Source organism: Pseudarthrobacter sp. NPDC092424, from assembly GCF_044754925.1.
Lineage (GTDB): Bacteria > Actinomycetota > Actinomycetes > Actinomycetales > Micrococcaceae > Arthrobacter.
On sequence record NZ_JBIVQC010000003.1, the window covers coordinates 337,662 to 393,400 of the forward strand.

The following is a 55,739-nucleotide window of genomic DNA, read 5'->3' on the forward strand; positions in this document are numbered from 1 at the left end:
GCGGTCAGGGATCGCTGACCGCGGAGCAGTTGGGCACCCTGGGAATCCAGGGTTCGTTCCCCCTCACCGACCTGGAGCCCGACACGGCCCGCTGCATGTCCGGGGCAGCGGCATTGCTGGCTGCCGTGGGCCGGAATGTGGGTACTTCCTTGGTGGCGGAAAGGGTCCTGCAATGAGCAGCACGGGTCCGGCCGTACTCCGGCCCGAGTCCGGTGCCGCCGCGCGCCGGACCGTTATCGGACTGGACATCGGAGGCTCCAAAACGCACGGCATCCGCATCGTCGGCGGCAGCGTCATGGCTGACCGGATCGCGGGCAGCGCCAACGTCCAGAATGTGAGCCGCGAAACCGCTTCCCGCCACCTGGGGGTCCTGTTGGGCTCGCTCGGTGCCACCGATGCCGGCCGGGTCTACGTCGGGGCGGGCGGCGTGGACACCGAGGAAGACAAGGACGAGCTGCGCCGGCTTATCGCGCCGCACGCGCCCCATGCAGCGGTGACCATCGTTCATGACACCCGGCTGATCCTTGCGGCAGCGCAGGTGCGCACGGGTATTGCCGTCATCGCCGGAACGGGTTCAGCTGTCTGGGGAGTCGACGAGCAAGGAACCGAGGTGCGTGCCGGCGGCTGGGGCTACCTTCTGGGCGATGAGGGAAGCGGGTACTGGCTCGGCCGTGAAGCCGTCCGGCACAGCCTCCGGCGCTACGACCTGCGGCTGCCGGTGGACGAACTGACCGGCGTGCTGCTTGCGGACTGCGGCCTCAGCTCACCTGAAAGCCTGATCCGCCACTTCCATGGCGATACGGACCGGACCTACTGGGCCCGGAAGGCCAGGCTGGTCTTCGAATGCGCGGACCGGGGCCACGCGGCAAGTGAGCGGATGGTTGAGCGGGCTGCGAAGAGCCTGGCCGAGCAGGTGCTGCAGGTCGCGCTGCGCCTCATGAACCCGGGCCCGGTGGTGCTCGGCGGCGGTGTCGGACTGAACCAGCCGGCACTGGGCAAAGCGTTCAAGGACCACCTGGCTGCCCACGGGATCACTGACGTCAGGACACTGGCCGGCGATCCGGTCTTCGGCGTCTCCTACCTGTCGGAGCAGGACGTCCGGTCCGCGCGCCAGTGACCATGCGGCAGGATGCCTGCATACCGCCATGCGGGATGACAGTATGTCTTAACCCTGCACGGAAGAGGATGTTGTGACGGTCGAACGAACACCTGCCAGCCTGGGCGGCGCAACGTCCCACGGGCACCTACTGAACCTGATCCGTTCGGCGGACGGACTTTCGCGACAGCAACTGCTGTCCGAGACCGGCATGTCCCGCGCCACCCTTTACGAACGCCTCGAGGCCCTCCTGCGGCGCGGCTGGATCTACGAAGGCGAGGCGCTGGAGGCAACCGGCGGACGCCGGTCCCGGAAGATCCGTTTCGACAACCGCGGCAAGGTCATCCTTGCCCTGGCGCTGGGCCAGACCCACGCAACAGTGGCAGTCGTGGACACGGACGGCGTGGAATTGCGGTCCACCACCATCACCCATGACATCGGCGGCCCTGCCGCGGAGGTGCTGGGGCGGCTGACCGGCGCGGGCCAGGCGCTGCTTGAACAGGGCACCGGGGAAGTGCTGGTGGGCGTCGGAGTCAGCGTTCCAGCTCCCGTGGACGTGGCAAGCGGACGCGTGGTGCACCCCACCACCCTTCCCGGCTGGCAGCCGGATGCCATCATCGAGGCGGTTTCGCAGGTGTGGCCGGTGCCCCTGGTGGTGGAAAACGATGCCCGCGCGGCTGCGCTCGGCGAATGGGATTCGGGCCGGGGAACGCTGGTCTACGTCAAAGTGGCTACCGGCATCGGCTGCGGAATCGTTGTGGACGGAGAAATCCTCCGCGGAGCCCACGGCGCGGCCGGCGATATCGGCCACATCAGGATCACCGACGACGGTCCGCGCTGCCGGTGTGGCCGCAACGGGTGCCTGGCAGCCTACAGTTCAGGGCGTGCCATCGCCGACCGGTTCGCCGCCGAAGGCCTCTCCGACGTCGACGCCATACGGCAGGCGGCCCTGGACGGGAGAAAGAGTTCCCTGCGTGCCCTCACACAGGCAGCGGAGGTGTTGGGCCGGGCGCTCGCCGCGACCATCACCACGATCAACCCCGACAGGCTCGTCCTGGGCGGCAGGATTGGTGCCCTTCCGGTCCTGGTGGACAACGTCCGCAGGCGTGTCTTCGCAGATGTTGTGGAGCGGATCGCTGAGGGGCTCGTGGTGGGGGCGGGGGACCCGCACGACCGTACTGCCATCGCGGGGCTTGCCACGCTCGTCATGCGGAAGGTGTACGACCCCGCCGCCATCGACCGCACGCTGGCCGCGGCCGCTCAATAAGCGTGCGTCCGCGGGGCCGTGGTTGAGGAGCGGACCACCAGGCGGGCTTCGATGATTTCATCCGCCGGGCCCGCGGCGCCCGTCCCGTTTTCCACCCGGGACAGCAGGCGTTCCACGGCACGGGAGCCCTGGGCGTGGGCCTGCTGGTCCATGGTGGTCAGGCCCAGGATGTCACCCATCTCGTGGCCGTCAACGCCAATCACGGACAGATCGGCCGGGATCCGGAGCCCCAGGTCCCGCGCCGCGAGCATTGCGCCGGCGGCCATCTCGTCAGAAGCGCAGAAAATGGCGGTGGGCCGCTCGTCGGGATCGGCCAGCAGGTGCTTGGCTTGCCGGTATGCATCGTTCATGGAATAGTCCGCGGCCAGGTTCCACGCCGGGCGGACGGGCAGGCCGGCGTCGGCCATCGCTGCCTCGTACCCGGCGCGGCGGCCGCCGGAAATCTTGAAATGCCCGCCAAACTCCTGTTCCCCGCCCAGGTGCGCCACCCGGGTGTGGCCCAGCCCCAGCAGGTGCCCGGTGGCCCGCCGCCCCACCGCCTCGTCGTCGATCCTGATTGTGGGGATCCCGGGAAGCGGCCCGCCGACCCCCACCACGGGTATCCCGGCCGAGAGAATCTGCTGCGTCTCGTGCCCGTTGAGCTGCAGGGATACCGCGATGACGCCGTCCAGCCGTTTGCGGAGCAGGAAATCGCCCAGGACGGACTCGCGGTACCGGTCGCCCTGGAAGTCATAGAGCGTCAGGTCGTAGCCGGCATCCATGAGCGCGGAATTGGTGCCCTCCAGCAGCGTGGAGAAGTACCAGCGGTTCACGAACGGCAGGACCACCCCGATGTTATGGCTCCGCCCGCTGGCCAGGCTGGATGCGTGATAGGACATGACGAAGCCCAGCTCGCGGGCCGCGGCGGTCACGGCCAGCCTTGCCCGTTCGGAAACGCTGCCCTTGCCGCTCAGCGCGCGGGACGCCGTCGCCTGGGAAACTCCCGCCAGCCGGGCCACATCCTTTATTCCTGCCACTGACCCCTGCTGCTCCCCGTGGTTACATGCGCAGCCAGATGCACTGCGCAGCACCAAGCTTACGCTGGGCCGCCTCTTCGCCGTCGGTGGCCAGGAGGACCTCCATGTCCGGAATTTCGACCGGCGCGGTACCCATGTTCATCATCACCAGGACGCCGTTATTAACGAAGGCGATGCACTCGGGACCCGCCACGCCGTCCAGCCAGTCCAGGGATCCGCCGCCCAGGCCAAGTTCGCGGCGCAACCCCAAGGCGCGGCGGTACAGGGCAAGGACGGAGGACGGGTCCGCCGCCTGTACGTCGCGGGCGAGGGATCCCCAGCCCTCGGGCTGCGGGAGCCACGAGGAGCCCGTGCTGTTAAAGCCTGCGGCCGGAGCGGCCGCTTCCCAGGGGAGGGGCACGCGGCAGCCGTCCCGGCCAATCCGCTCACCCGCGGTTCGCCGGTACGTGGGGTCCTGCCGGAAGGCGTGGTCCATCGTGGTGTGGTCCGGAAGCCCCAGCTCCTCACCCTGGTACAGGTACACGCCGCCGGGCAGCGCGAGCATCAGCATGGATGCAGCCGCCGCCCGGCGCAGCCCCAGCCCGGAATCAGGCTGGGGATCCTCCACGCCCAGGCCGTCACCCGGGCGGGCGGCAGGCTCCACGATGCCGAACCGCGTAGCGTGCCGGACCACGTCATGGTTGGACAGCACCCAAGTGGTGGGAGCGCCCACGGAATCGAACATCCGCAGCGAGCTTTCAATCACCGACCGCAGCCGCTCCGCGTCCCACGGCGTGCCGAGGTATGCGAAGTTGAACGCCTGGTGCATCTGGTCCGGCAGCACCCAGTTGGTCAGCCGGGACAGCGGGTCGATGCTCGCTTCGGCGCAGAGGATGCGCTCGCCGTCGAACTCCGCCAGCACCTTGCGCCACTCGCGGTAGATGTCGTGGATCTCGGGCTGACCGAACATCGGCGCGAGGTGGCCGGGGTGCTCTTCGGTGCTGACGCCGTCGGGCCGCCCGTGCCAGTCCGGGAGCCCCTGCGCCTTGATCAGGGCGTGCGCCACGTCCACCCTGAAGCCCGCCACGCCGCGGCTGAGCCAGAACCGCAGGATCCGCTTGAACTCGTCATGCACGGCCGGGTTGTCCCAGTTGAAGTCCGGCTGGGAGGAGTCGAACAGGTGCACGTACCACTGGCCGGGTTCGCCGGTGGGTTCCTCGATGCGGGTCCAGGCCGGTCCGCCGAAGTGCGACTGCCAGTTGTTCGGCGGCAGCTCGCCGTGTTCCCCGCGTCCGTCGCGGAACACGAACATCCCGCGCTCGGGGCTGCCGGGACCGGCCGCGAGGGCCGCCTGGAACAGTGCGTGGTCCGAGGAACAGTGGTTGGGAACCAGGTCGATGATCACCTTGACGCCGAGCGAGTCAGCCCCCGCCACCAGCGCGTCGAAGTCCGGCAGGGTGCCGAACATTGGGTCCACGTCGCAGTAATCGGCCACATCGTAGCCGCCGTCGCGCTGCGGCGAGACGTAGAACGGCGACAGCCACACAGCGTCCACTCCCAGGTCCGCGAGGTGGTGCAGTTCGGCGGTGATACCGGGCAGGTCACCCTCGCCGTCGCCGTTCAGGTCGCGGAATGAGCGTGGATACACCTGGTAAATCACCGAGGACCGCCACCACTCGGAGCCTTCGTCGGCGGGGTGGACGGGGACCAGCTGCGCGGCGGAAAGACCGGCCGCGGCGGGGGCGAGCGTGTTTGTCATCCGGTCATCCTAAGGGGTTAAAGACATGAAATGGAACGGCTTCCAATTAAGTATGACGAGGAATCCGCTAAAGCAAATCTGGATGTGGACGCATAGTTTGGAATCGCTTACAGTTGTGACTTGTTTCACTGCGCCCGGCGGCCGTCGTTGCCGGCGCCCGTCAGCCGCGGCCCATCGGTGCCCTGCCTGTGCTCCTGCTGTTCCTTTACCTGCAGAAGTTCATTGTGGGCGGGCTGACGGCGGGTTCCGTAAAGTAATCAGCTTGCTTATCAGTTGGGGCTTTCCTAGGCTGGGTCGTGTCAGGCACACGAGTCTACAAGCCAAGGAGGAACCATGTCAGAACACAGCATTGCAGGCAAGAAGGTCGCGTTCCTGCTGACGGACGGCGTGGAACAGGTTGAGCTGACCAGCCCCTGGCAGGCCGTGAAGGATGCCGGCGGCGAGCCCACCCTGGTGGCGCTGAAGCCCGGACGGCTCCAGGGCTTCAACGGCACCGCCGAAGGCGACACATTCGACGTCGACATCACCGTTGGCGAGGCAAACGCGGGCGACTTCGATGCACTCGTCCTCCCCGGCGGCGTCGTTAATGCCGATCACCTCCGGGTGGACGGGGCCGCGCAGGCTTTCGCCCGGGCCTTCTTTGAACAGCACAAGCCGGTCGCGTCCATCTGCCACGGTCCCTGGCTGCTGATTGATGCCGGAGTGATCCGCGGACGCAACGTCACCTCCTACCACACGCTCCAGACGGACCTGAAGAACGCGGGAGCCAACTGGTCGGACCAGGAGGTGGTGGTTGACCAGGGCCTGGTCACAAGCCGCAACCCGGACGACCTGCCTGCGTTTAACAGCAAGCTGCTGGAGGAAATCGCGGAAGGCACGCACGCCGGCCAGACCGCCTAAAAGGCAGTCTGGCCTGCAGGCGCAGGGCCAGGTGTTCCCTCAGGGGTAAAGAAAAGTCCGGATGGAGGAATGACTCCTGCCGGTAGAGTGTTGGAATCTGCAGCGACGCCGATCGCGTGCCCCACTCATTACTCCCTGAGGGAACACCCATGTCTACAGAAGTCTCTTCAAACGCCTTCGGCAAACCCGTCCAGGCTGCTGAAGCGCAGCCGCCCGCACCGGCGAAAATGTCCCGTGAATCGGTGACGGTCATCGCCACGCTGCTGGTGGCGACATTCGTGGTGATCCTCAACGAAACCATCATGAACGTGGCCCTGCAGCGGCTCATGGTGGACCTGGGCGTGGACGCCCCCACCGTGCAGTGGCTGGCCACCGGGTTCATGCTCACCATGGCAGTGGTCATTCCCACCACCGGTTTCATCCTGCAAAGCCTCACCACCCGGGCCGTTTTCATGCTGGCCTTGGGCCTCTTCACCGGCGGCACCGCACTGGCCGCGGCGGCGCCAGGCTTCGAGGTGCTTTTGCTGGCCCGGATCATCCAGGCCGGCGGCACGGCCATCATGCTGCCGCTGCTGATGACCACCATCCTCACCCTGGTCCCGGTGGCAAGGCGCGGCGCCGTCATGGGCAACGTCAGCATTGCCATCTCCGTGGCACCCGCTATGGGTCCCACCGTCTCCGGCCTCATCCTGGAGCACTTCACCTGGCGGTTCATGTTCGTTTTCGTGCTGCCGGTTGCCCTCGCCGCGCTGGCCATCGGCGCCAAATACCTCACCAACGTGGGGGAAGCTGAAAAGGCCAGGCTGGACTTCCTTTCGGTGCTCCTCACCGTTCCCGCGTTCGGCGGCCTGGTCTACGGCCTGAGCCAGATTGGCGGCGGGCACGGCGGGCAGGCCGGCCCGGGCGCGGTCCCCATCGCAGCCCTCGCCATCGGCGTGGCAAGCCTCGCAGTCTTCATCCTCCGTCAGGTCCGGCTGCAGAAGTCCCAGGCCCCGCTGCTGGATCTCCGAGCCTTCAAATTCCGGATGTTCACCGTCTCCGTCCTGCTTATGGTCGTTGCCATGATGTCCCTGTTCGGGGGAGTGATCCTGCTGCCGCTCTACCTGCAGGAGATCCGCGGCCTGGGCTCGCTGGAGACGGGCCTTTCGCTGCTCCCGGGCGGGCTCGCCATGGGCCTGCTGGGCCCGGTCATCGGCCGCCTCTTCGACAAGGTGGGCCCGCTCCCGCTCACCGTCACCGGTTCGGTCCTCCTGGTCCTGAGCCTCTTCCAGTTCTCCAGGCTCGACGCCGGCACGCCGGTGTGGTGGATCATTGCACTGCACGTGGGCCTGAGCTTCGGCCTGGCGCTGTTGTTCACGCCCGCCTTCACCACCGGCCTGAATCCGCTGCCCCCGCACCTGTACTCGCACGGGTCCGCCATCATGAGCACCACCCAGCAGGTGGCGGGCGCCGCCGGCACGGCGCTGCTCGTGTCCATTTTCGCGGTGGTAAGTACGACGGCGGGCCTCGTCGCCGGGATGAGCGCCGCCTTCCTGGCGGCGACCCTCATAGCCGTTGCCGCCGTCGTGCTTTCCGCGATGATGCGCAAGACCCCGGGTCAGCCGGAGTAGAAGTCGCTCAATTCCTTGATCAGCCGGTCCGGGGCCTTGAGGACATCGTCATGGCCCATACCCGGCAGGATGGTGTAGCTGGAACCGGACAGGACGTCGTGGATCTGGCCGCATGCCACGCCAAAGTAGGCCGGGCTCTTCTCGCCCACCACGATCAGCGTTTCCAGCGGCAGTTCCAGGAAGGGTTCGGCGGGCATGTCCGCGGCGATGATGGCCTTGATCTCGCGGACGCCCGTGCGCATCAGTTCGCGCTGCTGCTTGCCCATCGGCGTTGCCGCGGTCAGCTTGTTGGCCAGGGTCAGCATGGACAGCGGCATCCGGGAGGAGAAGGATCCGCCGGCCTCCAGGCCGCGTTTCAGGACGGCCAGGGCGCGGTCGTCATCCCCGGCGGCTGCGGCGCGCTCATATTCGGCGGTCCAGTCTGCCTTGACGCTGTGGTTCACGGAAACCGCGGGGTCGTAGACCGCGAGCCGCTCCACCGGGAGGGTCCGCGCTGCGTGGAGGGCCACGGCGCCGCCGAAGCTGTGGCCAAAGACATCCGTGCTGGAGGTGTGTTTCATCACCGTATCGAGGTCCCGGATGTCCACGTCGAGGGTGTAGTCCTCAGGCTGCGGCGATGAGGTGCCGCGGCCGCGGCGGTTGAACGTGTGCACCGGACGGCCCAGCGCAGCGCTCAGCTTTTGGGCGAATTTCGTGTAATCGGCTGCAGTGACCATGGAGGGCGGGACAATGACCACTCCCGATCCGGCCGGGGACAGGTCCAGTCCGGTGGAGAAGAGCTCCAGAGTGCCGCCGTCGGGGGTCCTGATGTTCTCGCGCGTCATTCCCTGAGCCTAGCGGAGCAAGCCGGGCGCGGGCAGTATCCGTACTGGCCGGCTGGACTCAGCCCTTGAAATACCCGGAGATGTCGGCCACCAGCTCCCCCACGGCGGCGGGAATGGAACCGTGGAAGCACTTGGGGGAGAGCTGGTACGTGCTGCCGGGCACGGCCGCGTGCAGCCGCTCCGCAGTTGCCCTGTAATAGGCAGGGCTCTTTCCTCCGGCCATGAAGTGGGTGTTGGCCGGGAGGACGCTGAAATCCCGGGCATTGTCCACCTCGTCGTAGGCCGCCCGGAGCTCACCCACCCCGCTGGGCATCACCTCACGGAACATCCTGTTGACCTTGGTCCGTGAGAGCAGCGCCATCAGCCCGGCAAGGACGGGTTCGGGGATGCGGGCGAGGGCCGACCCCGGGGACGTTGCTTTCTTCATGTGCGCCAGGGCGTGGCCCACCCGGCCCTCGTTGACGGCCTCCTCGAACCCGTCCAGCCAGGCAGTGTCGATGTTGCCGTCGATGTTCACCGCGGCGTCGTAGACCGCGAGCTTGTCCGGTACGTAGTGGGTGCCGGTGAATTCCTGGACCGCGTTCAATGCCACGGAGCCGCCGAGGCTGTGGCCCAGGATGTTCCTGGCGCCGGTGGCGTCCATGACCGTGCGGACATCGGCGATCTCGGTGCCCATGCAGTAGTCCGCGGGCTGTTCCGACGAGCTTCCGCGCCCGCGGCGGTCATACACGTCAACGGCCCACCCGTCGCCGAGGCCTTTCGCCAGGGCCACGGAAAAGGGCCGATAGATCAGGGCGGTGAGGAAAGCCCCGCCGATCAGCAGCACCCGGCGGTCTCCCGGCGCATCTTCGGTGCCGTAGCTGTACAAAGCCAGCCGGCCGCCGTCGTGCGTTGGAAGTACCTGTTCTTTCACCACCCCATCCTAGGCAGGCGCCGCCGCAGCAGCCGCGAAGCCGGGCTGTCCAACTCCCGGTAAACTTGGGGATTGTGACTTCCCAAAACACCCCCGCCCCCAAGAACGCCCCCGAGCCCCTCGATGCCAGCGAGCAGATGCGGATCCGCATGGAGAAGCGCGCCAAACTGATCGAGCGCGGCACGGAGGCCTACCCGGTGGGTGTGGAGCGGACGCACTCGCTCGCCGAAATCCGGGAAAAGTACGCCCACCTCGAGGCGGACGACACCACCGGCGACATCGTTGGCGTCACCGGCCGCGTGGTGTTCATCCGCAACACCGGCAAGCTTTGCTTCGCGACCCTCCAGGAGGGCGGCACCGACGGCAAGGGAACCCGCCTCCAGGCCATGCTCAGCCTGGCCAACGTGGGCGAGGAAGCGCTCGCCGACTGGAAGGCCCTGGTTGACCTCGGTGACCACGTGTTCATCAAGGGCGAGGTGATTTCCTCACGCCGCGGCGAGCTGTCCGTCATGGCCGAGTCCTGGTCCATGGCCTCCAAGGCGCTCCGCCCGCTGCCCGTGCTGCACGCTGACCTGAACGAGGAGACCCGGGTACGCCAACGCTATGTGGACCTGATGGTCCGCGACGAAGCCCGCGAAATGGTCTACACCCGTGCCGCCATTACCCGCTCCATCCGCGAGACGCTCTTCCGCCACTGCTACGTGGAGGTTGAAACCCCCATCCTGAACCTGGTCCACGGCGGTGCCCTGGCCCGCCCGTTCGAGACGCACATGAACGCCTTCGACCAGAAGATGACCCTGCGCATCGCCACCGAGCTGTACCTGAAGCGGGCCGTGGTGGGCGGCATCGACCGCGTCTACGACATGGGCCGCGTATTCCGCAATGAGGGCGTTGACTCCACGCACAGCCCCGAGTTCACCACCCTCGAGTGCTACGAGGCCTGGGCGGACCAGTTCGTCATGGCGGAGCGCATCAAGGAGATCATCCTCGACGCCGCGGACGCCGTGGGTGCCGGCCGCACCATCCAGACGGAGGCGGGGGAGATCAACCTCGACGGCGAGTGGAAGTGGCTGGCCGTCTACCCGGGATTGTCCGACGCCGTTGGGCAGGAAATCACTCCGGACACTCCCCTTGAGGCGCTTCGGGAGGTTGCGGCAAAGCACGACGTCAAGGTCGACCCCAAGTGGGACGCGGAGAAGCTCGCAGTGGAACTGTTCGGCGAAATTGTCGAACCCACGCTGCTGAACCCCACCTTCGTCTACGACTACCCGCCGTCCGCGCAGCCGCTGGCCCGTCCGCACCGCGAGGACGGCCGGCTGATCGAGGCATGGGACCTGATCATCGGCGGCATGGAGCGCGGCACGGCGTTCTCTGAACTGATCGACCCTGTGATCCAGCGCGAACGGCTTACGGAGCAGTCCCGCCACGCTGCTGCCGGTGACGACGAAGCGATGCAGCTGGACGAGGACTTCCTGCGCGCCCTTGAGTACGGTGCGCCGCCCATGGGCGGGATCGGCCTGGGAATCGACCGCCTGGTGATGTTGTTCACTGGCGCCGGCATCCGCGAAACCATCCTTTTCCCCCTGCTGAAGCCTGAAGGCCACTGACCGTGGAATACGTAGCCGTCCTTCTTCCCTCGATCGTGGTGGGCCTGCTGTTCTGGTTTGCCATGAAGTCGATCTTTAACGCGGACAAGGCCGAACGGCAGGCAGAGGCCAAAGCCCAGAAAGAAGCAGAAGCCCGGTCCGCTTCCCCCGAGAACCGCCCGGACGATGATTCCCAATAGGTAAGTCCATTTGTTTGCGGACTCCATTCCGTGCCGGCCATTAGCCGCTTTGACGCGTTGCCATAAAAAGGGTCATACTTTTATCGGAAACATCCTGCTTTTCTGAAAAAACCACCTTTCAAAGAGGAAGGCCTTTAATGGCACAGAAAGTAAACATCGTCCTTGTGGACGATCTGGATGGGGGACCCGCAGATGAGAATGTCCGGTTCGGCCTTGACGGGACGAACTACGACATTGACCTATCGGCTGCCAATGCTGCTGAACTCCGCTCTGCCCTGGAACGCTATGTAGCGGCCGGACGGAAGAGCTCCAGCGGCCGGGCTGCCCGGACTAAAGCGCCGTCGGGGGGACGCGGCAATGAGTCTGCGCAGATCCGGCAGTGGGCCCGGGATAACGGTTACACCGTTAACAGCCGGGGCCGAATTCAAGCCGAAATCCAGGAAGCCTACCAAAAGGCAAATTCCTAGGACTCGTCTGCAGTTGCGGTAAAGCGCTTCAAACGATAAGCCCCGCCCCGCCGGTTTCGGCGGCGGCGGGGCTTTCGCTTTTTCAGAAATCGGGCCGCGCCCGGATTTTTACGCTTGTCCGGCCCGGGTTTATTTTGTGTTGGCCGTTGCCTGCCGAAGGGGGCCGTGTGCCGGATCAGCGCCGGACGCTGCCGGGGCCTTCGCCGGGGCCCCTCACGCCCCGGGTTTCCCCTGTGGCGAACACGCTCCCCAACTTGGGGCCTGCCACGTAGCATCAAAGTACGTCGTAGCTAGGAGTGTGGCGAAATGTTTGAGCGATTTACGGACCGTGCCCGTCGCGTAGTTGTGCTTGCCCAAGAAGAGGCACGCATGCTGAACCACAATTACATCGGTACCGAACACATCCTCTTGGGTCTGATCCACGAGGGTGAAGGTGTTGCCGCCAAGGCTCTGGAGTCCTTGAGCATTTCGCTCGACGGCGTTCGCGAGCAGGTGCAGGAGATCATCGGGCAGGGCCAGCAGGCCCCTTCCGGCCACATCCCCTTCACCCCCCGCGCCAAGAAGGTGCTGGAGCTCTCGCTGCGCGAGGCACTGCAGCTGGGCCACAACTACATCGGCACGGAGCACATCCTGCTGGGCCTCATCCGCGAGGGTGAAGGTGTTGCCGCCCAGGTGCTGGTCAAGCTCGGCGCAGACCTGAACCGGGTCCGCCAGCAGGTCATCCAGCTGCTCTCCGGCTACCAGGGCAAGGAGACCACAGGCGCAGGCGTCGGCCAGGGACAGGCCGAGGGCACTCCCGCCGGGTCCGTGGTCCTTGACCAGTTTGGCCGCAACCTCACCCAGGCTGCACGCGAGAACAAGCTCGACCCCGTCATCGGACGCGAGCACGAGATGGAACGCGTCATGCAGGTCCTCTCCCGCCGCACCAAGAACAACCCCGTCCTGATCGGCGAGCCGGGCGTCGGCAAGACCGCCGTCGTCGAGGGCCTGGCCCAGGCGATTGTCCGCGGCGACGTCCCCGAGACCATCAAGGACAAGCAGCTCTACACCCTGGACCTCGGGTCCCTGGTGGCAGGGTCGCGTTACCGCGGTGACTTCGAAGAGCGCCTGAAGAAGGTCCTCAAGGAGATCCGGACCCGCGGCGACATCATCCTGTTCATCGATGAGATCCACACCCTCGTCGGCGCAGGTGCCGCCGAAGGCGCCATCGACGCAGCCTCCATCCTCAAGCCCATGCTGGCCAGGGGCGAGCTGCAGACCATCGGCGCCACCACACTGGACGAATACCGCAAGCACATCGAGAAGGACGCTGCGCTGGAGCGCCGCTTCCAGCCGATCCAGGTCAAGGAACCCTCCGTGGCGCACGCCATCGAGATCCTGAAGGGCCTGCGGGACCGCTACGAGGCACACCACCGCGTCACCATTACCGACGGCGCCCTGGCCTCCGCTGCCAGCCTCGCGGAGCGTTACATCTCGGACCGCTTCCTGCCGGATAAGGCGATCGACCTGATCGACGAGGCCGGCGCCCGCCTGCGCATCCGCCGCATGACCGCTCCGCCGGAGCTGAAGGCCATGGACGAGCGGATCGCCAAGCTGAAGATGGAGAAGGAATCCGCCATCGACGCGCAGGACTTCGAAGGCGCCGCCGCGCTCCGCGACAAGGAGCAGAAGATGATCGCGGAGCGTTCCGAGAAGGAACGCCTCTGGAAGTCCGGCGGCATGGATGACATCTCCGAGGTGGATGAGGACCTCATCGCCGAGGTGCTGGCCAACTCCACGGGCATCCCGGTATTCAAGCTGACCGAGGAAGAGTCCTCGCGCCTGCTGAAGATGGAAGACGAACTGCACAAGCGCGTGGTGGGCCAGAACGAGGCCATCAAGGCACTGTCCCAGGCCATCCGCCGTACCCGGGCAGGGCTCAAGGACCCCAAGCGTCCGGGCGGCTCGTTCATCTTCGCCGGCCCTACCGGCGTCGGCAAGACCGAACTGGCCAAGGCCCTCGCGGAGTTCCTGTTCGGCGAAGAGGACGCCCTCATCACGCTGGACATGTCCGAGTACTCCGAGAAGCACACCGTCTCGCGGCTCTTCGGCGCCCCTCCGGGCTACGTGGGCTACGAGGAAGGCGGCCAGCTGACTGAGAAGGTCCGGCGCCGTCCGTTCTCCGTGGTGCTGTTCGACGAAGTGGAAAAGGCCCACGCGGACCTCTTCAACTCGCTGCTGCAGATCCTTGAGGACGGCCGTCTGACCGACTCCCAGGGCCGCGTGGTGGACTTCAAGAACACCGTGATCATCATGACCACCAACCTGGGTACCCGGGACATCTCCAAGAGTGTTGCCACCGGCTTCCAGTCCGGCACCGACACCCAGACCGGCTACAACCGCATGCGGGCCCGCGTGACGGAGGAGCTCAAGCAGCACTTCCGCCCCGAGTTCCTGAACCGTGTGGATGACGTCGTGGTGTTCCCGCAGCTGACCCAGGACGAGATCATCGAGATCGTGGACCTGTTCGTCACCCGCCTGGAGAAGCGCCTCAAGGACAAGGACATGGGCATCGAGCTCACCAAGGACGCCAAGGTGCTCCTGGCCACCCGCGGCTACGACCCCGCCATGGGTGCCCGGCCGCTGCGGCGCACCATCCAGCGCGAGATCGAGGACCAGCTCTCCGAGAAGATCCTGTTCGGCGAGCTCCACCCCGGCGACATCGTGGTGGTGGACGTGGAAGGCGAAGGCGACGACGCCAAGTTCACGTTCGCCGGCAACGCCAAGCCGCGCATCCCGGAAATCGCTCCGAGCGTCTAACCGGCGCCAACCGAAGCCCCGTCTCTCCGCAAGGAGCGGCGGGGCTTCCGGCTTGTGGGGCCCGCGGCCAGGCGGCGAACTAGGATGGGCCTGTGACTGACTCGTTCCACATCCGGCCTGCCCGCACCAGCGACGTGTCCGCCATCAAGAAGCTGGTTGCGCCGCTGGCCGACCAGCGGATCCTGATGGCCAAGGAAACGGTGGCGTATTACGAGAGCCTCCAGGAGTTCCGGATCGCGGAATCGGCCGACGGCGACGTGATCGGCTGCGGTGCCCTGCACGTCATGTGGGAGGACCTGGCCGAGGTGCGCACCCTTGCAGCGTCGCCGGACTGGCGGGGCAAGGGTGTGGGGCACGTCCTGGTGGAGAGCCTGCTGGACGAGGCCCGGTCCTTGGGCGTCAGCCGCGTTTTCTGCCTCACGTTCGAGGTGGACTTCTTCACGCGGCACGGTTTCACGGTGATGGCGGACCAGTCGGCCGTCGACCCCGAGGTGTATTCGGAGCTGCTGCGTTCACATGACGAAGGTGTGGCCGAGTTCCTGGATCTGGCCCGGGTAAAGCCGAACACGTTGGGAAACACCCGCATGATCCGGGTTCTGTGACGCTTGACTTGTGTTATTCGACTCGCTGGATAAACTGTCCTTGGCCGCGATGGGGGGCCCGCGAAAAGGGACAGTCATTGGGGGCTGTCCCTTTCGCGTTCCCGTGATTAGGGTCGAAGGGTAACCCTCCAGGAACCATAGGCCAGGAGTCAGACCGTGAAGAAACTCATTAATGACCCCCGTTCGGTGGTGGCCGAATCCGTGGCAGGCTTCGGCCTGGCCTATGCGGGCATTGTTTCTGCCAATATGGAACCCCTCTTCGTCACCCGCAAGGATGCGCCGGTGGCGGGCAAGGTGGGTCTCGTGTCCGGCGGCGGCAGCGGCCATGAACCCTTGCACGCCGGCTACGTTGGAAGGGGAATGCTGGACGCCGCCGTGCCGGGGGCGGTGTTCACCTCGCCCACGCCGGACCAGATCCTTCCGGCGACCCTCGCTGTGAACGCCGGGGCCGGCGTCGTGCATGTGGTGAAGAACTACACCGGCGACGTACTGAACTTCGAGACGGCAGCCGAACTCGCCGAAGCCGAGGGTGTGAGCGTCAGGACCGTCCTGGTGAACGATGACGTTGCCGTGGAGGACTCGCTGTACACAGCTGGACGCCGGGGCGTGGGCGGAACCGTCCTGGTGGAGAAGATCGCAGGTGCGGCCGCGGAACGGGGCGACGACCTGGACTCCGTGGCCGCCATCGGTGAGCGCGTCAACGCCAACGTCCGGACCATGGGAGTCGCGCTCTCCGCGTGCACCGTTCCCCATTCCGGATCGCCCGGCTTCGACCTCAACGAGGATGAAATCGAGATCGGCATAGGCATCCACGGCGAACCCGGCAGGCACAGGATCCCAATGGAAAGCGCCGACGGCATCACGGACCGCCTGCTCGAGCCGGTTCTTTCGGACCTCGGAATCACCGCGGGGGACCGGGTCCTCCTGTTCGTTAACGGGATGGGCGGGACGCCGTTGAGCGAGCTCTACATTGTCTACCGGCGGGCGGCCCAGGTCATTGCGGACCGGGGCGCCACCCTGGAGCGTTCGCTGGTGGGCAATTACATTACCGCCCTGGAAATGCAGGGCTGTTCGATCTCCGTGCTGCGCCTGGACGATGAACTCACTGAATTGTGGGATGCCCCCGTGCACACGGCGGCTCTGCGGTGGGGAATCTGACTGCGGTGCTGGATCTGAACTGGACACTCAAATGGCTGGCGCTGTGCGCCCAAGCGATGTCCGATCACCGGGTGGAGCTCATTGAGCTGGACCGCGCCATCGGGGACTCGGACCATGGCGAAAACATGGACCGTGGCTTTCAGGCCGTTATGGGCAAGCTGGCGGGGGCGCCGCCGGAAACGCCGGGGGCCGCATTGAAGCTCACCGCCATGACCCTCATGTCTACGGTGGGCGGTGCAGCGGGACCCCTCTACGGCACGGCGTTCCTTCGCGCCGCCGCCGCCCTCGGCGATTCTGCGGAGATCGACCCGGCTGGATGGGCGCTTGCCCTTACCGCTGCGCGCGACGGGATCGTGGCGAGGGGGAAGGCAGAGCCCGGTGACAAGACCATGGTGGACGCCTGGACGCCGGCCGTTGAAGCGGCCCAGGAGGTGGCCGCTGATGCCACAGCCGACCCGCTGGCCGTCCTGGCCGCCGCAGCCGAGGCAGCCGAAACGGGCGCGGTGGCCACCGACCCCATGGTGGCCAGGAAGGGCAGGGCCAGCTATCTTGGCGAGCGAAGCGCAGGGCACCGGGATCCCGGGGCTGTTTCCAGCGCCCTGATCCTCCGCGCCGCCGTCAGAGCCGCCGCATGACGGTCAGCCTCGTGGTGGTGTCCCACAGCGACAAAATCGCCGACGGTGCTGCGGAACTCGCTGCCCAAATGGCGCCGGACGTCCTCATCCTCCCGGCGGGCGGTACCACGGACGGCCGGATCGGCACCAGTCTGGAGAAAGTCCTCGCCGCGCTGGGGAGCCTTGCGGAGGACGGGGAGGCAGTAGTCCTGGCTGACCTGGGTTCCGCTGTAATGACGGCGGAGTCCGCCCTTGAATTCGCGGACCGGCCGGCGAGCGTTCTCCTGGCCGACGCTCCTCTCGTGGAGGGCCTGGTGGCTGCGGCTGTTGCCGCGCAGGGCGGAGCTGGCATGCTTGCAGTGAAACACGCTGCCGAAGCGGCCGGGCGGCCATCGCATCCTCACGATCTCAGGGTGCAGTCGGTTGCGGCCGGGCCCGCGTCCGGGCTGGGGCCGGACTTCACAGGGGACTTCGAACTTATCAACCAAGCGGGCATGCATGCCCGGCCGGCAGCCAAAATAGCCGGGGGGCTGGCCGCGCTGGATGCGGAGGTGACGGTCAACGGGGTGGACGGTGCATCCATCATGGCGCTGATGACGTTGTCCGCCGGGCAGGGTTCCGTGCTGCATGTGGAGGCCTGGGGCCAGGACGCGGAACGCGCCGTCAACTACGTCGGCGGACTGGTCCAGGCCGGGTTCGGCGAACCATAGGCCCGGATCTGCGCCTCGCCGGTGTGTTCAGTCCGGTTCCGGTGGATGGCGCCAATAGGCTCGTTGGTATGGAACGGCTGGAGCTCGAAAACGCCACGGAGATCGAAGTGCTTGACGGACAGATATCCGTGGAGGAACTCCTGGCTGAGCTCGGCTTCGAATGGCGTGCCGGCACCACCCCAGGTGGAACCAACGCCCCCTTCAGCCAGCCGGCCCTCTTCTAGCCTCCAACTGTCCTGCCCGCGCCCGTCAGCTCCCCAGCGCGCGCAGACCGTCCCGGTCCAGGACCACCGACGCGTCCAGGAACCGTCCGCACTTTTCGCCGAAGGGGTAGTTGGCCCGCGGCAGGAACGTCAGCGTGCGCACCGGCAGCGCGGAGCCGTTCGTGGCGGTGCCGGTGGCGGTGACATCGATGGCTGATTCGGTCAGGACATCCAGCATGAGCAAACCAACCTTGGTGCCATCCGGGGAGGAGGTCGCGGAGCAGGCACCGTAGGCATCGCAGCCCTGGTCGATGGAGACGCTGCCGGGGCGAAGCTCCAGCTCCCCTTCCTTGCAGTCGCCGTCCTGGCACGCCTTCAGGTGAACGGACCTGACATCAGGGGCGTAGCTCGCGGCAACGGTCACGGAAACCACGGTTGCCTGGGCGATGGCCGGGCACGGCGGGGCGTAAGGCTCGCACGCGGTGGCGAGTCCCGCCGTCGTCAATAACGCGATCAGCAGCCCTGGCCTGCCCATACCTTCAGCGTAGGGCTGCCGCGGGCGCCCGTCGAGGGTGCTCAGGCAGGCAGCCGGTAGCCGCCGCCGTCGAGCTCGGCGAGGCCGTCCGTGACGAGTCCGGACAGGGCTCGGTCCAGCTGTTCCGGGGCCGTGTTAAGCCGGTGGAGGGCGGCCAGCGGCACCCCGATCCCGGCAGGGGCAAAGCCAAGGTCGGCGGGTTCCTGCCGGAACATCTCCGCCGGAACGGGCACCTCCGCCACCCGCAGGACCGCCATCACGGCGCCGCGGACCTGCCGGTCGGTGCCATGCCACGCCTGGCCCTTGGGAACGTACGACGGCGGCGGCTCACCTGCCGCAAGCCACGCACACGCGTGCCGTACCGGGCAGTCGCCGCACTTTGGCGCGCGGGCGGTGCAGACCACGGCGCCCAGCTCCATTACCGCAGCGTTCCACCGCACGGAGGTGCCGTCGTCGTCCGGCAAAAGAGCCGAGGCCAGGCGCATCTCCGCGGCGGTAAGGGCAGGAGCGGGAAGCGCCGCTCCGGAAACCAGCCGGGCGTGGACGCGGCGGATGTTGGTGTCCACCACGGTTTCCCGGCGGCCAAAGGCGAAGGCGGCTACGGCAGCCGCTGTATAGCTGCCAACGCCGGGAAGCGTGAGCAGTTCGGCGTAGTTTCCGGGCACTTCGCCGCCGTGGTCGAAGACGATTGCGGACGCTGCCGCGTGCAGCCGCAGCGCCCGGCGCGGATAGCCCAGCCGGCCCCAGTGCCGGACCGCTTCGCCGGAAGGTTCGACGGCGAGGGCAGCCGGGGTGGGCCAGCGCCGGAGCCACTCCTGCCACACCGGGAGGACGCGGACCACGGGGGTCTGCTGCAGCATGATTTCGCTGACCAGGACGCCCCACGGGGAGCAGGATGCGTGCCGCCAGGGCAGGTCGCGCGCGGTCTCGGAAAACCAGCCGGTGATGTCCTCATGCAGGCGTGCCAGGTGGTCAGGACCAGGGGCGGCTCCGCCTGCCGGCGCGGCCGAGGGGGTGCCGGCAGGCGCAGCGGTGTTTCGGGGAAGGGCGGTGTCAGTGTCGATTCCAACACTGTAATGGATCGCCACGGGCGCCCGGAAACGGATCTTCCCGGGCTTGGAACCGCCGTTGTGACCAGCGCAATGGTCCGCCCCGGCGTGGTCCGGGGGTGGAACCCGGGGCGAGTCTTTAGCCTAGGAGGATGGGACGGGAAGGCAATTCATCATCACGGGGCAAGGCGGGGTCCGGAGCATCCGCCGTACGGAAGCCGAGCGCCGCGGTCTACCGCCGGCGTCGGCTGTTCCTCGGCGGTGTGCTGCTGGCCGTTGCCGCGATGGTGGCCGGGGGCATGGCTGCCGGTGGCGTCTTCGACGGGCGTGAACAGGTGTCGTCGGCCGGCCAGGCAGCGCCTTCAGCCACGGCTTCGTCCTCGCCGGCGGGTACCCCGTCTCCCACTTCCACGCCTTCCTGCGACCAGAAGCTGGTGACCGTTACCGCGGCCACGGATAAGGCTGCATACGGCCCGGACGAAAAACCGCTGCTCACCCTGAAGGTGACGAACGGCGGAAAAATTCCCTGCAAGGTGAACATCGGCACCTCGCAGATGGAATTCCTGGTCACCAGCGGCGAGGACCGCATCTTCTCCTCACGCGACTGCCAGGCCAGGAGCGAGGACCTGATCAAGGAGATCGCCCCGGGCGCCAGCGAGACGGCCAACTTCCCGTGGTCCCGGAACCGCACGGTGGAAGGCTGCCGGGCGATCGATGCGAAGCCGGGCGCCGGCGGCGCGTACTACGTGTTCACGGCGAAGCTCGGCGCCAAGACCAGCCCCAAGGCTGTCTTCCAGCTGCACTGACCCTCGACGGGGTTTACAGGAACCGGTCCAGCAGGCTCGCCTCGGCCATCCGGCTCAGGCCCTCGCGGACCGTCCGGGCGCGCTGGTCGCCGATGCCGTCCACCGTCATGAGGTCGTCGATGGTGGCTGCCATCAGGAACTGGAGCCCGCCAAAGTGGTCCACCAGGCGGTCGGCCACCGCCTTCGGCACGGCCTTGAGGCCCGAGAGCAGCCGGTAGCCGCGCGGCTGGACCACAGCATCGAGCGTTTCCACCCCGCCGGCGAATCCGATGATGCCCGAGATCTTGCCCAGGTCGATCAGCTCGGTGGGGCCCAGGTTCATCAGGGCATTGACCGCGGCCTCGATGTCCTCCGGTGTGGCGTCAGGTCCGGCGTAGTCGCGGATCACCACGTCGCTGCCCGGACCCCGCCCGGCGGTCAGTTCGTCGAGCTGGAGGGACAGCAGCCGTCCGTCCTCGCCAAGTTCCAGGACGTATTGGGAGATCTCCTCCGAAATCCGCCGCACCATTTCCTGCCGCTGCAGGGTTACCGCGACGTCGCGGACGGTGACCATCGCCTCGATTTCCAGGGCGGAGAGGGAGCTGGTGACCTGGTCCAGCCGGGACCGGTAGCGTTCCAGCGTGGCCAGGGCCTGGTTGGCGCGGGCCAGGACCTTCTCGGAGCCCTCCAGGACGTGGCGCAGCCCGTTCACGTAGAGGGCGATGATCTGCATGGACTGGCTGACCGAAATCACCGGAACCCCGGTCTGGATGGCCACGCGTTCGGCGGTCCGGTGGCGGGTGCCGGACTCATGCGTCTCGATGCTCGAATCCGGCACCAGCTGCACGGCGGCCCGCAGGATGTTGCCCGCGTCCTTGTCGCAGATGATGGCGCCGTCCATTTTGGCCAGTTCGCGCAGCCGCGTGGGGGAGAAATCAATCCCGATGTCGAACCCGCCGGAACAGATGGAATCGATGGTCCGGTCAGAGCCGAGCACGATCAGCGCGCCGGTCCGGCCCCGCAGGATGCGCTCCAGACCGTCACGCAGGGGGGTTCCGGGTGCCACCCTGCCCAGAGTCGCCTTGAGCGATTCTTCGGGGCTCCGCGCCATAGGTTTTCCCTTCAAAGGTGCGGACCGCCGCCCGCAGGAATGCCGGCTTGGGTGCTCCGCCGGCAGGATTCAAAAGTGCTCTGATTCCCGCAAGCTCCATGATAGAGGTAAGAGTGCCCGCATTCCGCATGTTCAAGCCCCAAAGTGCCTCATCGGGCCGCCTTGGAAACCCCCTCAGGAACGCGTTCGACGGCGGGCTGCGGCACGTCCATTTCGCTGCGGTTCCGCCGTTGGCTCAGCCAGCCGGGGAGGATTATCGCGCAGTGCGCGCTCACAGGGTTCTTCGATGTATCGGTGAGCAAGCCATGCGATGCCCGCCGCGCAGATCAATGCAGGCAGGGCGAGCGGCCAGGGCAGCCCCTGCGCCCCCCGGCCAACGAGAAGTCCGACCGTCCCCAGGACGAGGTAATGGACCATATAAAAGGCGAAAGAGAGCTCTCCGAGCCTTACCAGGGGCGGTGACGTTAGCAGGCGGCTGGTACCGGAGAGCTCCCGCCGGGCAGCCGACCAGATCAGGGCAACGATGGCGGGCAGCATGAGCGATTGGCAAACCCACCAGAGGCCCACATACACATTGGCTGCCAGGACCGTAAGCATGAGCCCTGCCGTGGCGAGGCCAGCAACCAGCAGCTGGATCCGGTGGGCAGGGACATAGCCCGACTTGAGGAGCAATGCCAAGGCCACCCCAATCACGAACTCGGGAAGCCGGTAGGGCGGAAAGTTGTAGGTGAAAAATTGCGCCGCCCAGGCATTGATCTCCGTCCCCAGAATGAACTGGAACGCAGTTCCTACTGCGGGTTGCAGCAGGCTCAGGAAGACGATGGTGCCCAACAGTTCGCGGCTGTTGAACCGACGCATCCTTGCCAAAAGTGGCGGCAGGAGGAGGTAGAAGAATGCTTCGGCTGACAGGGACCACGCGACGGGGTTGAACGACGGAGCCGACGAGGGCCACCACGCCTGGAGAAGGAGCAGGCTGTGAAGGAAGGACGCCCCACTCGAATTCCGTGCCACCGGAATAAGTGCAGCGACGGCGAGCGTCGCTGCACTTAGAGGAAAGAGCTTGGCAATGCGGTTCCGGAGGAAGGTTCCAGGACCGTCGTCGGCCGCTCCTGCCCACGTGAGGACGAAGCCGGACAGTACAAAGAAGAAACTCACACCGATAAAGCCGAGATTCAGGATAGGGACATCGTAGAGGCCGGACGCGTGCATTAGCGCCACGGCTGCCGCGGCAAAGAACCTCAGGCTCGTCAAGGAATCCAGGCGCACGCCCCTGCCCCCGGCCTCACCCCCGGCAAAGCCCGCGACCGTGTTGACGAGAGGAATCATGGCGGGAGCTTTCAGGGTTGCGTGCGGTGTTCGAGTCCCCGGTCAGGGGGCGGCAGCGGGACTTTTCCCTGTGCCTTTTAAGGCTAAGTGAAACGTCGCGCCCCCGGATGGCCAAGAGGGGCAGGAATGACAAAGGAATAGGCGAGGATTTCCGCAGGACGTCGCTTCACCGGTATGCCGCACCGGTGAGGCGCCGTCCCGCCGTCGTGGTTCGTGACCCTGCGATAAACTGGATGCTTGGCTGTTCGGCAGCCTGTATCCCCGGCCGTAGGTTTGAAAGCCCCGCGGCCGCAGTGCCCCGGAGCGCAGCGCCATGAATGGCGCTCCGTTGCCCGGGCAGCCCCAACCGCAGCGAAGGTAGCACCGTGTCCCAAGATGTCCTGACCCCAGCCCGGATCAATGCGATTCACAAAGAGGCCGGCCGCCGCAGGACCTTTGCTGTCATCTCGCACCCCGACGCCGGCAAGTCCACCCTGACGGAAGCGCTCGCCCTGCATGCGAAGGTGATCGGCACTGCCGGTGCCTCCAGCGGCAAGGCCAACCGCAAGGAAACCGTTTCGGACTGGATGCAGATGGAGAAGGACCGCGGCATCTCCATCAGCTCCGCGGCGCTGCAGTTCTCCTACCGGGACACAGTCATCAACCTGCTGGACACCCCCGGCCACGCCGACTTCTCCGAGGACACTTACCGGGTGCTGGCGGCCGTGGACTGCGCCGTGATGCTGGTGGATGCTGCCAAGGGCCTGGAAACCCAGACCATGAAACTGTTCGAGGTCTGCAAGCAGCGCAACCTGCCCATCATTACGGTCATCAACAAGTGGGACCGCCCCGGCCTGGATGCGCTTGCCCTGATGGACGAGATCACCGAGCGCACCGGCCTGCAGCCCATGCCGCTCACCTGGGCCGTCGGCATTTCCGGCGACTTCCGCGGCGTGTGGGACCTCCGCAACGACCGCTTCGCCCGCTTCCAGCGCAACAATGCCGGTGCGCAGATCGCGATCACCGAGTACTTCTCCCCGGAGGAAGCCGCGGCGGACCAGGGCAGCAACTGGTCCGACGCCGTGGACGAGGCCGGGCTGGTCATCGAGTCCAACCTTGAGTTCGACGTCGAGGCCTTCCACGCCGGCCAGGCCACCCCCATCCTGTTCAGCTCCGCGGCACTCAACTTCGGCGTCAAGGAACTGCTGGACGCGCTGGTGGACTTCGCCCCGCCGGCGGCACCCCGCCCGGACGTGGACGGCGCCCCGCGGCCCGTCGAATCTCCCTTCTCCGGCTTCGTCTTCAAGGTCCAGGCCGGCATGAACAAGGCACACCGGGACCACGTCGCCTTCATCCGCGTCTGCTCCGGCGTGTTCGAGCGCGGCATGGTGGTCACCCAGACCCGCACCGGCAAGTCCTTCGCCACCAAATACGCCCAGCAGGTGTTCGGCCGCGAACGCGAGGTCATCGACGAGGCGTACCCGGGCGACGTCGTCGGGCTGGTCAACGCTTCCTCCCTGCGCGTGGGTGACAGCCTCTTCCTTGAGGAACCCGTCGAGTATCCGGCCATCCCGCTCTTCGCACCCGAGCACTTCCAGGTGGCCCGCTCCAAGGACCCCAGCAAGTTCAAGCAGTTCCGCCGCGGCATCGAGCAGCTCGAGCATGAGGGCGTCATCCAGCTGCTCCGCTCCGACCTCCGCGGCGACCAGGCGCCGGTGCTCGCCGCCGTCGGACCCATGCAGTTCGAGGTGGTGGAGGACCGCATGGCGCACGACTTCAGCGCGCCCATGCGCCTGGAGCGCTTGTCCTACTCCCTTGCCAGGATTACGACGGCGGATGCCATGCCTGCGCTGGCGAACGTGCCCGGCGCTGAGGTTCTCTTGCGGTCCGACGGCGAATACCTCGCCCTCTTCACCGACGTGTGGGCGCTGCGCCGGATCGAAAAGAACCACCCCGACCTCACCCTGGTGCCCATCGGCACCCACAACCCCGCGAAGTAGGGCACCTTGAACGCATCACAGCCCCGTGCGGTGGTTACCGGCTCCGGCACCATCAACCCGGTGGGTTCCACCGTTGCCGAAACCTGGGCAGGACTCATCTCCGGCACCTCCGGGATCGCCGCGCTGGACGAGGACTGGGCGGAGCAGCTTCCGGTCAGGATAGCCGGCCGGGTCACCACCGACCTTTCGGAGCGGCTCAGCACCCGCGAGATGAAGCGGATGGACCGGTGCGGGCAGCTTGCGCTGGTCGCCGCCCGCGAGGCGTGGGCGCGGGCCGGTGCGCCCGAGGTCGATCCGGAACGGTTCGCTGTGGTCATCGGCTCCGCGTACGGCGGCCTGGGCTCCACCCTCGAGCAGGACCGCGTGCTCGCGGCCTCGGGCCCGCGCAAGGTTTCCCCGCACACACTGACCCGCCTGATGGTCAACGGCCCCGCCGCCTGGGTGTCCATCGACCTCGGCGCCAAGGGCGGCGCCCGGACCCCTGTCAGCGCCTGCGCCTCCGGGGCAGAGGCGATTGTCCAGGGAGCCGAGATGATCCGCTCCGGTGCGGCCGACGTCGTGATTGCCGGCGGGGTGGACGCGTCCGTGAACGACCTGGTGATCACCGGTTTCTCCCAGATTCGGGCGCTTTCGGGCCGCACCGGCGATCCTTCCCGGGCATCGCGCCCGTTCGACGGCGGCCGCGACGGTTTCGTGCTGGCCGAAGGGGCAGGGATCGTGGTGCTCGAGAGCGAGGCCCATGCACGCGCCCGGGGAGCCGCCGTCCTGGGTGCCGTGGCAGGAGGTGCGGTGACTTCCGACGCGAACGACATCGTCGCCGCCGACCCCGTGATGCAGCGCCGCGTCATGCAGAAGGCACTGGATTCTGCCGGCCTGCAACCGGCTGACATCGGATTCATCCACGCGCATGCCACCTCCACGCCTGTGGGGGACCGGCTGGAGGGGCTGGCGATCAACGCCATCTTCGGGCCCGACGTGCCGGTCACCTCCACCAAGGGCCACACCGGCCACCTGCTGGGCGGCGCCGGGGCGCTGGCAGCAGTTGTGGTCCTGGAGGCACTCCGCGAGGGCCGGCTGCCGGGCACGCTGAACCTGCAGGCGCAGGACACCGAAGTGGAACTCAACGTCGTGGCGGAACACGTCCGGGCGCTGCCTGCGGACAGCCCGCGCACCGGCCTGGTGAACGCGTTCGGCTTCGGCGGGCACAGCGTCGCCCTGGTGGTCGGCGGCGAATAGCCGCCGCGTCAGGCACCCGGTAGGGCGCCGAGGTGCGCCACCAGCGCGTGGAGGATCGGGACCTGGCCCTTGACCAGCTTCAGGCGGGCGTCCTGTGCGGGGAACCACCGGGCGTCGTCAATTTCCGGGAAGTCCTGGACCCGGCCGGAACCCCTGGGCCACTCGAGGGGGAACGTGTTGCTGCGGATCGCCTCCGGGTCAAACGCTGCCTCGGCGGCGAAAACAGTAATTACTTTGCCCGACGGTTGGCGGAAGTCGCCGAGGTGGGTGTATTCGGTGGCGGGAGCGGGAGTTCCCATCTCTTCGTGGAACTCGCGCAGCGCGGCAACGAGCGGGTCTTCATCCTCCAGGTATTCACCCTTGGGAACGGACCATGCACGCTCGTCCTTCCCGGCCCAGAACGGGCCGCCCATGTGCGCGATCCACACCTCAAGCACGGCGTCGGTTCGACGCCGGTACAGCAGGATTCCGGCACTTCGGACAGGCATTCCGGCCCCTTCCTGGTTCCAGCGACGAATTCAGGCCGGACGACTTCAAAATGGCCGCAGAAGTTAACCTGCAGTTCACAGCCCTGCTCTAGGGTAATCCTTCAGGCACTTAGCTCGAAGGGACACCCGTCATGGCCAACATTGCTGAGGTTTTGGGACGGCTGACGCCGGAAGAACTGGATGAACTTCGCGTGCTGGGACCGCAGGGACACCTGCCCCGCCACCTCGTCGATGCGCTGGATCAGGCGGCGGGCGGGCCCGGATCGGGCCGCGGCTATTACGTGCCCACCGGAAACGTCAGCCCCACCGGCGGCCCGTTGTTGGTGCTGCGCAGCGATGTGGCCGGGTGGCTGTTCAATTCCCACCAGGAAAATTCCCATCAGGAAGATGCCGACCCCCGCCCCATCGGCTAGCCGATCAGCAGGCTGAGCGCCTCGGTCAGGTGCTCCACTTCCCGGACGGAAAACCCTGCCGGGATGGGTCCCGGGCCGGTATGGCTGGCGGGAACCACGGCGTGGGTGAAACCGAGCCGATGGGCTTCCTGGATCCGCTGGTTGATCCCGGGGACGGGCCGGACCTCACCAGCCAACCCCACCTCCCCGAAGGCGATCAGGCGGACCGGCAGCGGTTTCCGCGCCTTGGCGGAGGCCACCGCCAGGGCAACGGCGAGGTCCGTCGCGGGCTCGCTGAGCTTCACTCCCCCCACGGTGGCCACGTAGGAATCGTCCTTGTGCAGCAGGGTCCCGGCCCGCTGCTGGAGCACGGCCAGCAGCATGGACACCCGCGAGCCGTCCAGGCCGCTGGTGGCACGGCGGGGTTGCGAGTTGGGGCTTTCGGCCAGGAGCGACTGCACCTCTGCCAGCAGAGGTCTCCGGCCCTCCATGGTCACCGTGATGCACGTGCCGGAAACCGGGTCCTTGGTGCGGCTGACAAACAGTCCGCTGGGGTCCGCCAGCCCTTCGATGCCGTTCTCGTTCAGGTCGAAGCAGCCCACGTCATCGGTTGGCCCGTAGCGGTTTTTCACGGCACGCAGCAGCCGGAGCCGGGAGTGCCTTTCGCCCTCGAACTGGCACACCACGTCCACCAGGTGCTCCAGCAGGCGCGGGCCTGCGATGGAGCCGTCCTTGGTCACGTGGCCCACCAGCAGGGTGGTCATGTTGCGGCGCTTGGCCGCGGCGATGAGGGAGGCGGCCACTTCCCTCACCTGCGAGACTCCGCCGGCGCTGCCGTCCACGTCCGCGCTGCTGAGGGTCTGGACGGAATCGACGATGAGGAGCCGCGGCTCCACCTTCTCCACCTGTCCCAGCGCCTGGCCGAGGTCCGTTTCCGCGGAGAGGTAGAGGGATTCGGCGACGGCGTCGATTCGCTCCGCGCGCAGCTTCACCTGCGCGGCGGATTCCTCGCCGGTCACGTACAGGACGTCCTGCGCGGTGCGTGCGAACTTCGCGGCGACATCAAGCAGCAGCGTCGATTTTCCGACGCCGGGCTCACCGGCCAGCAGGATCACGGCCCCCGGCACCAGCCCGCCGCCGAGGACGCGGTCCAGTTCGTCCACGCCCGTGGGCAGGAAAGCCGCCGTAGTGGCGTCTACCTCAGCGATGCGGCGGGCGGGCTCCGCAACGGTGGCGGCCGCCGTCGTACGTGCTACGGCGGTTCCGGTTTCCTCCACGGTGCCCCAGGCCTGGCACTCGCCGCAGCGGCCAACCCACTTGACCGTGGTCCAGCCGCATTCGGCGCATTTGTAGGCGGGCGCCTTGGAGGCCCGGGAAGTCTTTGTTGCCATGCGTTCAACCCTAGCGGCGGCGACCGACAAGCAGCCGGCGGCCTGCCAACCGACCCGGCTCAACCTGGGACGTTGCGCGTGACCTGAATCACCGCTATAGTTCAACGTCGAAGGCAATTTCGCCTACAGGATTGTTACTCGTAAGAGGCAAGACCTGAGAAGCACAGCACGTGCGTCTCGGGTCTTTTTTTGTGCCCAAAAATAGACAGAGAGGTCTGACATGGCAACTGTGGACTACCGGTCACTGGCCGGCGACATCGTGGCGGGGGTTGGCGGCGAAAGTAACATTGCCGGCGCCACCCACTGCGCCACCCGGCTCCGGCTCAAGCTGCGCGACGAGGCAAAGGCAGACACCGCAGCCGTGGAAAAGCTGCCCGGAGTGATCACCGTGATGAAGGCCGGCGGCCAATATCAGGTCGTGATCGGAGATAACGTTCCTACGGTCTACGCTGAGCTTGGCAGGATCACCAAAGTCACGGACGGCACCCCCGCCGAAGCGGAGACGGCGCCGCAAGGCAACCTCTTCAACCGCTTCATCGACCTCATCTCGTCCATCTTCTCGCCAGTCATCTGGCCGCTGGCGGCGGCGGGCCTGCTCAAGGCGTTCCTCAGCCTGGCCACCCAGCTGGGCTGGCTGGCACCGGAATCCCAGACCAACGTGATCCTGGCAGCCACCGCTGACGCCCTCTTCTACTTCCTGCCGGTGTTCCTGGCTGTCACGGCTGCCAAACGGTTCAAGACCAACCAGTTCACGTCCATGGCCATCGCTGCAGCCCTGGTCTACCCAAGCATCGTGGCGTTGGCCGGCGCGGGCGCACCGGTCAGCTTCGCCGGCATTCCGGTGGTGATGATGAACTACACCAGTTCGGTGCTGCCTATCATCGTGGCCGTATGGCTGCAGGGTTACCTTGAGCGCTTCCTGACAGGTGTCCTTCCGTCAGCCATCCGGAACTTCACCACGCCGCTGCTCACGCTCCTGGTCATGGTTCCACTGGTCCTGATGACGGTGGGCCCAGTCACCACCTTTGCCGCACAGGGCCTTTCCGCCGGGATCAACGCCGCCTTCACCTACGTGCCCTGGCTCGCCGGCGCCATCATGGGCGGCTTCTGGCAGGTCTTCGTCCTCTTCGGACTGCACTGGGGTCTGGTCCCCGGCATGCTCAGTGAAATGTCCACGCAGGGCTACTCGCTCATGATGGGCCCGCTGCTGGCGGCAGTCCTCGGCCAGGCCGCGGCCACCCTTGCCGTCATGCTCCGCACCCGCAACAAGGCCCGCCGTACCGTGGCGGGACCTGCAGCACTCTCCGGCTTCCTCGCCGGCATCACCGAACCGGCCATCTACGGCGTCAACCTGCCGCTGAAGAAGCCGTTCTACTTCGGCATTGCGGGCGGCATCGTCGGTGGCGCCATCGCGGCGGTCGGCGGCAGCGGCGCCAGCTCCTTCGTATTCCCGTCACTCCTTGGCCTGCCGGCTTTCAGCACCGTGGGCAACTTCGGCCTCCAGCTGCTGGGTACCGGCCTCGCCGTCGCCATTGCCTTCACCCTCACCTTCTTCTTCGGCCCGCGTGAGCTGGAAGCCGCGGACGACGCCGGCGCGCCCCTTCCCGGGTCCGCCGCGGACCCGCTGGAGGCAGGTTCGCCCGTCCCGGTTCAGCCGGCCACCGGCGCGGCCGGACCCGCCGCGTCCGCCGGTACGGCCGGCACCTTGGAGCTCCTGGCTCCCGTGTCCGGTCAGGCTGTGGCACTGGCGGAGGTCCAGGACAAAGTGTTCTCCTCCGGCGCCATGGGCAGTGGCCTGGGCATCGTCCCTGCGGACGGCCGCATCTGTTCACCCATCACCGGAACCATCAAGGCCGCCATGAAGACCGGCCACGCCTTCGGCATCAAATCCGACGATGGCGTGGAGGTCCTGGTCCACATCGGAATCGATACCGTGCAGCTCCAGGGGCGTGGCTTCGAAGCAGCCGTGGTCCGCGGCGACCAGGTCCGGGCGGGCGACCTTCTCGCCGTCGTGGACCTGGACCTGGTGGCCGAAGCCGGCTACGACACCACCACTCTGGTGATGGTCACCAACACCGCCCAACTTGCCAGCGTGACACCCGTGGATGGGGCGTCACTGCCCGGCGGCACCCTGGCGCAGGGCCAGGCCGCCATCAGCGTCCGGCCCTGATGCCGTCACATCCAGCCAACCCCGACTGACAAAGGAACAACTGTGACCACCACTTTCCCTGACGGATTCCTGTGGGGCGGCGCCACAGCCGCCAACCAGCTCGAAGGCGCCTACAACGAGGACGGCAAGGGCCTGTCGATCCAGGACGTCATGCCCAAGGGCATCACGGAGGCCCCCACCGAGGGGCCGACGCCGGACAACCTCAAGCAGGTGGCGATCGATTTCTACCACCGCTATGCGGAGGACATTGCGCTCTTCGCCGGGATGGGGTTCAAAGTGTTCCGGTTCTCCATTGCCTGGAGCCGCATCTTCCCCCTGGGCGATGAGGAAACCCCCAACGCCGAAGGCCTGGCCTTCTACTCCCGCGTTCTGGACGAGCTGGAGAAGCACGGCATCGAACCGCTGGTGACCATCAGCCACTACGAGACCCCGCTGCACCTTGCCCGGAAGTACGACGGGTGGACCAACCGCGAACTGATCGGCTTCTACGAGCGCTACTGCCGCACCCTGTTTGAGCACTTCGGCAGCCGGGTGAAGTACTGGCTCACGTTCAACGAGATCAATTCGGTGATTCATGAACCGTTCCTCTCCGGCGGAATCCCCACGCCCAAGGAGCAGCTCACCAAGCAGGACCTCTACCAGGCGATCCACCACGAGCTGGTGGCGTCGGCCCGGGCGACCAGACTGGCCCACGAGCTCATGCCCGGCGCGCAGGTGGGCTGCATGATCATCGCCCTGCCGGTCTACCCGCTCACCCCGGATCCCGCCGACGTTGTGGCTGCCATGCACACAGCCCAGGACAGCTACGCGTTCGGCGACATCCACTGCCGCGGCGAGTACCCGGGCTACCTGCTGCGCTACTTCCGGGACAACGGCATTGAACTGGAGATCACCGCGCAGGACCGCGAAGACCTCAAAAACACCGTGGACTTCGTCTCCTTCAGTTACTACATGAGCATCTGCGAAACTGCTGACCCCGCCAGGAAGGGCAAGGGCCCCGGCAACATTATGGGCGGAGTGCCCAACCCCACGCTCAAGGCCTCCGAATGGGGCTGGCAGATCGATCCGCAGGGTCTGCGCGTGGCCCTGAACGACTACTGGGACCGCTGGCAGAAGCCGCTGTTCATCGTGGAGAACGGCATGGGCGCCAAAGACCAGCTTGTGGAGGTGGACGGGACGAAAACGGTGGTTGACGACTACCGGATCGCCTACCTCAACGACCATCTTGTGCAAGCGCGCGAGGCGGTGGCCGACGGCGTCCGGCTGATGGGCTACACCTCCTGGGGCTGCATCGATGTGGTGAGCGCTTCGACGGCCCAGATGAGCAAGCGCTACGGCTTCATCTACGTGGACCGCAACGATGACGGCACCGGCACCCTTGCCCGCTACCCCAAAAAGTCCTACGGGTGGTACAAGGAAGTCATTGCCACCAATGGCGCCAGCCTGAACTAGCGGCACCCGGCAGCGCACGACGACGGCTGCCGGGTTAGGAACGAAAGGAGGACGGCGTGGAGGTGCTTCGCGTCTTTAATAACAACGTCGTCCTCGCCCGGGACGCGGACGGCAGGGGAGAGGTCATCCTCACCGGCCGCGGCCTGGGTTTCCAGGCGAAGCCGGGGCAGGAGGTGGACCGGGCCAAGGTGGTCCGGGTCTTCGTCCCGGAAGACGGCCGCAACGCGGACAACTTCGGTGCGCTGGTGGCCGCCATCCCGCCGGAACACCTGATGCTCGCGGACCAGGCGCTGGAGATCGCCCGCGGCGGGATGGCGGCGCCGTTGAACTCCACTACCGTCGTGGCGCTCGCGGACCACCTCAGCTTCGCCATCAAGCGGCTGCGCCAAGGCCTGTTGATCGAATACCCCCTCCGCGCCGAGGTGGCCCATCTCTACCCGGACGAGCTACGGATGGCCCAGCAGATCGTGGATTTCGTCAACAGCAGGCTTGAGGAGCCGCTGCCGCGCGATGAGGCGGTGGCGGTGGCCCTGCATCTGGTCAACGCGGGTTTTGCCAGCGGAGACCTTTCCTACACGTACCAGATGACCGGGGTTTTCGCGCAGCTGTTCGAGGTCCTGGAGCAGGCCTACGGGCGGGCGTTCGACAGGGAAACCGTGAACGCCGCCCGGTTCATCACACATCTGCGGTATTTCTTCGTCCGTGCCCACACCGGCAGGCAGCTGGCCGAAGGGGCCACCGGCCTTGGTTCCGCCATCCGCACTGCCTACCCGGACGCCTACGGGACCGCCCTGAAGCTGCAAGCCGTGCTGGAGCTGCGGCTGAGCCAGCCTTTGACCGAGGACGAGGTCACCTACCTGACCCTGCACGTGGCACGCATGGCCGATGACCTGAGGCTCCAGCAAGCAGCCGATACCCAGGGCTGAGCACCGTCACAGCGCCGGAAGCACGTCCCGAGCTTCCTGCGCGTCCATCCCGGTGGCCTCCAGGAGGTCCACCATCAGCGGCCGGTACAGCATCACCACGGTCTCGCCCTCCAGCCGCTCCACTTCCAGCAGCTTGGGATGCAGCCGCAGGGCGATCTCGCTGAGTTCCTGCCGGGCGGTGCGCAGGTGGGCGCGCCGAACGCCGTCGTGCGTTTCCGCCAGGCCCAGCGAAAGCTCGTCAATCGCGGCAGCGGTGTCCTGCAGAACCTCTGCGATGTTCTCGGTGGCAGCATCCGTGAGGGCGGCGTGGTTGATGGCACTCGTGAGCCGCCGCGCGAACACCCGGCTGTTCCGCAGCGCCAGGTCGATGAAATCAAGCGATTCCGTGAGCCGCTCCAGCTCCTCGCGGTGCCTCCGGTACGCGGGCGCCAGGGTGGCCACCTCGCCGGACGAGCGCAGCGACTGGCGCATCGCGTCAACCAGGGGCTGGCAGTTCCGGCCGCGGATCAGCGCATGCCACGCCTGGGTGGAATCGCTGTTGACCAAGGCCGTCCCGCATTCGCGCAGCACCTCAGCCAGCTCGTGGAGCAGCTTCCGGACGTCCCTGCGGGGTTCGCGGCGTGGATCCTTCGGAATCAGGATGGTCACCAGCAGGGCGAACAGCCCGCCCACCACGGCGTCTATACTGCGCGTGAACGGCCCGCCGTCGGGGGCCGGCAGCAGCACCACCAGGAGGGACTGCAGCCCCAGCTGCGTAGTGAAGATCGTGCCGCTGTCCAGGAAGCGGGCCAGCAGGATCGAGAAAAGAAGCACGACGGCGGCCTGCCAGATTCCGCCGCCCAGCCAGTGGAGCAGCAGGTCACCCACGGCGATGCCGATGGTGCAGCCAAGGCCCACCTCCACGACACGCCGAAGCCGCGGTTCACGGGAGAACCCGAGGGCGATCAGCGAGGAGGTGGCGGCGAACAGCGGGCCGGAGTGACCGAGCACGTACTCGGCAAAGGCGTATGCTCCCACCGCGCAGACCGTCATCTGGACGGCTGGAACCAAGGAATTCCGGCTCCGGATAAGCCCGGTCTGGACACGGCCGCGCAGGAACCGCCTGCCTGCTGAGAGTCCTGCCGAGGGCGCCATGGGCCCCAGTCTATTTCGTGGCCGCCCATACGGCCTGAAATGTGATCTGCGCAACGGCGACCCGGCATTTGTAAACTAATGTGGTCTGCGCGTTCACCTTCCGTTCACCTTGGACGGCCAATCCCGTTACCTGGGGCCCATAAGTTTTTTCGAGGTACAAAACGTACGCATCGCGCAACAGGGCCCCTCCAGTCCTGTCCCGCACCTGAATAACCCTGGAAGGGGTACATCTGTGAAGGCACTCCGCTTCGGCCGCCACGCGGCTATCGCTGTTATCGCAGCCGGCGCACTCGCGCTTACGGCATGCGGTTCAGACAACGCCACGGGCACCAACCCCGGCGGCGACCAGGCGTCCGGTGGCGCCAAGGTAACCGGCACCCTCACCGGCATCGGCTCTTCCGCCCAGGGCGCAGCCATGGACGCCTGGAAGACCGAGTTCGCGGCCGCCAACCCCGGCGCCACTGTGCAGTACTCCCCGGATGGTTCCGGCGCAGGCCGCAAGGCCCTCCTGGACGGCTCCGCCCAGTTCGGCGGCTCCGACGCCTACCTGAAGGACGACGAGTACGAAGACTCCAAGAAGGTCTGCGGCCCGGACGGCGCCCTGAACATCCCCGTCTATGTTTCCCCGATCGCCGTTGCGTACAACCTGCCGGAGGTCAAGGAACTCAAGCTTGACGCTGCGACCACGGCCAAGATCTTCCGCGGCGAGATCGCCAAGTGGAACGACCCCGCCATCGCTGCCCTGAACGAAGGCACCACCCTGCCGGACCTCAAGATCACCGCGGTGCACCGTTCCGACGACTCCGGAACCACCAAGAACTTCACCGACTACCTTGCTGCCGTTGCCCCCGAGGCATGGACGGACAAGGCTGATGGCGAATGGCCGTCCAGCCTGAAGGGCGAGAACGCAAAGGGCACCTCCGGTGTGGTCAAGGCCGTCACCGACACCCCCGGCGCCGTCACCTACGCTGACGACTCCGCCGTGAGCGGCAAGCTGGGCGTTGCCCAGATCAAGGTGGGCGAGTCCTTCACGACCATCTCCGCCGAGGCGGCTGCCAAGGCCGTTGACGCCGGCAAGCCCGTGGAAGGCCGTTCGGCGAACGACCTCTCCATCAAGCTGGACCGGAAGACCACTGCCGAGGGTGCCTACCCGATCGTCCTGGTCTCCTTCCACGTGGTTTGCTCCACCTACGCTGACCAGGAGACCGTTGACCTGGTCAAGGCCTTCGAGAACTACGTAGTGTCCGAAGAGGGCCAGCAGGCGGCAGCCGATTCCGCCAAGTCCGCCCCGCTCTCCGCCGAGCTGGCCGAGAAGGCTGTCAAGGCTATCGAGTCCATCAAGGTAAAGTCCTAATTACCGCACTAGAACCGGGTTCCCCGCACAGCCGTGAGGCAGTGCGGGGAACTTGGCATTGAAGCCGCACCCCCACGTTTCAGTACCTCCACGATGGAAGGGCCGTCGAATGACCGCCACAACCCTGACCAGCACCCAGGGCGCCGGCCGCGCCGGGGACAAAGTCTTTTCGGGCGCAGCACTGGCCGCCGGCTGCCTCATCCTTGCCGTCCTCTTCGGCGTCGCACTTTTCCTGGTGGTCCAGGCCATCCCGGCACTGACCGCGCCGGCCGAGGAGATTGGCGGCGGTGAAGGATTCTTCGCCTACATCTGGCCAATCGTCATCGGCACGCTCATTGCAGCCGCCATCGCCCTGGTGATCGCCACCCCCATCGCGATCGGCGTTGCGCTCTTCATCTCCCACTTCGCCCCGCGCGGCCTCGCCGCAGGCCTGGGCTACGTGGTGGACCTGCTGGCTGCCATCCCGTCCGTGATCTACGGCGCGTGGGGCGCGGCGTTCCTGGCAAAGGAAATTTCCCCGGCTTACAACTGGCTGGCGGCGAACATGGGCTGGCTGCCCATCTTCCAGGGACCGGCCTCCGCAACCGGCAAGACGATCCTTACCGCCGGCATCGTGCTCTCCGTCATGGTCCTTCCCATCATCACCTCGCTCTCCCGTGAAATCTTCCTGCAGACCCCCAAACTGCACGAGGAGGCCGCCCTGGCGCTCGGCGCCACCCGGTGGGAAATGATCAAGATGTCCGTCCTTCCGTTCGCCCGCCCCGGCATCATCAGCGCGGTCATGCTCGGCCTGGGCCGCGCTCTGGGTGAGACGATGGCCGTGGCGCTGGTGCTGTCCTCCGGCGCCCTCACAGCCAGCCTGATCCAGTCCGGCAACCAGACCATCGCCGCGGAAATCGCGCTTAACTTCCCGGAGGCGAGCGGAATGAAGGTCAGCACCCTCATTGCCGCCGGCCTGGTCCTGTTCATCATCACCCTGGCCGTGAACATGGTCGCGCGCTGGATCATCAGCCGGCACAAAGAATTCTCGGGAGCCAACTAAATGACCTCCACGCTTACCCCCGTGCGCAGCAAGCGCTCCGCCCTGACCAAGGGCCAGCTGCCGAAATATGCTCCCTACGCGGTGCTGGCCGCAGCCCTGATCGCCGGCGCAGCCATCATGGCGCTGGTGGGCTTCAATGTCTTCGGCTGGGGCATCGTCTCGGCCATCCTGTTCGCCGTGGGCCTGGTGTCCTGGAGCGCAGCAGTGGAAGGATCCCGCAAGGCCAAGGACAAACTGGCCACCTGCCTGGTGGTGGGCTCCTTCCTGATCGCGCTGCTTCCGCTGGTTTCCGTGATCTGGACTGTCCTGGTCAACGGCATCCCGGGCCTCGTGACTCCAGGCTTCCTGACCAACTCCATGAACGGAGTCACCGGTGTCTACGACAACAAGGCAGTGGAGAACGGGAGTCCGGTCCTGGGCGGCATCTACCACGCGCTCCTGGGCACCGTGCAGATCACCCTGCTGGCCACCGTGATCTCCGTTCCGGTGGGCCTGCTCACCGCCATCTACCTGGTGGAATACGGGAACGAGGGCCGGCTGGCACGGGCCATCACGTTCTTTGTGGATGTCATGACCGGCATCCCCTCCATCGTGGCCGGCCTCTTCGCCGCCGCGTTCTTCTTCGCGGTGGTGGGCCCGGGCACCAAGACCGGTGCGGTCGCCGCCGTCGCGCTTTCCGTCCTGATGATCCCCGTGGTGGTGCGCTCCAGCGAGGAAATGCTGAAGATCGTCCCGAACGAACTGCGCGAGGCCGCCTACGCACTCGGCGTCCGCAAGTGGCGGACCATCCTCAAGGTGGTTATTCCGACGGCGATCTCCGGTATCGCCTCCGGCGTCACCCTGGCGATCGCCCGTGTGATCGGCGAGACGGCACCCATCCTGGTGACCGCAGGATTCGCCACCAGCATCAACTCGAACGTGTTCGGCGGCTGGATGGCGTCCCTGCCCACCTTCATCTACACCCAGATCCTCAACCCCACCTCGCCGGCCAACCCGGACCCCTCCAACCAGCGTGCGTGGGGCGCGGCCCTGGTGCTGATCGTCCTGGTGATGGTCCTGAACCTCGGCGCGCGGCTGATCGCACGGGTATTCGCACCGAAGACCGGCCGCTGACCAGCAGTTCCGCTCCGTTCCCCGGACGCCGGCCCTTCCACTCCTCCGGGCCGGCTCCTAAACTTCAATTCATACCCAGTTAGTGAAGGAACACCATGTCTAAGCGCATCGACGTCAAGGACCTGAACGTGTACTACGGCGACTTCCTTGCCGTGGAAGACGTGACCATCAACATCGAGGCCAAGTCGGTGACCGCCTTCATCGGCCCGTCCGGCTGCGGCAAGTCCACCTTCCTGCGGACCCTGAACCGCATGCACGAGGTCATCCCGGGTGCCCGCGTGGAAGGCGACGTCCTGCTGGACGGCGACAACCTCTACGGTCCCGGCGTTGACCCCGTGACGGTGCGTTCGCAGATCGGCATGGTGTTCCAGCGGCCCAACCCGTTCCCCACCATGTCCATCCGGGACAACGTCCTGGCCGGCGTAAAGCTGAACAACAAGAAGATTTCCAAGGGCGAGGCTGATGTCCTGGTGGAGCGCTCCCTCAAGGGCGCCAACCTTTGGAACGAGGTCAAGGACCGGCTGGAGAAGCCCGGCTCCGGTTTGTCCGGCGGCCAGCAGCAGCGCCTCTGCATCGCCCGCGCCATCGCCGTGGAGCCGCAGGTCATCCTGATGGACGAGCCCTGCTCCGCCCTGGACCCCATCTCCACCCTTGCCATTGAGGACCTCATCAATGAGCTCAAGGACCAGTACACCGTGGTCATCGTGACGCACAACATGCAGCAGGCGGCACGCGTCTCGGACCGCACCGCGTTCTTCAACATCGCAGGCACCGGCAAGCCCGGCAAGCTGATCGAGGTGGGGGACACCCACACCATCTTCAGCAACCCCACCCAGAAGGCCACCGAGGACTACGTCTCCGGCCGCTTCGGATAAAAAGCCGCTATCCCGGGATTTCCAGTTGGAAGCCGCAGTGGCAGCGCAGCACCCGGACCGGCAGTGACAGGGTGTTGAGTCCGCCGCCGGTGGCACTGCTCCGGTAGCAGAGCCGCTCGACCTCAAGTTCGGCCTCCTCCATCGGGAAGCCGCAGTGCACGTAATCGTCGCCGAAGAGAACCACCCGGGCCATCCAGCGGACCTGGTGGAGGGCGGCGGTCACGTCAGAGGCGTAGGCCGGATGTTCCTGGAACCTCTGGCAGTCCGCGCAGGTGTAGGAAACGGTGACGAGTTCGCTGTTGCCTGTTTCCATGGCGGTGATCGCATGGATGGTGAGCCGGTGTTCGGTCCCGCAGGACTCGCACCGAAGTTCCCTGGGGCGGGGCATGGGGTGCCGGGGATCGGAGTTGGACAAGGCGCCTGCTCTTTTCCGCCAAGTGCATCAGTACCGCCGGTGGCTGCAGCGGCGCGGCTCCGGGCCCAGCACGCGGCCCGGACGCACGTACCCGGCAGCGCGGCCGCCGGGACGCACTTTTGAATGTACGCCACCGCCGTCCGCGTGTATAGGGTCCGGGTGTATAGGGGAAATGGGCCCGGCCGCCGCTACGGCCGGCCCGCCCAAGGGCAGCACGTCATGGCAGCGCGGACGGCAGCGGAGAGAGCGCCAAAGCCAGGACGAACGCCAGCGCGGCCGTAGCCAGCGGCGTCAGCACCCAGAGGGCGACGATGCGGAACACAAGCTTCCGGCTGGTGACGGAGAAATGCTGGTTTTCACCCGCTCCCAGGGCCGCAGCGGTCACGGTGTGCGTACTGGACAGCGGCCAATGGAACACCACAGCCCCCAGGAGCAGCAGGAGCGCGCTGTGGATCTGCGCCACGGAGCCCCGCAGCGGGTCGATCCGGGTGATCTTGTAGCCCACTGTGTGGGAGATGCGCCAGCCGCCAAACAGCGTCCCGGTGCTGATGAGCACAGCGGTCAGGACGGCCACCCACACGGGGATGCCGCCGCCGTCGTCATAGCCGGCGGCGAGCAGCGCCAGCAGCAGCACCGCGCTGATCCGTTGCCCGTCCTGCAGGCCGTGCCCGAATGCCACTGCACCCGCCGCCACAGCCTGGCTGCGCCGGAACCGCTGGTTGACAACGGACGGCTGCGTGTAGCGGGCACTCCAGGTGGCGGGGTAGACCAGCAGGAAGGCGCCGCTGTATGCGATCAGCGGGGACAACAGCAGGGGCAGCACCACCTGAAGCAGGAGGGACTGGTTGACCCCGGCCACCCCCGGGCCGCCCACGACGAGGCTCGCCAGGGCGGCGCCGGCCAGCCCGCCCACCAGCGCGTGCGTCGAGGAGGCCGGAATTCCGCGCCACCACATCAGGATTCCCCAGCCGCAGGCACTGGCCAGTCCCGCGGCAAGGATGGTGAGCCCGTCCGTCCCGCCCGGCAGGCTGATCCAGGTCCGGCTGATGGCCACGGCAAGGCCGGCGCTTAGCAGGGCGCCCACGAAGTTGAAAAAGGCGGCCAGCAGGACAGCGACGCTGGGGGTCAGTGCCCGGGTGCGGACGGCCAGTGCCACGGACGTGGACGCGTCGCGGAACCCGTTCAGGAAAGCGAATCCGGCGGCCAGCAGGACCACCACGCCGAATATGACCGGAGCCACCTCACGATTCCTTGACGATGATGCTGCCTACCTGGACGGCGATCCGCCGCATGTCCTTGGTGACCTCCACCAGCTGGTTGGCAATGTCGCGGTTGCGGGAGTACTGCGCCCACTTCATGTCGTTGATCATGTCCGCGACCCACAGCCGGTGCGTCCGTTCGGCCCGCTTGGCGAGACGGAGGATTTCGATCCAGTAGTCCTCAAGATCGTCCAGGTTGTCCAGGCGGCGCATGGCGTCAACGGTGAGCTCGGCCTGCCGGCTGATGATCTCCAGCTGTTCGGCGGCGCGCCTGGGCAGCCGCTCCAGCTTGTACAGGCCCACCAGCTCGGCGGCTGCGTCCATCTTTTCCATGGCTTCGTTCAGGTAGCGGGACAGGGCGTACATGTCCTCGCGGGGGAGCGGGTTCACGAAGCTGGTGCGCATATGGGTGAGAAGAGCGAAGTTCAGTTCAGCGGACTTGGCCTCGTGGTTGTGCATGTCCTCCACCAGCCGGCCCTGCTCCGCTGCCGGGACGCCCAGGATCTCCGCGAGCGTGCCGGCGGCCAGCACGATCTGCTGTGCCATCTGGGAGAGAAGGTTCAGCCCGGCGGGCTCCTGGGGGAAAAGGCGCAGCTTCACGCGCTTACTCTACCGGCAGGCCATGAAAACGGGCGCAAAAATGGTGCCGAACCGGATACGCCTCTCGGCGGTAGGCCGCTCTAGGCGGCTAATTGTTGAAGCCCGGGGGTTTCGCGGTTCGGCACCAGTTTCAGTGTTCTACGATGCCTGGCCCAAGTCAATCTTGACAATTGGGGGCAGCGGGGTGGTGCCGCTGGTTCAGTCCAGCTCACCCAGGCGCCACGCGTTGGCGGCGTGCTCCAGGTCCTCCGCCGTCTTCACCAATTGGTGGGAGCTGCGGGTGAGCTTGCTGGCGTGGGCCTCATTGGCGTGCTCGGCACCATCGGCGAGTGTCGCCTGGCCGAGGGCGATGACGCGGCAAAACGCGGCGGAACGTTCCAGCGCGACGTCGAATTCGCCGTCGAACGCCCCTGAAAGGATGGCGTCCGCCATCGCTGTCATCTCGTCCGCCCCGGGCGGCTCGGCAGCGCCGGCCACCACGTTGGAAACCTGCGCCGTGTCCTTTCCGGCGCGGAAGTAGACCGAGATGCGCTCCGGATCGCGGACGGTGGCGGCGCGCAGTGCGTACAGCCGCCACAGGGCTCCGGGCAGCGAGCGGGCCGGACTTTCTGCCCACATTTCCGCTATCGCCTCCAGCCCCTGCTCGTCCGCGAGCTTCACCAGGCGCTCGGTGACCACAGGATCGTCGCTGTCCCGGCCGTGGCGGACCAGGGCCTGCGCGGCGAGGTGGGCGGCTTCCGAGACCCGGGCGGGATCCGCCCCGCCCGCGAAAGGCTCGAAGTCAACCGGGGCAAACGGCTTGGGCTTGTGGTGCCGGTTCGCGCCGCCATACGGACTGGATCCTGGTTGCTCGCTCATGCCCCCACGCTACTCCTGTGCCGCGGTGGAAATCGAGCATCCGGCCGCGCACCATGGGCGCGCTTCTGCGCCTGGCGCAAGCGTACGACGACGGCGCCCGCCCCGGTGCGAACGCGCCGGAAGCATGCGTTAGAGTATTAACGTCCAGAATGGAATGGGCCGGGCGGCAGTGTTTGCCCGGCTGGGGCCTTTAGCTCAGTTGGTAGAGCATCGGACTTTTAATCCGTGGGTCGTGGGTTCGAGCCCCACAGGGCCCACTCTTTCAAAGAGTGGACAGGTCCCCGGTTTCCTGCCGTTGCAGGGAGCCGGGGATTTTGCGTTCCCGGGGCAGTGGCTCAGGCCCGCACAGCCCCGTCGAGGACACCCTCCAGTCCCCGGGCCGCCGGCACGGCGAGGAAGCGGGCGGCGGCGATGACCTCCAGCGCCAGCCCTCGCGGGTTGCGCGAGTTGAAGGTGAGGGCCGCCCGGGTGTCCTGCCACTCCCTGCAGCAGTCCAGCCGAAGCCGGACAGCAAGCGAACTGGCCAGTCCGGCGTCGTACATTTGTACCGCATACTGCGGCCAGCGGAGGTCTCCGTTCCCCTGGAGGGCAGCCACGGGGTGGCCTCCGGAGAGCACCGCACTGGCCGGGCCCTGCTGTGCGGCCAGTTCCCATTCCAGGAGGCGGGCCGCGGCCGCGGAAGTTCCAAGGATTTGCGCGGGGCGGCTGGGCTGCAGGACCACCAGGCCGCACTCCACCGGGACGCGGATGTTCGCCGCCATGACCGCAGCTGCCGCCGCAGCCAACCGGACCAGGGATGCCGCAACGCTTTCGGGGCCGGTGGCAGTATCCAAAAGGAGGGGGCCGGCGACGGCTGGGGGAGAGGCCTCGGTCTCAAAGGCCTCCTCATCGCCGGCCCCGCTTAGTACCCGGGGCTGGTGCCCCGGGAAACCTGCTGCGTGCCGTGTGTGCATCGCCAGCCCCACCCCCCTCATGAGTCAAGTGCTGCGAACCAGACCCCCATGTCTGTGAGGAAAAACTTAGCCCCGGGGAGGGTGGCCGGTAACGCGTACGCAGTACTCGTTTTTTGGCGGGGGCAGTACTTGGTTTCACTGCTCCCCAACGGGTTCTTCTCCATTCAGAGGCGTCAAACCGCCCGGAAAGGCCCTCGATCCGGACAAAAAACTCCGAGGGAGGGCGGGGGAGTGGCAGGATGGGCGCATGGAACTGCACATCACAGGCGACCCCGCCGCGGACAAGCTGCTCAGCGAAGACGACTTCGCTCTGTTGACCGGAATGCTGTTGGACCAGCAGGTGACCATGGAATCCGCGTTTGCCGGGCCGGAAAAGATCAGGGCACGGCTCGGTTCCATGGATCCGGAGACCATCGCGGCGCACGATCCGGAGGCTTTCGTTGAGCTCTTCAAGGAACGCCCCGCCGTCCACCGCTTCCCCGGATCCATGGCCGCACGGGTCCAGGCGCTCGCGGACACCGTGCACACCGAGTGGGGTGGAGACACCAAGGCGATATGGACCGAGGGCAACCCGGACGGGCAGGAGGTGCTGCGCCGGCTGAAGGCACTCCCCGGTTTCGGCGAGCAGAAAGCGAAAATCTTCCTGGCGCTCCTGGGCAAGCAGCGCGGGCTGCGGGCCGCGGGCTGGCGTGAGGCGGCCGGCCACTACGGCGAGGAAGGAGCGTACCTTTCAGTGGCGGACATCGTGGACCCCGAATCCCTGGCCAAGGTGCGCGCGTCCAAACAGGCAGCCAAGGCGGCCGCCAAGGCAGCGAAGTAGGTTTCCATGATTGCACTGCTGGTGATCGACATGCAGAACGCGTACTTTGAGGCGCCCGAACTGGCCGCGCAGCAGGAACGGCTCGTGGCCTCCTGCAATGCCCTCCTGGAGGGCTTCACGGCGAGCGGCCACAGGGCGCTGCTCGTGGGGACGGAGCATGAGCGGGACAAGTCCACCTGGACGCTGAACATGCTCGACGACGACCAGGGCTTCATTTTCCGCGGCACCAGGCAAGCGGAAGCGGTGCCGGGCCTCGCCAAGGACGGGCTGCCGCAGCTTACTAAGACCCGGGACAGCGCCTTCGTGGGCACCGACCTCCTGGCCAGGCTGCGGAACTGGGGTGCCGAGGAAGTGGTGCTCGCCGGCATCTCAACGCATAACTGCATCGCGCAAACAGGCGCCGACGCCTTCGCGCATAACATCCGCGTCACCTACGCCAGGGACGCGATGGCCTCAGAGGACAACCAGGACGCCGCGGACATGCTCCGCATCCTGTCCACCACCTACCGCCAGCCGGTGCAGTCCAACGACGAAATCCTGGCGAGGCTGCGGGACGCCTAGGAGAACGCGCGACGGCGGCACTTGCGTAAGCGCCGCCGTCGCGGTTCCGACGTGGCGCGCTATCGCGTCAGGCGACCAGGTTGGCGGCAGCGGTGTCCATGTGTTCCAGGATGGTCTTCCGGGCCAGGTGCGCGTCACCGGTGTCGATGGCTGCGACGATGTCCTTGTGCCGGTCCACGCTCATGTTGCTGACACCCTTTTCGAGCCCTGCGAACATGATCGACATCCGGATGGAGCCTTCCAGGGACTCCCAGGAGTGCAGCAGCGTCTCGTTTCCGGTGAGCCGGCACAGGGTGCGGTGGAACTCAAGATCCGACTCGATCCGTTCCTCCAGGGTTCCGCTGGCGGCCGCGCTCATTGCATCTATGGCGTTGTGCAGCGAGGTAGTGACCTGCTGCCGGTCCGGCAGTTCACAAAGCGTCCGGGCAGCAAGGGATTCGAGTGCCGCGCGCACGGCGTAGATGTCCCGGATTTCCTTTTCGTCCAGGTGCCGGACGGAGAGCCGTCCGCGGGGCCCGGCGGAAAGCAGGCCCTCCTGCTCGAGCTGGCGCAGTGCCTCACGCAGGGTACCGCGGCTGATCTGAAGCATTTCGGACAGCTCGGTTTCCACCAGGTGCCGCCCCGGCTCCAGTTCACCACTGGTGATGGCGGTCCTCAGCGCCGAGAGCGCCTGCTCGCGCAGGCTTTTCTTTTCCAGTCCCAGCAGCGGGGCGGTCAGTCCGGCCATGGCTTGTCCCTCAATGTTGTAAGTCGACTGTTTACAGTCGGTAACTCGATAGTACGGCAGAAAGCACGGCCCCGGCCGGGGCCGTGCTCTCCCGGGTGACAAGGTCCTAGCTGAGTTCGGCCAGGACCTTTGCCACGATGCGGTCCACGGCCAGGCCGTAGCGGTCGTGCAGGGTGGGCAGAGCCCCGGCGTCGAGGAACTGGTCCGGCAGCGCCACCGGCACCACGCGCTTGCCGAGCCCTGCTGTGACCACGGCGGAGGCGACGGTTTCGAACAGTCCGCCCACCACGGAGTGGTTTTCCAGGGTGACGGCGAGCCGGTCCGTGTTGATCTCCTTGAGGGCGGTTTCGGCGTCGAACGGCTTGATGGTGGGGGTGTGCACGACGGCGACATCCACCTTGTGTGCCGCCAGCGCCTTGGCTGCCTGGAGGGCACGCATGGTCATCAGCCCGGAGGAGATGAACACGACGTCGTTGCCGCCGCGCAGCACCTTGGCCTTGCCGAGCTCGAACGTGTAGCCGTATTCATCCAGGACGGTGGGAACGTTGCCGCGCAGCAGCCGCAGGTAGGTGGGCCCCTCCGAGGCTGCGAGCTGCGGCACGGCCTGCTCGATGTCCACCGAGTCGCAGGGGTCCACGATGGTCAGGTTGGGCATGCCGCGGAAGATCGCCATGTCCTCGGTGGCCTGGTGGCTGGGGCCGTACCCCGTGGTCAGGCCGGGCAGGCCACCCACGATGTTGACGTTCAAGTTCGGCTCCGCCGCGTCCAGGCACAGGAAGTCATAGGCCCTGCGGGCGGCGAATACGGCGTAGGTGGACGCGAACGGCACCAGCCCGGTTTCGGCCAGGCCGGCGGCTGCGCCGAAGAGCAGCTGCTCGGCCATGCCCATCTGGAAGAACCGCTCCGGGAAGGCCTTGGCGAAGATGTGCATGTCCGTGTACTTGCCCAGGTCAGCCGTCAGGCCCACGATCCTGTCGTTCTCCTGCGCAGCCTTAACCAGTGCGTGCCCGAACGGCGCAGGCGCGGTCTTCTGGCCGGGGTCGGCGAAGGAGGCGATCATCGCCGAGGTCTTTAGCTTCGGCCTGGCGGCTGCTGCTGCGGTGTCGGGAGCCTCAGTGGTGGTGCTCATCGGGCGCCCTTTCCTTCGTATCCGGCGGTGAGCTGCTCACGGCAGGTCTGCCATTCGTGTTCTTCGATGCGCATGAAATGCGCCTTCTCGCGGTTCTCCAGCAGCGGCACCCCGCGGCCCACCTTCGTGTCGCACAGGATCACGGAAGGGCGTCCGACGGCGGCGGCCTGGCGGGCTGCGTTGTCGAACGCTGCCAGCAGCGCGCCGACGTCGTTTCCGTCCACCCGCTGGGTGTACCAGCCGAAGGATTCCCATTTCTCGGTGACCGGTTCGGTGCGGAGCACCGTGTCCGTTTTTCCGTCTGCCTGCAGGGCGTTGATGTCCACCATGGCAGTGAGGTTGCCCAGCTGGTGGTGGTGCGCGCCCATGGCGGCTTCCCAGGTGGAGCCTTCGTCCAGCTCACCATCGGAGAGGAAGTTGAACACCCGGGCGCTGGAACCCTGGTAGCGCAGGCCGAGGGCCATGCCGACGGCGATGGTCAGCCCGTGGCCCAGGGATCCGCCGGAGATTTCCATGCCCGGGGTGTACGTGGACATCCCGGACATCGGCAGGCGGGAATCGTCAGAGCCATAGGTCTCGAGTTCTCCGACCGGGACGATCCCGGCCTCGGCGAGGGCGGCGTAGTGGCCGATGGCGTAGTGCCCGGTGGAGAGCAGGAACCGGTCCCGGGCCTCCCAGTGCGGGTCTTCTGCCCGGAAGCGGAGCTGATCGCCATAGATGGCGGCGAGCATGTCCGCAGCGCCCAGGGCCTGGCCCACGTAGCCCTGGCCCTGCACCTCGCCCATGTTCAGGGCGTGGTGCCGGATCCGGTATGCGGCTGCGCTGACTGTCTCCACGCGGTCCTGCGCCACGGCTGCTCCGCTCACGGCGGCGCGTCCCTGGAGTGTCTCTGGAGGCATTGCCTGCTCCCTCTTCGTTTCGTGCGCGACCGTCATTAGACGCTTACCGTGTTGGGCGTGCTTTTGGTGGCCTCATCGGCCAGTTCGCGTTCGCGCTTGCCCCAGGTTTCGCGGGTGGCAACGGCGGCCCACAGCCCCACTGCGGCATAGAGGCCGAACAGCATGGCCGGGCCCATCCAGCCGAAGCTCACGAACAGCAGGGTGGTCACGAACGGGGTGAAACCGGAGACCATTGCCGAGATCTGGTAGGCCAGGCTGGCGCCGGAAGCGCGTGTCTTGGCCTGGAAGAGCTCCGGGAACCACGCGCCCTGGGCTCCGGCGAGCGAGTTCTGGCAGACGGCGTAGGAGATGGCAATCGTGGCGATGATGGCGATGAACAGGCCGGTGTTGACCATCACGAACATCGGCACTGCAAAGAGTACCGCGAAGGTGCAGGACCAGATGTAAAGGGGGCGGCGGCCGACCTTGTCGGTCAGGCGGGCCCAGGCGGCGGTGGCAAAGATGCCGATGAAGGACGCGATGCAGAGGGCGATGAGCGTCTCGGTCTTGTCCGCCAGCTTCTCGGTGTGCAGGTAGGAAATCATGTAGGTGATGGACACGGCGTAGCCGGCAGTCTCTGCCACGCGCAGGCCGATACCGCGGACAATGTTGCGCCAATCGGTCTTGATGACCTCGACGATGGGCGACTTAACGATGTCGCCGCTGTCCTTGACCTCGTCAAAGACGGGGGATTCGGGCACCTTGGAGCGGATGATCAGGCCGACCACCACCAGCACGATGCTCGCCAGGAAGGGAACGCGCCAAGCGAGCTCGCCGCCCAGGTTCACGCTGACCAGGAACACCAGGTTGGCCAGCAGCAGGCCCACCGGGAAGCCGGCCTGGACGATGCCGGTGTACTTTCCCTTGGCTTTCCACGGTGCGTGTTCGTAGCTCATCAGGATGGCGCCGCCCCACTCGGCGCCGAAAGCCAGGCCCTGGACAATGCGGACGAAGACCAGCAGCGCCGGAGCCAGCAGCCCCACCTGCTCGTAGGTGGGCAACAGGCCAATCAGGAAAGTCGCTACGCCCATCAGGATCAGCGAGGCCACCAGGACGGGTTTGCGGCCCACTTTGTCTCCCAGGTGTCCGCCGATGATGCCGCCCAGCGGACGGGCGGCGAAGCCGACACCCAGCGTCGCGAAGGCGGCCAGCGTACCCGTAACGGGGTCGCCGGTGGGGAAGAAGGCCGTTCCGAAGTACAGCGCAGCAGCGGTGCCGAAACCGATGAAGTCGTACGTCTCGATCACAGCACCCACGCCGGACCCGACGGCGACGCGCTTGGCGTCCTTGGTGCCGTGGACCGGACCGCGCATGTTCAGAGCATCTTTGCTCATGGTGGTTTCCCTTTCGAAAAGCGGCCGGGGGAAGTCCGCCGCTGTCGACTGTTAACAAATGATAGCTCCAAGTGTGAGCCACCTCATGCTGACTGTCAACAGTTAATGTCTAGAGTTGACTGTTGACAGTTAACGAGCCTACTGTGGTTTCCATCACTACCGCCAGTGCCGACCAGAGGATCAACGATGTTCCATTCCCGACTCGGGTGCTCTTCCATCAGCTTCCGCCACCAGGAACTGGGCTTCGCCCTGGGCACCATGAGGGACTTGGGCTTCGAGGAGATCGATCTCGGCGCCCTGCCCGGCGTGTGCAACCACGTCCCATACAACCTGGACGCGGCGGCGGTAACCGCTGTCTCTGCCGAAGTGGCGGCCTCCGGCCTCAGGGTTCGATCCGTGAACGGCGACGTCGGGGACCTCAACGCAGTGCTCGACGCCGAAGCCCAGGCGGCGCGGTCAAGGCACCTTGACGCCCTCCTCACCCTCACCGCGAATACCGGGGCCACGGCCCTGGTCCTGCCGTGCGGCGCTCTCGACCACGTACCGGTCCGCAGCGAAGACGAGGATCTGGACCTGATTGCTGCCCAGCTCACGGCCGCCGGCAAGCGCGCGGCGGAGTTCGGCGTCGAACTTTGGACCGAGTCGCTGCACTTCCTGCGGTTCTGCTGGAACCTGGAACGCGCCGGACGGCTGGCCGATCGGCTGGCGGGATCCGGGGTCGGGATCGTCATGGACTTCAGCCAAATCACGGCCGCAGGCGAGGACGTGCACGATTACGTTGACCGGCACCGCGGCCGCATCAGCCACGTCCACCTGCGCGACGCCGTGCCGGGGAACATCAACCTCAGCATCGGCAACGGCGCAGCCGATTTCGCCGGGGGCCTCAAGCGGCTCGCCGCGGACGGGTACACCGGCCACTACTCCCTCGAACTCGAGACGCGGGACGTCACCGATGACGAACGCCCGGCGGCTGCCGCAAAGGCCGCCAGCTTCATCACCGACCTCCTCTAAGACAAAACCCTTCCCACCACCAGCCACAAGGAGTACCACCATGAGCACCATCCAGCGCACCGCCGTCCTCACCGGCGCAACCTCGGACCGGGGCATCGGCCTCACCACCGCCCGCCGCTACGCCCGTGACGGTTGGGGCATCGTAATCCTGGACCTCGACGGCGAGAAGTCGGCCAAGGTGGCCGCCGAGATCGGCAACGAATTCAACGTCCCCGCCTTCGGCCACGAGATCGACGTCGCCAACGAAGCCTCCGTCACCGCGGCCCAGGCCGCCGTCGCCGCCGAAGTCGCCGCAGGCAACCTGCCGCCCGTCGGGGCACTGGCGAACATCGCCGGCATCACCTCGCCCGTGCCGTTCCTGGAGACCACCCTCGAACTGTGGCACAAGGTCATGGACGTCAACGCCACCGGCACCTACCTGGTCACCAAGGCCTTCCTGCCGGGCATGATCGACAACGGCTGGGGCCGCATCGTCAATATGTCCTCCGTCTCCGCCCAGCGCGGCGGCGGCGTCTTCGGCAAGGTTCCCTATTCCGCCGCGAAGGCTGCCATCCTCGGCTTCACCAAGGCCCTGGCCCGCGAACTGGGCACCACCGGCGTCACCGTCAACGCCATCACCCCGGGCGCGGTGGACACCAACATCCGCGTGGGCAGCACCGAGGAACAGGAAGCCGCCATCAACGCCGGCATCCCGCTGGGCCGCAACGCCACCACCGAAGAGGTTGCAGCCGTCATCACCTTCCTCTCCTCCGAGGACTCCGCCTACCTCACCGGCACCACCATCGACATCAACGGCGGAAGCCACCTCCACTAAGGCCCTAAGCGCCACCAGCCCACCTCCACTCCGAAGACTGAGAGCACGGCAGAGACCCCACCATGACGAAAATTTTCAATGACCCCTCGGAATTCGCCGAGGAAGCCCTGGCGGGCTTTTGCGACCTGCACTCTGATCTGGTGCGCCAGGTCCCCGGCGGCGCCGTCCGCCGGCACCGGCCCGCCCAGCCCAAGGTTGTGGTCCTCGCCGGCGGCGGCTCCGGGCACTACCCGGCCTTCGCCGGACTGATCGGGCCCGGCTTCGCTGACGGCGCCGTGGTGGGCAACATCTTCACATCCCCCTCCGCCCAGCAGGCCTACTCGGTGGCCAAGGCAGCGGAGTCCGGCGCCGGCGTCGTCTTCACCTACGGCAACTACGCCGGTGACGTCATGAACTTCGGCATGGCCAGCGACAGACTGGCCGCGGAAGGCATTGCCGTGGAGAACGTGCTGGTCACCGACGATATAGCCAGCGCACCGCCGTCGGACATTGCCAAACGCCGCGGCATAGCCGGTGACTTCACGGTCTTCAAGGTAATGGGCGCGGCTGCCGAGGCCGGTGCGGAACTGTCCGAGGTTGTCCGCCTGGGCCGCAAGGCCAATGACCGGACGCGGACCATCGGCAGCGCCTTCGCCGGCTGCACCTTCCCGGGCGCCCAGGCGCCCCTGTTCACCCTCCCTGAGGGGCAAATGGGGCTGGGCCTGGGCATCCACGGCGAGCCCGGCCTCCACGACACCGGCCTGCCCTCCGCCAGGGAACTGGGCCAGGAACTGGTGTCACGGGTTCTCGCCGAAACCCCGCCCGGCGCCGGGCAGCGGATCGCGGTCATCCTCAATGGGCTCGGCTCCACCAAGCATGAGGAACTGTTTGTCCTTTGGGGCACCGTGGCTCCGCTGCTGCGCGCCGCAGGCTACACGCTGGTGATGCCCGAGGCAGGCGAGCTGGTCACGAGCCTGGACATGGCGGGCGTCTCGCTGACCGTCACCTGGCTGGACGATGAACTGGAGCCATTATGGATTGCTCCGGCGGAGACACCGGCCTATCGCCGCGGGACCGCCACTGAGCCGGACGGGGCAATCACACGTGAGGAAACGTCCGACGGCGGAACCTCCGCTGCTGAGTTTGCCGCCACGGATGCCTCCCGGGACTATGCGGCTGCGTGCGTTGCGGCGATCCGGGCGGCCCGCACCCTCCTCCATGGCGCGGAGGAACGGCTGGGCCGGATGGACGCAATCGCCGGCGACGGGGACCACGGGCGCGGCATGGTCCGGGGCGTGGACGCGGCCGCCGACGCCGCAGCGGCCGCGCTTGAGGCGGGTGCCGGTGCCGGGGACGTGCTCTCGGCCGCAGGGGACGCCTGGGCGGACAAGGCCGGCGGCACCTCGGGGGTCCTGTGGGGCGCCGGGCTGCGGGCGTTCGGCGAGTGCGTTGGAAACACGGCTAGGCCGGACGGGTCCGGCCTGGCGGGCGCCGTGACCGCTTTTGCGCACCGCATTGTCCAACTGGGCAAGGCCGACATTGGAGACAAGACCATGGTTGACGCGCTGTTGCCCTTCGCGGACAACTTCGCGCGCCTCATTGCGGACGGGCAGGAGCCGGGCGAGGCCTGGACAGGTGCCGCAAGCGCCGCCACAGCCGCTGCGGAGGCCACCGCCGGGCTCCTTCCACTGAAGGGACGTGCCAGGCCGCTGGCCGGGAAGAGCCTGGGCACCCCTGACCCCGGCGCAACCTCCCTGGCGATGATCTTCACCGTCATGGGACCCCATTTCACAGCCGCCGCCACGGCGGCAGACCCGGTGGAGGCAAAGTAATGGCTACGGAAGGAAAAGCGATGGGACTGCGGCTGATTGTGGGCTCGGACGAGGCGGGCGTGGATTACAAGGACCGGGTGCTCGAAGACCTCCGGCAGGACCCCCGGGTGGTTGAGGTCATCGACATCGGCGTCAACCGCTCCGACGCGCCGGACGACTTTACCCGGCCCTATCCCTACGTGGGGATTGCCGCCGGAGAGATGATCCGTGACGGACGCGCCGACCGTGCAATCCTCTTCTGCGGCACAGGGATTGGCGTGGCGATCGCTGCGAACAAGGTGGAAGGCATCCGGGCCACCGCCGCCCATGACTCCTTCTCAGTGGAGCGGTCGGTCCTCTCCAACGACTGCCAGGTCCTGACCATGGGCCAGCGGGTGGTGGGCATTGAACTGGCCCGCCGCCTGGCCAGGGAATGGATCGGCTACACCTTTGACCCGGGCTCCGCTTCTGCCGGCAAGGTAAAGGTCCTCACGGATTTCGAGGCCTGCCAGCCTACTGTCGGGGCGCCGGCCGGAGCCTAGACTGCCGCGCATCAGCGCCGCGAGCCCACGCGTCAGCCGGTCAGGACCACCCGGCCGCCTTCCACGTAACTTCCGCCAGGGCTGCCTGGCCCCGGAGGCTGGGGTGGAAATAGTCCAGGACGCTGACGTCGCCTGCCGCGAACGGGTAGTTGTACACCGCGCCGCCGTCGTGGCGGCACATGTGCCGGTATTCCTGGCAAACCCGGGCAAGGGAAGCGTTGAATGCCAGTTCACGGTCCACCACCAGCTGCCGGTCGGCGTCGGTATTGGCGGTGGACAGCATGGACTGGCAGACCTTGGCCGTGGACCAGACCCATTGCGCCACCGAACTGTCCTTCAGGACCGACCACAGGTGGTGGATATTCGGGATGCTGCTGACGAACACCTGGGGCCTGGGCCGTATCTGGTCCAGCGTTGCCAGGGAGGTCCGGATGGATTCTTCGAAGCTGCCCGGGTCAGTCATTCCTCCCGCAGTGGACGTGCAGAGGTCGTTGGCACCGATCAGGATGGTGACGTACTCCGCCTTCTGCGCTGCGGCTGCCTTGGCCTGGCCCGGCAGGTCCGAGGCCTTGGCGCCGCTGCGGGAGTTGTTGTAGTTCTTGCCGGCGATGGCCGGACGCAGCGGCAGCAGCCGCTCATAGTGGCTGCGGATGCCGTCGTACTGGTTGTTGCCCGTGGACCATGACTGCGCGGGGTGGTCCCCGTACCAGCAGCAAACGTCCGCGGCCTGCGAAATGGAATCACCCAGAGCCGCCATGCTCTTGGGATAGGTCAGCGCTGACGCGGGCTGCGCGCCGGCGACCATAAAGAAAAACATCACTGGAACGAGCAGGAATTTGGCGATCTTGCGCATGGCTACCTCCCGGTACGGCCGGCACTGCGGCGGGCCGGCTTCCACAAAAAGACCCTGGAGGCAAAAAGCTACACCCGGTGCCGCGGCTGTGTCGACGGCGGTTCTTCCGGCGCGACGGGGACGTGGTCATTGCTTCGCATCCGGAACGCCACCAGGACTCCGGAGGCGGCAGTAAGGACGGCGACGGCGATAATTGCCGCAGGGATGCCGTACGCATCCGCGAGCAGGCCGGAAAGAAGCGCCCCCACGGCGAATCCGCCGTCGCGCCATAGCCGGTAGATGCCCACGGAACGGGCGCGCCAGTGGGGATGGGCGACGTCGCCGATCGCTGCCAGGAGGGTGGGGTAGACCATGGCCGTCCCCGCGCCCAGGAGGATGGCTGCGGCCAGCCACGTGCCAAAGTCACCCCCCAGCCCTGTCAGGGCAAGCGCGACGGCCTGGAGAAGCATGCCGCCAACGATCAGGGGCTTGCGGCCAACCTTGTCGGAGAGCGCACCCGTGAGCAGCTGTCCGGCACCCCATACCGCGGGGTAGGCCGCGGCCAGGATGCCGATCCGGTCCACTCCCAGCCCGGCTCCCGCGAACAGGACGGGAAAGAGTCCCCAGGCCAGGCCGTCGTTGAGGTTGTTGACCAGCCCGGCCTGGCTCACCGAGGACAGCGAACGGTCATGGAAACTCGTCAGGGAGAAGATCTCCCGGTTGCTGAGGTGTGCGTGGGCCCCGGCATGGCTGTCCACGTGTCCGGCGGCCTCGGCCATGGCATGCCCGCGGGTCTCCCGGACGGTGAAGACGGACAGTCCCAGGCCCACGGCGATGAACGCTGCGCCCAGCAGGAAGGGCGCAGGCCTCAGCCCGTACTGCGCAGCCACGTACCCGGTCCCCAGGGCAGCACCGGCAACGCCCAGGTACCCGGCGGCCTCGTTCAGGCCCATGGCCAGCCCGCGCCTGGCCGGCCCCACCAAATCCATTTTCATCACGATGGTGGTGGACCAGGTCAGGCCCTGGCTGATGCCCAGCACCACGTTCGCGGCGACGATCCAAGCCCAGGTGGGGGCTGCGATCAGCATCAGCGGGACCGGCAGCGCGATGAGCCAGCCGGCAATGAGGACGGGTTTGCGTCCGTACTTGTCGGAGAGGGTGCCGGCGAAGTAGTTCGTGGCTGCCTTCGCCAGGCCGAAGGCAAGGATGTAGGTCAGTGCGCCGGTGTAGAGGTCCAGGCCGAAGACCTGCCCTGCCAGCAGCGGCAGCACCGTCCGCTCCTGGCCGAGCGTTCCCCCCACCATGGCGTTGACTGCCACCAGCAGCATGAATTGGGCAAGGTTTTGCCGCAGCCCCAGCGCTGCCGCCGGGCTACCCTTCGACATCGCCGGACGCTCCCCGGTCAACGGGCAGGCGGGCTGCCGCCCACTCGGGGTACCCGGCCTCCAAACGCGCGGCAGGGATGTCCCGGGCGCGCAGCAGCCGTACTGCGTCATCGGCGAAGACGCAGTACGGACCGCGGCAGTACGCCACCACCGTCTGCCCCGCGGGAAGGTCCTGAAGGCGCGATTCCAGTTCCTTGAGCGGGATGGAGACGGCACCGCTGATGTGCCCGGCACGGAATTCGGGTTCCGGCCGGACATCGACGACGACGACGTCCCCCGCCTCCATGCGTTCATTCAGTTCCAGCTGTGTCAGGGTGTCGAGCGCGGCGCGGTCGCCCAGATAGGAATCGGCCAGGCGGGCCAGTTCCGCGACATGCTCTTCCGCCACCCGCCGGACTGAGCTCCAGAGTTCCGCCACCGCGGGGCTGCTCAGCCGGTAGAAAATCCTGGTGCCTTCACGCCGGGTCAGAACCAGTCCGGAGCGCAGGAGCTGCTGGAGGTGCTGGGACGTGTTTGCCACGCTCTGGCCGATCTCCGCAGCGAGTTCGTCCACGGCACGTTCGCCCTGGGCCAGTACGTCCACGATCTCCGCCCGGCGGCCGCTGCCCAGCACCTTGGCCACTGAAGCGAACGCGTCAAACAGTGCGTCCTTTGCTTCCCTGTTTCCCACGGGCACCTCTTCCAGTCTTATTCAAGTAGATGCTTGACAAGATACCGCGTCCGGGTGTCGAATTCAAATATTCAAGCTATCGCTTGAATATTAAGGTCCGACCGTGCCGGCCGGTCCAGAAGGAGGGAAAAGGCCATGACTAATGCAACGACCGCCCGCAATGGCATCGACGTCGACGGGCTGATGGCAACCATCGACGCCATTAAATCGGAACCGGGGCTGGGGAGCTTCACCTTCAAAGCCGCCACTACCTGGCGCGGCGGCACCTACAATACGGGGCACATCCAGGGCTTTACGCAAGCGGGACAGCCCGACACGGGCCGCGCCGAGGCCTTTGAGCTTGCGGGGGACGAGCCTCCGGTGCTCCTGGGCAACAATCGTGGTCCCAATGCAGTAGAACTCCTGCTCCAGGCTTTGGGCTTCTGCTACGCGGTGGGCTACGCGGCCAATGCCGCGGCCCAGGGGATCGAGCTGACCGACCTGGCCTTTGAGATGGAGGGCGACCTCGATGTGGGGCCGTTCCTCGGATTGGAAGGGCCCCGGCCTGGCTTCACTGCGATCCGGGCGAAGGCCCGGGTGGCAAGCCCGAACGCCACGGCCGAGCAGCTTCAGGCGTTGTGCCGTTACGTGCAGGAAACGTCCCCTGTGCGCGACTGCCTGGCGAATCCGGTACCCGTGGAAACCACGCTGGAAATCCATTAGGGAGTGCTCCCCTGCCCATCGCGGGACGGAAGCGGCAACAGGCCCGGTTCCGTCCCGGAGCAGGCGCCGACCATATTTACAAGGTCAGTGCAGCCCAGCACAATGTAAGTAATAGGTCTCCCGCGGCTGCGATACGTTTGTGACCACTTGTCATGGCCGCCAACGTGAAGGGTTCCGCTTATGCCCCAGCCCGTCCGCCGCACCGTATACGCCGCCCTGATGCTGCCGGCTTTGCTTGTCGTGTCCACGCTGGCCGGCGTTCCCGCCCGGGCGCAGGACCGCCCGGCGCCGATAGCAGACGACCCCACCGTCCACACCGGCCAGGGATCTGCCGCGGA

56 protein-coding genes and 1 tRNA gene (2 of these 57 cut by a window edge) are annotated in these 55,739 nt (G+C 66.7%); 34 read left to right on the top strand and 23 right to left on the bottom strand.

The genetic code is table 11. The features are described 5' to 3' along the window. The 3 genes from ACIQCN_RS07315 to ACIQCN_RS07325 all read left to right on the top strand — a co-directional run. A protein-coding gene (locus ACIQCN_RS07315; RefSeq protein ID WP_400610185.1) for a glycerate kinase crosses the window boundary here: on the top strand, positions 1–176 show its end. 979 nt of this gene lie to the left of the window's left edge; the window shows 176 of its 1,155 coding nt (coding positions 980–1,155); its start codon lies off the left edge, out of view; the stop codon is at positions 174–176. Further along, on the top strand, positions 173–1,117 hold the full coding sequence (locus ACIQCN_RS07320) for an N-acetylglucosamine kinase (protein WP_400610186.1): 945 nt from the start codon (positions 173–175) through the stop codon (positions 1,115–1,117). Before ACIQCN_RS07315 ends, ACIQCN_RS07320 begins: the two co-directional genes overlap by 4 nt. Before the next feature lie 73 nt (positions 1,118–1,190). After that, positions 1,191–2,363 (top strand): ROK family transcriptional regulator, encoded by a 1,173-nt coding sequence (locus ACIQCN_RS07325; RefSeq protein WP_400607669.1) that lies wholly within the window; start codon positions 1,191–1,193, stop codon positions 2,361–2,363. On the opposite strand, the gene ACIQCN_RS07330 is transcribed toward ACIQCN_RS07325, so the two are convergent. Further along, positions 2,357–3,379: a LacI family DNA-binding transcriptional regulator gene (locus ACIQCN_RS07330; protein ID WP_400607667.1), complete on the bottom strand. Its 1,023-nt coding sequence runs from the start codon at positions 3,377–3,379 to the stop codon at positions 2,357–2,359. The genes ACIQCN_RS07325 and ACIQCN_RS07330 overlap by 7 nt on opposite strands. A 22-nt stretch (positions 3,380–3,401) precedes the next feature. Beyond that, positions 3,402–5,117, bottom strand: coding sequence for a glycoside hydrolase family 13 protein (locus tag ACIQCN_RS07335; RefSeq protein ID WP_400610187.1), 1,716 nt, complete (start codon positions 5,115–5,117; stop codon positions 3,402–3,404). Between the two features lie 333 nt (positions 5,118–5,450). On the opposite strand from ACIQCN_RS07335, the gene ACIQCN_RS07340 reads away from it, so the two are divergent. Further along, the gene (locus tag ACIQCN_RS07340) at positions 5,451–6,017 is read left to right on the top strand and encodes a type 1 glutamine amidotransferase domain-containing protein (protein ID WP_400607662.1); all 567 of its coding nucleotides are present in this window, start codon (positions 5,451–5,453) and stop codon (positions 6,015–6,017) included. A gap of 149 nt (positions 6,018–6,166) precedes the next feature. Continuing rightward, entirely contained in the window at positions 6,167–7,627 is a 1,461-nt protein-coding gene (locus ACIQCN_RS07345) for a DHA2 family efflux MFS transporter permease subunit (protein WP_400610188.1), read from the top strand. On the opposite strand, the gene ACIQCN_RS07350 is transcribed toward ACIQCN_RS07345, so the two are convergent. Continuing rightward, entirely contained in the window at positions 7,615–8,451 is an 837-nt protein-coding gene (locus ACIQCN_RS07350; RefSeq protein WP_400607658.1) for an alpha/beta fold hydrolase, read from the bottom strand. The genes ACIQCN_RS07345 and ACIQCN_RS07350 overlap by 13 nt on opposite strands. Positions 8,452–8,509: 58 nt before the next feature. Beyond that, a complete protein-coding gene (locus ACIQCN_RS07355; protein ID WP_400607655.1) occupies positions 8,510–9,364 on the bottom strand; it encodes an alpha/beta fold hydrolase in 855 nt (284 codons plus the stop codon). A gap of 74 nt (positions 9,365–9,438) precedes the next feature. Here ACIQCN_RS07355 and lysS point away from each other — a divergent pair, with 74 nt between their 5' ends. The 9 genes from lysS to ACIQCN_RS07400 all read left to right on the top strand — a co-directional run bounded on the left by lysS (position 9,439) and on the right by ACIQCN_RS07400 (position 17,724). Further along, a complete protein-coding gene (lysS, locus tag ACIQCN_RS07360) occupies positions 9,439–10,971 on the top strand; it encodes a lysine--tRNA ligase (protein WP_400610190.1) in 1,533 nt (510 codons plus the stop codon). A 2-nt stretch (positions 10,972–10,973) separates the two neighbouring features. After that, positions 10,974–11,150, top strand: a complete 177-nt coding sequence (locus ACIQCN_RS07365; protein WP_400607651.1) for a hypothetical protein — start codon at positions 10,974–10,976, stop codon at positions 11,148–11,150. A 137-nt stretch (positions 11,151–11,287) separates the two neighbouring features. Continuing rightward, positions 11,288–11,617 carry an Lsr2 family protein gene (locus tag ACIQCN_RS07370; protein WP_400607649.1) on the top strand — a complete coding sequence of 110 codons (330 nt, stop codon included), beginning with the start codon at positions 11,288–11,290 and terminating at the stop codon, positions 11,615–11,617. Positions 11,618–11,923: 306 nt separating this feature from the next. Continuing rightward, positions 11,924–14,416, top strand: coding sequence for an ATP-dependent Clp protease ATP-binding subunit (locus ACIQCN_RS07375; RefSeq protein ID WP_400607647.1), 2,493 nt, complete (start codon positions 11,924–11,926; stop codon positions 14,414–14,416). A gap of 92 nt (positions 14,417–14,508) precedes the next feature. Beyond that, positions 14,509–15,018: an amino-acid N-acetyltransferase gene (locus ACIQCN_RS07380; RefSeq protein ID WP_400607645.1), complete on the top strand. Its 510-nt coding sequence runs from the start codon at positions 14,509–14,511 to the stop codon at positions 15,016–15,018. Between the two features lie 156 nt (positions 15,019–15,174). Further along, complete coding sequence (gene dhaK, locus ACIQCN_RS07385; protein ID WP_400610192.1) at positions 15,175–16,176, top strand: dihydroxyacetone kinase subunit DhaK; 1,002 nt, start codon at positions 15,175–15,177, stop codon at positions 16,174–16,176. Next, a complete protein-coding gene (dhaL, locus tag ACIQCN_RS07390) occupies positions 16,173–16,811 on the top strand; it encodes a dihydroxyacetone kinase subunit DhaL (protein WP_400607890.1) in 639 nt (212 codons plus the stop codon). The genes dhaK and dhaL overlap by 4 nt, the downstream gene beginning before the upstream one ends. Then, on the top strand, positions 16,808–17,500 hold the full coding sequence (gene dhaM / locus ACIQCN_RS07395; protein WP_400610193.1) for a dihydroxyacetone kinase phosphoryl donor subunit DhaM: 693 nt from the start codon (positions 16,808–16,810) through the stop codon (positions 17,498–17,500). The genes dhaL and dhaM overlap by 4 nt, the downstream gene beginning before the upstream one ends. Positions 17,501–17,568: 68 nt before the next feature. Beyond that, positions 17,569–17,724: a hypothetical protein gene (locus ACIQCN_RS07400; RefSeq protein ID WP_377216527.1), complete on the top strand. Its 156-nt coding sequence runs from the start codon at positions 17,569–17,571 to the stop codon at positions 17,722–17,724. Between the two features lie 25 nt (positions 17,725–17,749). Here the strand turns inward: ACIQCN_RS07400 and ACIQCN_RS07405 are convergent, their stop codons facing one another. Together ACIQCN_RS07405 and ACIQCN_RS07410 are read right to left on the bottom strand one after the other, a co-directional pair. Then, on the bottom strand, positions 17,750–18,238 hold the full coding sequence (locus ACIQCN_RS07405) for a hypothetical protein (RefSeq protein ID WP_400610194.1): 489 nt from the start codon (positions 18,236–18,238) through the stop codon (positions 17,750–17,752). 41 nt (positions 18,239–18,279) lie between these two features. Further along, on the bottom strand, positions 18,280–19,206 hold the full coding sequence (locus ACIQCN_RS07410; protein WP_400610286.1) for an A/G-specific adenine glycosylase: 927 nt from the start codon (positions 19,204–19,206) through the stop codon (positions 18,280–18,282). 233 nt (positions 19,207–19,439) lie between these two features. On the opposite strand from ACIQCN_RS07410, the gene ACIQCN_RS07415 reads away from it, so the two are divergent. Further along, positions 19,440–20,093 (top strand): hypothetical protein, encoded by a 654-nt coding sequence (locus ACIQCN_RS07415; protein WP_400610196.1) that lies wholly within the window; start codon positions 19,440–19,442, stop codon positions 20,091–20,093. Between the two features lie 13 nt (positions 20,094–20,106). On the opposite strand, the gene disA is transcribed toward ACIQCN_RS07415, so the two are convergent. Next, the gene (disA, locus tag ACIQCN_RS07420) at positions 20,107–21,183 is read right to left on the bottom strand and encodes a DNA integrity scanning diadenylate cyclase DisA (RefSeq protein ID WP_400607634.1); all 1,077 of its coding nucleotides are present in this window, start codon (positions 21,181–21,183) and stop codon (positions 20,107–20,109) included. Between the two features lie 174 nt (positions 21,184–21,357). After that, on the bottom strand, positions 21,358–22,509 hold the full coding sequence (locus ACIQCN_RS07425) for an acyltransferase family protein (protein WP_400610198.1): 1,152 nt from the start codon (positions 22,507–22,509) through the stop codon (positions 21,358–21,360). Between the two features lie 365 nt (positions 22,510–22,874). Between ACIQCN_RS07425 and ACIQCN_RS07430 the strand changes: the two genes are divergently transcribed. Both ACIQCN_RS07430 and ACIQCN_RS07435 read left to right on the top strand, forming a co-directional pair. Beyond that, complete coding sequence (locus tag ACIQCN_RS07430; protein ID WP_400607629.1) at positions 22,875–24,488, top strand: peptide chain release factor 3; 1,614 nt, start codon at positions 22,875–22,877, stop codon at positions 24,486–24,488. A 6-nt stretch (positions 24,489–24,494) separates the two neighbouring features. Further along, the gene (locus ACIQCN_RS07435; protein ID WP_400610200.1) at positions 24,495–25,724 is read left to right on the top strand and encodes a beta-ketoacyl-[acyl-carrier-protein] synthase family protein; all 1,230 of its coding nucleotides are present in this window, start codon (positions 24,495–24,497) and stop codon (positions 25,722–25,724) included. Between the two features lie 8 nt (positions 25,725–25,732). On the opposite strand, the gene ACIQCN_RS07440 is transcribed toward ACIQCN_RS07435, so the two are convergent. Next, entirely contained in the window at positions 25,733–26,212 is a 480-nt protein-coding gene (locus ACIQCN_RS07440; RefSeq protein ID WP_400610201.1) for an NUDIX domain-containing protein, read from the bottom strand. Between the two features lie 131 nt (positions 26,213–26,343). Between ACIQCN_RS07440 and ACIQCN_RS07445 the strand changes: the two genes are divergently transcribed. Further along, positions 26,344–26,625 (top strand): hypothetical protein, encoded by a 282-nt coding sequence (locus ACIQCN_RS07445; protein WP_400607624.1) that lies wholly within the window; start codon positions 26,344–26,346, stop codon positions 26,623–26,625. On the opposite strand, the gene radA is transcribed toward ACIQCN_RS07445, so the two are convergent. Further along, positions 26,622–27,995 carry a DNA repair protein RadA gene (gene radA / locus ACIQCN_RS07450; RefSeq protein WP_400610203.1) on the bottom strand — a complete coding sequence of 458 codons (1,374 nt, stop codon included), beginning with the start codon at positions 27,993–27,995 and terminating at the stop codon, positions 26,622–26,624. The two genes, ACIQCN_RS07445 and radA, sit on opposite strands and share 4 nt — an antisense overlap. 220 nt (positions 27,996–28,215) lie before the next feature. Between radA and ACIQCN_RS07455 the strand changes: the two genes are divergently transcribed. The 3 genes from ACIQCN_RS07455 to ACIQCN_RS07465 are packed head-to-tail and all read left to right on the top strand — an operon-like array spanning position 28,216 to position 32,543. Beyond that, positions 28,216–30,165, top strand: coding sequence for a beta-glucoside-specific PTS transporter subunit IIABC (locus tag ACIQCN_RS07455; RefSeq protein WP_400610205.1), 1,950 nt, complete (start codon positions 28,216–28,218; stop codon positions 30,163–30,165). Positions 30,166–30,207: 42 nt separating this feature from the next. After that, positions 30,208–31,617 (top strand): glycoside hydrolase family 1 protein, encoded by a 1,410-nt coding sequence (locus ACIQCN_RS07460; protein ID WP_400610207.1) that lies wholly within the window; start codon positions 30,208–30,210, stop codon positions 31,615–31,617. A gap of 56 nt (positions 31,618–31,673) precedes the next feature. Beyond that, positions 31,674–32,543, top strand: a complete 870-nt coding sequence (locus tag ACIQCN_RS07465) for a PRD domain-containing protein (protein ID WP_400607617.1) — start codon at positions 31,674–31,676, stop codon at positions 32,541–32,543. Between the two features lie 6 nt (positions 32,544–32,549). Here the strand turns inward: ACIQCN_RS07465 and ACIQCN_RS07470 are convergent, their stop codons facing one another. After that, positions 32,550–33,677, bottom strand: coding sequence for an aromatic acid exporter family protein (locus tag ACIQCN_RS07470; protein WP_400610209.1), 1,128 nt, complete (start codon positions 33,675–33,677; stop codon positions 32,550–32,552). Between the two features lie 232 nt (positions 33,678–33,909). Here ACIQCN_RS07470 and pstS point away from each other — a divergent pair, with 232 nt between their 5' ends. The 4 genes from pstS (at position 33,910) to pstB (ending at position 38,061) form a co-directional block, all read left to right on the top strand. Then, entirely contained in the window at positions 33,910–35,031 is a 1,122-nt protein-coding gene (gene pstS / locus ACIQCN_RS07475; RefSeq protein ID WP_400607611.1) for a phosphate ABC transporter substrate-binding protein PstS, read from the top strand. A gap of 109 nt (positions 35,032–35,140) precedes the next feature. Next, positions 35,141–36,073: a phosphate ABC transporter permease subunit PstC gene (gene pstC, locus ACIQCN_RS07480; RefSeq protein WP_400607609.1), complete on the top strand. Its 933-nt coding sequence runs from the start codon at positions 35,141–35,143 to the stop codon at positions 36,071–36,073. Further along, a complete protein-coding gene (gene pstA, locus ACIQCN_RS07485) occupies positions 36,074–37,186 on the top strand; it encodes a phosphate ABC transporter permease PstA (RefSeq protein WP_400610211.1) in 1,113 nt (370 codons plus the stop codon). A gap of 95 nt (positions 37,187–37,281) precedes the next feature. Continuing rightward, entirely contained in the window at positions 37,282–38,061 is a 780-nt protein-coding gene (gene pstB / locus ACIQCN_RS07490; RefSeq protein WP_377216547.1) for a phosphate ABC transporter ATP-binding protein PstB, read from the top strand. Positions 38,062–38,068: 7 nt separating this feature from the next. Here the strand turns inward: pstB and ACIQCN_RS07495 are convergent, their stop codons facing one another. The 4 genes from ACIQCN_RS07495 to ACIQCN_RS07510 form a co-directional block, all read right to left on the bottom strand. Beyond that, positions 38,069–38,476 (bottom strand): hypothetical protein, encoded by a 408-nt coding sequence (locus ACIQCN_RS07495; RefSeq protein WP_400607606.1) that lies wholly within the window; start codon positions 38,474–38,476, stop codon positions 38,069–38,071. Between the two features lie 217 nt (positions 38,477–38,693). After that, a complete protein-coding gene (locus tag ACIQCN_RS07500; RefSeq protein WP_400610213.1) occupies positions 38,694–39,716 on the bottom strand; it encodes an anion permease in 1,023 nt (340 codons plus the stop codon). Position 39,717: 1 nt separating this feature from the next. After that, positions 39,718–40,335 (bottom strand): DUF47 domain-containing protein, encoded by a 618-nt coding sequence (locus ACIQCN_RS07505; protein WP_400607603.1) that lies wholly within the window; start codon positions 40,333–40,335, stop codon positions 39,718–39,720. A 198-nt stretch (positions 40,336–40,533) separates the two neighbouring features. Next, complete coding sequence (locus tag ACIQCN_RS07510) at positions 40,534–41,193, bottom strand: hypothetical protein (protein ID WP_400607601.1); 660 nt, start codon at positions 41,191–41,193, stop codon at positions 40,534–40,536. Positions 41,194–41,377: 184 nt separating this feature from the next. On the opposite strand from ACIQCN_RS07510, the gene ACIQCN_RS07515 reads away from it, so the two are divergent. Continuing rightward, positions 41,378–41,450, top strand: a tRNA-Lys gene (locus ACIQCN_RS07515). A 78-nt stretch (positions 41,451–41,528) separates the two neighbouring features. On the opposite strand, the gene ACIQCN_RS07520 is transcribed toward ACIQCN_RS07515, so the two are convergent. Next, positions 41,529–42,146, bottom strand: a complete 618-nt coding sequence (locus ACIQCN_RS07520) for a hypothetical protein (RefSeq protein ID WP_400607599.1) — start codon at positions 42,144–42,146, stop codon at positions 41,529–41,531. 247 nt (positions 42,147–42,393) lie between these two features. Between ACIQCN_RS07520 and ACIQCN_RS07525 the strand changes: the two genes are divergently transcribed. Both ACIQCN_RS07525 and ACIQCN_RS07530 read left to right on the top strand, forming a co-directional pair. Next, entirely contained in the window at positions 42,394–42,966 is a 573-nt protein-coding gene (locus ACIQCN_RS07525; RefSeq protein WP_400607597.1) for an HhH-GPD-type base excision DNA repair protein, read from the top strand. Between the two features lie 6 nt (positions 42,967–42,972). Continuing rightward, positions 42,973–43,527: a cysteine hydrolase family protein gene (locus ACIQCN_RS07530; protein ID WP_400607594.1), complete on the top strand. Its 555-nt coding sequence runs from the start codon at positions 42,973–42,975 to the stop codon at positions 43,525–43,527. Between the two features lie 67 nt (positions 43,528–43,594). On the opposite strand, the gene ACIQCN_RS07535 is transcribed toward ACIQCN_RS07530, so the two are convergent. The 4 genes from ACIQCN_RS07535 to ACIQCN_RS07550 form a co-directional block, all read right to left on the bottom strand. Then, positions 43,595–44,254 (bottom strand): GntR family transcriptional regulator, encoded by a 660-nt coding sequence (locus ACIQCN_RS07535; protein WP_400607592.1) that lies wholly within the window; start codon positions 44,252–44,254, stop codon positions 43,595–43,597. A gap of 106 nt (positions 44,255–44,360) precedes the next feature. After that, entirely contained in the window at positions 44,361–45,383 is a 1,023-nt protein-coding gene (locus ACIQCN_RS07540; protein WP_400610215.1) for a transketolase family protein, read from the bottom strand. After that, positions 45,380–46,282 carry a transketolase gene (locus ACIQCN_RS07545; protein ID WP_400610217.1) on the bottom strand — a complete coding sequence of 301 codons (903 nt, stop codon included), beginning with the start codon at positions 46,280–46,282 and terminating at the stop codon, positions 45,380–45,382. The genes ACIQCN_RS07540 and ACIQCN_RS07545 overlap by 4 nt, the downstream gene beginning before the upstream one ends. Before the next feature lie 35 nt (positions 46,283–46,317). After that, a complete protein-coding gene (locus ACIQCN_RS07550; protein ID WP_400607585.1) occupies positions 46,318–47,655 on the bottom strand; it encodes an MFS transporter in 1,338 nt (445 codons plus the stop codon). 186 nt (positions 47,656–47,841) lie between these two features. Between ACIQCN_RS07550 and ACIQCN_RS07555 the strand changes: the two genes are divergently transcribed. From ACIQCN_RS07555 to ACIQCN_RS07570, 4 genes are all read left to right on the top strand, one after another. Further along, positions 47,842–48,666, top strand: coding sequence for a sugar phosphate isomerase/epimerase family protein (locus ACIQCN_RS07555; RefSeq protein WP_400610219.1), 825 nt, complete (start codon positions 47,842–47,844; stop codon positions 48,664–48,666). A 40-nt stretch (positions 48,667–48,706) separates the two neighbouring features. After that, entirely contained in the window at positions 48,707–49,480 is a 774-nt protein-coding gene (locus ACIQCN_RS07560) for an SDR family NAD(P)-dependent oxidoreductase (protein WP_400607581.1), read from the top strand. 62 nt (positions 49,481–49,542) lie between these two features. Beyond that, positions 49,543–51,291, top strand: a complete 1,749-nt coding sequence (locus tag ACIQCN_RS07565; RefSeq protein WP_400610221.1) for a dihydroxyacetone kinase family protein — start codon at positions 49,543–49,545, stop codon at positions 51,289–51,291. Next, the gene (locus ACIQCN_RS07570) at positions 51,291–51,812 is read left to right on the top strand and encodes an RpiB/LacA/LacB family sugar-phosphate isomerase (RefSeq protein ID WP_400610222.1); all 522 of its coding nucleotides are present in this window, start codon (positions 51,291–51,293) and stop codon (positions 51,810–51,812) included. Before ACIQCN_RS07565 ends, ACIQCN_RS07570 begins: the two co-directional genes overlap by 1 nt. Positions 51,813–51,852: 40 nt before the next feature. Here ACIQCN_RS07570 and ACIQCN_RS07575 read toward each other — a convergent pair whose 3' ends face one another. The 3 genes from ACIQCN_RS07575 to ACIQCN_RS07585 form a co-directional block, all read right to left on the bottom strand. Then, positions 51,853–52,665, bottom strand: coding sequence for a GDSL-type esterase/lipase family protein (locus ACIQCN_RS07575; protein WP_400607574.1), 813 nt, complete (start codon positions 52,663–52,665; stop codon positions 51,853–51,855). 68 nt (positions 52,666–52,733) lie between these two features. Then, entirely contained in the window at positions 52,734–54,029 is a 1,296-nt protein-coding gene (locus ACIQCN_RS07580) for an MFS transporter (protein ID WP_400607571.1), read from the bottom strand. Continuing rightward, positions 54,016–54,699: an ArsR/SmtB family transcription factor gene (locus ACIQCN_RS07585; protein WP_400607569.1), complete on the bottom strand. Its 684-nt coding sequence runs from the start codon at positions 54,697–54,699 to the stop codon at positions 54,016–54,018. The genes ACIQCN_RS07580 and ACIQCN_RS07585 overlap by 14 nt, the downstream gene beginning before the upstream one ends. A 135-nt stretch (positions 54,700–54,834) precedes the next feature. Here ACIQCN_RS07585 and ACIQCN_RS07590 point away from each other — a divergent pair, with 135 nt between their 5' ends. Together ACIQCN_RS07590 and ACIQCN_RS07595 are read left to right on the top strand one after the other, a co-directional pair. Next, complete coding sequence (locus ACIQCN_RS07590; protein ID WP_400607567.1) at positions 54,835–55,401, top strand: OsmC family protein; 567 nt, start codon at positions 54,835–54,837, stop codon at positions 55,399–55,401. Positions 55,402–55,581: 180 nt separating this feature from the next. After that, positions 55,582–55,739 carry the 5' portion of a S8 family serine peptidase gene (locus ACIQCN_RS07595; protein WP_400610224.1) on the top strand. The gene runs 2,131 nt beyond the window's last position, so the window shows 158 of its 2,289 coding nt (coding positions 1–158); it begins with the start codon at positions 55,582–55,584; the stop codon falls past the right edge of the window.

Excerpts from the sequence above, each read along its gene's own strand:
- ACIQCN_RS07320 (WP_400610186.1), top strand. The coding sequence starts at position 173 with ATGAGCAGCACGGGTCCGGCCGTACTCCGGCCCGAGTCCGGTGCCGCC.
- ACIQCN_RS07335 (WP_400610187.1), bottom strand. The coding sequence starts at position 5,117 with ATGACAAACACGCTCGCCCCCGCCGCGGCCGGTCTTTCCGCCGCGCAG.
- ACIQCN_RS07340 (WP_400607662.1), top strand. The coding sequence starts at position 5,451 with ATGTCAGAACACAGCATTGCAGGCAAGAAGGTCGCGTTCCTGCTGACG.
- ACIQCN_RS07345 (WP_400610188.1), top strand. The coding sequence starts at position 6,167 with ATGTCTACAGAAGTCTCTTCAAACGCCTTCGGCAAACCCGTCCAGGCT.
- ACIQCN_RS07350 (WP_400607658.1), bottom strand. The coding sequence starts at position 8,451 with ATGACGCGCGAGAACATCAGGACCCCCGACGGCGGCACTCTGGAGCTC.
- ACIQCN_RS07370 (WP_400607649.1), top strand. The coding sequence starts at position 11,288 with ATGGCACAGAAAGTAAACATCGTCCTTGTGGACGATCTGGATGGGGGA.
- ACIQCN_RS07375 (WP_400607647.1), top strand. The coding sequence starts at position 11,924 with ATGTTTGAGCGATTTACGGACCGTGCCCGTCGCGTAGTTGTGCTTGCC.
- dhaM (WP_400610193.1), top strand. The coding sequence starts at position 16,808 with ATGACGGTCAGCCTCGTGGTGGTGTCCCACAGCGACAAAATCGCCGAC.
- ACIQCN_RS07400 (WP_377216527.1), top strand. The coding sequence starts at position 17,569 with ATGGAACGGCTGGAGCTCGAAAACGCCACGGAGATCGAAGTGCTTGAC.
- ACIQCN_RS07405 (WP_400610194.1), bottom strand. The coding sequence starts at position 18,238 with ATGGGCAGGCCAGGGCTGCTGATCGCGTTATTGACGACGGCGGGACTC.
- ACIQCN_RS07415 (WP_400610196.1), top strand. The coding sequence starts at position 19,440 with ATGGGACGGGAAGGCAATTCATCATCACGGGGCAAGGCGGGGTCCGGA.
- disA (WP_400607634.1), bottom strand. The coding sequence starts at position 21,183 with ATGGCGCGGAGCCCCGAAGAATCGCTCAAGGCGACTCTGGGCAGGGTG.
- ACIQCN_RS07425 (WP_400610198.1), bottom strand. The coding sequence starts at position 22,509 with ATGATTCCTCTCGTCAACACGGTCGCGGGCTTTGCCGGGGGTGAGGCC.
- ACIQCN_RS07440 (WP_400610201.1), bottom strand. The coding sequence starts at position 26,212 with ATGCCTGTCCGAAGTGCCGGAATCCTGCTGTACCGGCGTCGAACCGAC.
- ACIQCN_RS07445 (WP_400607624.1), top strand. The coding sequence starts at position 26,344 with ATGGCCAACATTGCTGAGGTTTTGGGACGGCTGACGCCGGAAGAACTG.
- radA (WP_400610203.1), bottom strand. The coding sequence starts at position 27,995 with ATGGCAACAAAGACTTCCCGGGCCTCCAAGGCGCCCGCCTACAAATGC.
- ACIQCN_RS07455 (WP_400610205.1), top strand. The coding sequence starts at position 28,216 with ATGGCAACTGTGGACTACCGGTCACTGGCCGGCGACATCGTGGCGGGG.
- ACIQCN_RS07470 (WP_400610209.1), bottom strand. The coding sequence starts at position 33,677 with ATGGCGCCCTCGGCAGGACTCTCAGCAGGCAGGCGGTTCCTGCGCGGC.
- pstC (WP_400607609.1), top strand. The coding sequence starts at position 35,141 with ATGACCGCCACAACCCTGACCAGCACCCAGGGCGCCGGCCGCGCCGGG.
- pstA (WP_400610211.1), top strand. The coding sequence starts at position 36,074 with ATGACCTCCACGCTTACCCCCGTGCGCAGCAAGCGCTCCGCCCTGACC.
- pstB (WP_377216547.1), top strand. The coding sequence starts at position 37,282 with ATGTCTAAGCGCATCGACGTCAAGGACCTGAACGTGTACTACGGCGAC.
- ACIQCN_RS07510 (WP_400607601.1), bottom strand. The coding sequence starts at position 41,193 with ATGAGCGAGCAACCAGGATCCAGTCCGTATGGCGGCGCGAACCGGCAC.
- ACIQCN_RS07520 (WP_400607599.1), bottom strand. The coding sequence starts at position 42,146 with ATGCACACACGGCACGCAGCAGGTTTCCCGGGGCACCAGCCCCGGGTA.
- ACIQCN_RS07525 (WP_400607597.1), top strand. The coding sequence starts at position 42,394 with ATGGAACTGCACATCACAGGCGACCCCGCCGCGGACAAGCTGCTCAGC.
- ACIQCN_RS07530 (WP_400607594.1), top strand. The coding sequence starts at position 42,973 with ATGATTGCACTGCTGGTGATCGACATGCAGAACGCGTACTTTGAGGCG.
- ACIQCN_RS07535 (WP_400607592.1), bottom strand. The coding sequence starts at position 44,254 with ATGGCCGGACTGACCGCCCCGCTGCTGGGACTGGAAAAGAAAAGCCTG.
- ACIQCN_RS07540 (WP_400610215.1), bottom strand. The coding sequence starts at position 45,383 with ATGAGCACCACCACTGAGGCTCCCGACACCGCAGCAGCAGCCGCCAGG.
- ACIQCN_RS07545 (WP_400610217.1), bottom strand. The coding sequence starts at position 46,282 with ATGCCTCCAGAGACACTCCAGGGACGCGCCGCCGTGAGCGGAGCAGCC.
- ACIQCN_RS07550 (WP_400607585.1), bottom strand. The coding sequence starts at position 47,655 with ATGAGCAAAGATGCTCTGAACATGCGCGGTCCGGTCCACGGCACCAAG.
- ACIQCN_RS07555 (WP_400610219.1), top strand. The coding sequence starts at position 47,842 with ATGTTCCATTCCCGACTCGGGTGCTCTTCCATCAGCTTCCGCCACCAG.
- ACIQCN_RS07560 (WP_400607581.1), top strand. The coding sequence starts at position 48,707 with ATGAGCACCATCCAGCGCACCGCCGTCCTCACCGGCGCAACCTCGGAC.
- ACIQCN_RS07565 (WP_400610221.1), top strand. The coding sequence starts at position 49,543 with ATGACGAAAATTTTCAATGACCCCTCGGAATTCGCCGAGGAAGCCCTG.
- ACIQCN_RS07570 (WP_400610222.1), top strand. The coding sequence starts at position 51,291 with ATGGCTACGGAAGGAAAAGCGATGGGACTGCGGCTGATTGTGGGCTCG.
- ACIQCN_RS07575 (WP_400607574.1), bottom strand. The coding sequence starts at position 52,665 with ATGCGCAAGATCGCCAAATTCCTGCTCGTTCCAGTGATGTTTTTCTTT.
- ACIQCN_RS07580 (WP_400607571.1), bottom strand. The coding sequence starts at position 54,029 with ATGTCGAAGGGTAGCCCGGCGGCAGCGCTGGGGCTGCGGCAAAACCTT.
- ACIQCN_RS07590 (WP_400607567.1), top strand. The coding sequence starts at position 54,835 with ATGACTAATGCAACGACCGCCCGCAATGGCATCGACGTCGACGGGCTG.